Raw genomic sequence first — 57671 nt, 5'->3', positions numbered from 1 at the left:
TTGAACATTTCTTATTAGAACTCGGTAATGGTTTCACCTTTGTAGCCCGTCAAAAAAGAATAACTTTTGAAGAAAGACATTTCAAAATAGACTTAGTTTTCTACAACCGTATTTTAAAATGTTTTGTACTTATCGATTTAAAAATAGGAGAACTCAAACATCAGGATATTGGTCAGATGCAGATGTATGTGAACTATTTTGACAGAGAAGTAAAACTTGAGGATGAAAATAAAACCATCGGTATTATTCTTTGCCAGGATAAAAGTGAATCGGTAGTAAGATATACACTTCCTGAAAACAATGAACAAATTTTCGCAAGTAAGTATTTAACTGTCTTACCTAGTGAAAAGGATTTCATCAAAATCATCGAGAATTAATTCAAATGAAAATATATCAACAAGCCTTAGCACTCAGAGAACGTAGAAGGGGATTCCATATTATTACCGATGAGATTGAGGATGCCTTGCCTCAAATTGACGAGATTAACATTGGTATTTGTCAGGTTTTTATACAGCATACCTCTGCTTCTCTTACGATTAACGAAAATGCTGATCCTACGGTCAGAATGGATTTTGAAATGTTCTTTAATAAAACCGTTAAGGAAAACGATCCTGATTATGAGCATGACTACGAGGGATCGGACGATATGCCAGCCCATTTAAAATCGGCACTTTTGGGTAGTTCCGTAATTATCCCGATAAGAAATGGCAGATTAGCACTTGGTACCTGGCAGGGAATTTACCTTTGCGAGCACCGCAACCATGGTGGACAAAGAAGATTGATCATTACGGCCTGGGGAGAATAATTTATGCTTTTTTAACCTCTTCTTTGATTTCAGGGTGATTATCCTGAATAGATTTACCCTCTGTTTCTACTTCAATTTCTTTCGTGGTGACCGCATAATGCGAAGGATAAATCTCCGACCCAAAAGCAACCGCATAAGCCTTGGTAAATTCGGCACCGAAATATAAAATGATAGAAGAATAGTACGTCCACAAAAGCACCACTACTAATGAACCCGTTGCCCCATAAGTACTCCCAACATTGCTTTGCCCAATATAAATTGAAATGGCAAATTTACCAATCATAAAAAGCACTGCCGTTACAATTGCTCCGGCAATTACATCACGCCATTTTATAATTGCATCAGGTAATACTTTAAATATTACTCCAAATATTAAAGAGATGACAGCAAGGGTAACCACTTGATTAATGATATAAAATACAATGACCGATACTTCGGCAAACCTGGCCTGTAAACGGCTGCTAAAAGCATCTAAGACTGAGGTTACAGCAAGTGAAACTAATAGCACAAAGCCCAAACTGATAATTACTGAGAAAGACAAAAACCTGTTCTGTAACATCTTTACCCAACCCCTTTTAGGTTTTGGTTTTAAGCCCCAAATGGTATTAATTGAATCCTGGATATCCCCAAAAACGGTAGTTGCCCCAAGCAATAGTGTAAAAATACCAATGATTAAGGCGATAGTGCTTTTTCCATCCAAATAAGCATTTTTAATCAGCTGTTGCAGGGAAGTAGCCGATTCTCTACCTAAAAATCCTTCAAGCTGGGCATAAACCTGCCCTTCGGCTATTTCTCTGCCTAAAAATATACCGCACAAAGAAATAATAACCACAAGCAATGGCGCCATAGAAAACACCGTATAATAGGCTAATGAGCCACTAAGTTTCGTTACCTTATGATTATTAAATCCGGTAAACGATGCTTTTAAAATGCCCCATATTCCTTTTAAAGTGATTTTCCGCTTTTCCATAAACAAACTATTTAAGATGAGATGTCATAAACTTAAACCGCTTATTTTTTGAATTGTTTGTGATTAATGAACAAAGACATGATGTAAAGAAACTTAATTCACAAAAAAAGCTCCTGAAATTTGATCGGAGCTTTATTCTTTTTTGATAAGTGATTTATACTATTTGGCTTTAATCCATAAGGCAATATCGTTAACCAAAGTTTCGGATACACTTACCGCTGCCTGGTATTGTGCCATTGTTCCCTTTTCGGTTTGAGAACTTAGCAGGTGATTTAAATCCGGGTAAAATTTAAGAACCACATTTTTCTTTTTACTCAAAGCAGCATTCCATAAATCAAAATCTACTTTACCTACCTGAAAATCATTACCACCTTGCAATACGTAGATTTTAGGTTTCGAAAGAGTTTTAGCTACAGCAACCTGATTGTAGGCATTTAAATCTGCCCAATATTTGGCAGGCAATCCTAAAATTACAGAATCAGGTTTTATGGTTGTTCCCAACTGCGAAATTCTACTTTTATCAATTTCCGCATCAGCATCTGCCAATTGTTTTTTAAAGGCAGCTGTAGTATCATTAGCCTGATCGAACATATATTTATTCTGATCTACAATAATATCTGTTAATTTTCTCGCTGGTGTTGCCGCCAAAATAATCCCCGCTAAATCAGGTGTAAGTGTTGCTATTTTAGGTGCTAACATTCCACCTAAACTATGACCGAATACATAAACCGCTTTGGGATTGGCCCCAACAACCGTTTTTGCAAGTGCAATAGCTGCAGTTGCATCATCCAGCACCTCTTCTTTTACAGTAAAAGCTTTATTAAATTCGTTAGGATAAATTAAAGTTCGTTTTACGTATCGAACAGAAGCAATTCCTTTAGAGGCTAAACCGCCAGCCAAATCTTTAAAGGGTTTATTTGCACCAACTGTTTCATCCATATCGGCAGGTCCGGAGCCGTGTACAAAAACCACTATAGGGAAATTTTTGGCATTTTTTGGAGTTGTGATAATGGCAGCCAATTGTTTTCCTGCCGGACCAATATATACCGACTTTTCCCGGTATAAACTGGTATCTACATAGGTTGGTTTTAAATAAGTGGACGATTTGCGGGAAGGTGCCAGAAAGATTCCGACAATTTTCTGTTGTTTATTAAAACCTAAAATAAAGTTCTGATTACCGTTAGCAAATTTACCTTCAACCGTTACAGCGAAAAACTCGCCCTGAGCTTTACTTTGAATGGCATCTAAAGATTCTGCCTTTCCATATTTTGTTCCTATATCTCCCCAAAGTTTCTTTAAATTTTCTTCTGTTAATTTCGTTTTCAAAGTATCATCAAAGAAAGCGTGCGCATCTTTAAATTTCTCTTCCTGTAACAGTTTAAAAAAATCGTTTGCGCCATTGAAAAGCTGAATCACATTTTGAGAAAATGCCGAAGTAGTAAATAGTAAAGCGATTATGAATAAAAGGCTCTTTTTCATTCGTATAATATTGTTTTTAGGGTAATTAAACCATTATGATTCCACATTAAACCTGAAATCATGATCGTTTTTTATTGTGTTTGGTTGTTTACAATACCCAAAGTTAACAATATTTGGTTCTCAAAAGCCTTTAATTAAACTAATTATTTAGTTTTAACTATTTTTAACATTTGCTTTACTTTTTTCCATAAAATATAAGGAATAAACATCATAACAAAGCAACAAGTGGAGGGATCAACAACGATACACCATCTCCAACAAATGCTGTAGAAGCAAAAGCGCCAATAAAATTGATGGCAAAACCTGCATAAGCCCATTCTTTAATAGTTGTATATTTATTCTGTAAAATTGATAATGACCCAAGCAATTTTGCAATGCCTACAATGATGAGCATATACATCGGATAACCGAGGTGTTTAAGTACTTCTTTCCCTGCTTCCTGCTGTGTTACTCCACCAAAGCCATCCATAATCATCATTAAAGCGAAAGTGATGGTTGCAATCCAATACCAGGTTGTCAACTTTTTCATGTTTATCTATTTTTATCGTAATTAATTAACCAGTTGTTCCCAAAACGGTCTGTTAAATCGCCAAAAAGTGCTCCCCAAAAGGTTTCCTGTAAAGGGTGTGAGGCTCTGCCGCCAACGGAAAGTTTATGGTAAAAAGCTTTTGCCTCTTCTTCGGAATTGCAGTTGAGCATCATAGATACGGAGTTTCCTTTTACAAGCCCCTTTTCTTCAACCATATCAGTACCCATAATTACCATTTCATCTTTAGCTAAAATGGCATGCATCACGCTCCTTCGTATGACATTGGGCATTTTTCCTGCAAAATCCGATTCTCCAATGGTTTCGAGTGTGAGTTCTCCACCCAGGCAATCCTGGTAAAAAGTCATTGCTTCCCGGCAATTTCCGTTAAAAGTGAGATATGAATTTATGCTAGCCATTTTTGCCTATTTATTTGATGCCATTTAGCAATCGGTTCCTCCATCATACATTTTGGCATAAACCCTTAATTATATACAAACATACAGGGTAATTACAGCAAGCGGAACCCGTAGAAACGACAATTCCGGGGGTTGTTTACGACAAATAGCCTTGCTATATTTGAGATATGAAACACGTATCTATCTTAATACCAGAGACTGCCGTGATTGAGGCCATTGCAGATCCGCGTTATTTATTTACCGCTGTTAACGAATTTTTGCAGGCATCAGGTAAATTACCGCTTTTTAAAGTAGAGCTGGTAGCGATGACAAAAGAGGTAAAGCTGAACAATAGTCTTTTCTCAGTACATGCCGATAAATTATTGCATGAAGTGGAACATACCGATCTCATCTTTGTTCCGGCAATAAGCGGTAATGTAGGTTATGCCATGGAGGCAAATCAGGATCTGGTACCGTGGATTGTAAAACAGCATGCAAAAGGGGCCGAAATAGCCTCACTTTGTTTAGGCGCATTTATATTGGCCTCCACAGGTTTGTTAAACGGCCGGAAATGTTCTACACACTGGTTGTTTGCCAATCAGTTCAGGGAAATGTTTCCTGATGTAGAATTGGTTGATGGCAGCATCATTACCGATGCGCAGGGATTATATTCGAGCGGTGGCGCAAATTCGTACTGGAACCTGCTTTTATACCTGGTAGAGAAATATACGGATCGGGATACCGCCATTTTAGCCGCTAAATATTTCGCTATTGATATTGATCGCGAAAGTCAGCTGGCTTTTATGATGTTCCAGGGACAAAAAGGACATGAGGATGCAAAAATTAAAAAGGCCCAGGAATTTATTGATGGAAATTACCAGGAACGGATTACGGTAGACCAACTGGCTGATATGCTGGCGCTGGGCAGAAGGAGTTTTGAGCGGAGGTTTAAAAGTGCTACCAAAAATACCGTAATCGAGTATATTCAGAGGGTTAAAATTGAAGCGGCAAAACGGAGTTTCGAATCGAGCAGAAAAAATATTACAGAAGTGATGTTTGATGTAGGTTATACCGATACTAAATCATTCAGGGATGTTTTCAAAAAAATAACAGGCTTAACCCCTATTGAATACCGCAATAAATACCATAAAGCGGTGCCGGTTTTACAGGTTTAGCAAAAAAATGAAAAAAATTAAACCCAACACAATATATTCCAATTACAGCGTTTATGTATGTGAGAGCGTTAATTTAGATGACGGGGATACTGCCTAAGGGTGGAATCCCCGTTTCTTTTAGCTAAGCGCGGAGCGCTTGGGGCAGCAATTAAACGCATTCAGAGCTCCATGCTCAATAACCTCTGCTATTAAGCATAAAAAGGGGACATTGTCAAAAAATGTCCCTTTTTAAAATATATGATAGAGTTAAGAATTTTAGCTTTCTTTATCAGTAAAATCAACTGGTTTCTTTTCAAAATACTGATCGAAGTTTTGTACTTTTCTAGGCTTTAAGATTACATATAAACCTAAGCCGATCAATACCATTGGCACACTAATTCTAAACAGATCAAAATCAAATATGTTTATCGCTTTAAAAGTGAATAAGCCTCCAATAATGGTCAATGCCAACCAGCCGCTTCCCTGAAAGTCTTTACGGTAGCCCATCCATAAACCGATACCTAACATAATGGTGTGCCATTTCAATATCCAATGTGGAACATCTATTCCCGAGTTTCTTAATAAGAATACCGAACCGATGGCGATGATTAAAATGCCTAGACCAAATTGTTTATCTGTGTGATTTTTTTGATTAAATTTTCCATGACCGTTTTGTTTTATGATTCAAATGTATCACGAATACCAATGCCGGAGAATGGCTTTTCCCCTAATTGTGATGTTTTATCGGTGAGTGAAATAAAACTGTCGGTAAAAATTTACGGTGATTTAAGAAAAGAAGAAATTATCGGTGAAATTATCAGTTTTGCCACGGAAACACCGAGAACACGGAATTAAAACTTAATTTCCTTAACTCCTTTACTAAAAATTAGATCACCATTTAGAAAATTAAGATCATTAAGAAAAATTTTCTTTTAGCGCAATAAAGGGAAATGAACCAATGATTAATTAACCAGTGAACTAATAGCTATTCAAAAATAATAATATCTGCCCCTTCGCTCATGATTACTTTCGAAGTGATGTTAATGAATAAACCATGGGCCAATAATCCGTTAATCTGATTAAGATCAGAAGCTAATTTTGCAGGATCATCAATAAGACCAAAATCTGCATCAATAATCAGGTTACCATTGTCAGTAATAAATGTTCGGTCTTCTACAGTTCTCAATATACCCTTTCCACCAAGTTTATTAATTTGATCGAATACGTATTGATAGGCCAATGGAACTACCTCAACAGGAACAGTAAAAGCACCTAATTTTTTAACTTTTTTTGAAGCGTCGGCAATAATGATGGCATCTTTACTAAGTGAAGCAATTATCTTCTCTCTAAACAGTGCCCCGCCTCCGCCTTTAATCAGATCGAGTGATTCTGTAAATTCATCAGCCCCATCAATACTGATATCAATTTTGCTTAAACGCCCAAGGTCAAGAATTTCTATGCCCAGAGATTTCGCGAGTTCTTCTGTTCGGATGGAACTTGCAGCAGCCTTTATCTTAAGCCCTTCTTTTACTCGTTTACCTAATTCTTTAATGGCAAAAGTTGTGGTAGATCCCGTACCCAAGCCTACTATATCGCCATCTTTAACAAATTTTACTGCAGCCTGGGCGGCCGCCAGTTTTTCTGCATCTTGTTGGGTTTTATCTATAGTAGCCATAAAGTAAAAATAGGTTTAAATGATAAACATTGCAAAAACGAAAAATAAATTACTGCTGATGCAATAAATCGTTTTAATAGCGTTTATGTATATGAGAGCGTTAATTTAGATGATGGGGATTCTGCAATAGTGGAATCCCCATTTCTTTTAGATGATATTATAGAAAGATCGTAAAGGTCGTTAATGGCAATCCCGATGCGATGCAACAAAGAGGAATAATTTAAAAAACAAAAGATTTTTTGTTTACCTATTCTTTACCCTTTATTTACCCTTTCTAGGCACCAGGTTAACCCCACGGTTACCCCTGGCTTACCTATCCGTTACCTTTTGGTTACCTAAAAGGTAAAGCCAACGTCTTTTTGGGGCTTTCTGCGGTAAGCCAGGGCCCATGCTACCTGCCAGCAGGTACCCAGGATACCTATACCGTTATCTGTAGTAGCATAAAGTAAGAATAGGCTTTATGAAAACCATCCCAAAAACGAAAAATTTTTTTTACTAATGCAATAAATCGTTTTTACAGCGTTTATGTATATGAGAGCGTTAATTTAGATGATGGGGATTCTGCAATAGTGGAATCCCCATTTCTTTTCTAAGCATTTTGTCATCCTTGAGCATAGTCGAAGGATCTTTTCATTTAATAGACCCTGAAATAAATTCAGGGTGACGCTTCAATTAAAAATTTCTGTTCATCTAACCCCCACACCAACACACTTCATTTTCTTATAAAACAAAAAACGGCTGGTATTTCTACCAACCGTTTCCTAACAATCAACTTATTTATTTAAAGAGTTTATCCAGGCTGCAATTTTTAACGCTTCAGCTTTGGTTACTTGCGGCATCGGAGGCATTTCTGTTGAATAACCCGGCCAGTTTTGCGGTTGCGGATTATGGATCAACTGAAATATTTTCTCTGGTGAATATTTACGTTTTGCAATTTCTACGAATGGTGGGCCAATTTGTCTTTTGGTTTGATTATGGCAAGCCAGACAAGTATTTTTAGTTAACAAACCCTCAACTTCTTTAAAGGTAGGTGCCTTGGCTATAGCAGCTGGTTTAGCAGGAGTTGCCGTTCCCTTTGCTTCAGGCGCTTTTCCAGTTACTGCCTTTGGTGCAACTGTTTTCTTAGCAGGAGCGTTTACAGGTGTTGCTGAGTTTTTAGTACTCACTTCGCTCGCAGAAAGTTTATTGCCATCAGGAATCTGATTCAAGGTATAATAAGCTACCGGGTGAACTAAAGAGTAAAAGCCATCTTGAGATCTTAAACCATCTAATGTTAAAGTATGGATATAATATTGACGAAGATTTTGTACAATGATTCTTGCTTTTAAACCGTCTGCCGAAACTTTAACCCCGGAGATTTTTAATTTCTCTGTGTTTACAGGAGGTGAACCATATACAGGGTGATATTTGTAAATAAAGCTTTCTGCATTGTAAGAAGCCAGGTCTTCTGCCGACTTACGGTCAACAGGCATAGTAAACTCCACTTCAAAACCATCAGGCATTGCCCTAACGGCTTTCATTTCGAAAGGCGTTTTATTATTGTATACCAATCTTTCCAAACCCTCGTTGGCATCACCTGCCGATCCCCAGCCACGGTTGGTTTCGCCCACAAATAATGATCCATCAGTACCCCACTCTAACCTTAACACACCCGAACGGAAACCTTTACGGAAAAGGAAGGCAGCACCCTGTTCTTCACCTTTTACAGTTTCCATGAAAATCCTGGAAATGATGCTCATCCCCTGATCACCAACCAGAATCTGGCCTGCAAATGGCCCAAAAGTATTGGCTGGAATTTTAACAGGTTCTGCAGATGAGATACCCAAAATACCATAAGGCAACCAAACTGATGGTAAACGCAGCTCTGGAAATACCTTTTTCATTTCAAACAAAGTTTTGAAAGTTTCGTTTACCCTGTTTTCCGGTTTAATATATCTGCCCTGTTCGTTTTTAATACGGCGTTCATCCATTTGAGAATAGAAGAAATCGGACTGTAGTTTAACCGGAGAATTTGGCAGGTTAGTCCACCTTAAACTGGCCGGATGCCCCATAAAATCACCTTTATTTACTTTCCATAAACCACCTGAACCTACCCAGTCGCCCTGGTTTTCGGTATAATAAAACTGACCATCAATACTGCCAATACCCGCTGGTGAACGGAAACCAGCAGCATAAGGGCTCATTTTACCATCTTCGGTAATGTTCATGGCCCAACCACGCATGGGTACACGACTTTCTGCACGCCACCATTCTTCATCGCCAAAGGCTACGTTTCCGGTAACCATAAAAGTACCATCAGGCATTAATTTCGGACCAAAACTATATTCGTGGTAGTGACCGCTTAAAGGCCATGCATAAATGGTTTCGTACACATCGGCTTTGCCATCCTGATCTTTATCGGTCAATTTGGTTAATTCGCCGCGTTGCGCTACGTAGATTGCACCATTTTTATAGGCAATGCCCAAAATTTCGTGCAAACCATAGGCAAATCTGCGCCAGTAGGGTTTAGCACTTGTGGGGTTTTCTACGATGTACACTTCTCCTCTACGGGTAGATACGCCTAAATCGCCATTTGGTAAAGTAACCAGACCGCCAACTTCTAAAATCGGGCCTTCGGGTACGCGTACTTTATTTATCCTGAAAAAATCTTCTTCTTTCGGTGTTTCTTGTGCAAAAACTGTAGTAAAGCTAAAACTTAATGCCAGTATTGCTAATTTTTTAAATGTATTTCTCATTACTATCACAATTAAAACAAAATGGTATAATTCAACTTACTTCCAATGGCTGCAATTATTTCCCATTTGCCATCAATATTTCTAATAACCGGTTTTGCGGTGCCTTCACCAAGCTGTATGTAATACGCTTTATCATCAATTAAATACAAACCTTTGCCAGCTTCTTCAATGTTTGAAGCAGTAGCCAAAAGGAAATACAAATCTTTTGATGGTTTATCAACAGTAATCTCTCGGGTTAAGCCTTGTCCATTCTCCATTACTTTTATCGCATCGGTAACATTTGTTCCGTTAATGATGTACTTAAACTCCGGACGGTCTTGTTTATCCATTACATAACCCTTGGTTTTAAAACCAGTGCCAACCGTGTCTGCAATCCAATTAGCCTGATCGTTTGCTAACTTTGATATAGCCAGAACAGGTTTTTTAGTGAAACGGGTAACACTGCCCAAAGCACGTGAGGTACCGTTTCCGCGGCCATCCCACATTGGTGTAGCATCAATAAAATCACCATGCCATCCCTGTAATAATGTACCATTATCTAAATCGTAGCTATAAGCAACCTTTTCCGGTCCACCTACCGAAATAGCGTGTACCGAACGTACTCGTGGTGCAATATCTACAAAACTTCTGATCATATTGTTGCTTGCTGCTTCAATATATATAGGATCTGCACCGTCATTTTGGTTTGGTTTTGGAATTTCGGATAGTTCAGTGATTTGGATATTTCTGAACGCTACCGAACCATGATCGCCTTGCAAACGTAAAGGTCCTTTTGCTTTTTCAGCTCCTGCAGCGCCTCTGGTTGCACCAAATAATTCAACATTTTCATGAATCAGCACACCATTTAGTTCTGCACTGACGATTTTAGCATTTTGTGTTTTTTTCCTGAGGCATCAAATTTTGGTGCCTGGAAGATAATTTTAATGTGCTGCCATAAACCTGGTGCCTTGCTTGCGTTCTGACGGGGAGCAACACCACCAAATCCTTTATCGGCTTCGGGTTTGCTATCATCCCAGCGTTGGTAAATACCGCCATTGTTTGATGATGTGGCATTTTTCAATCCCCATGCATCGTCAATCTGGATCTCGTAATTACCTTGAAGATAAATACCGGAATTTGTTCCTTTTGCAGTTAAATAATCTAATTCTACAGCTACATCACCATATTCATTTATGGTGTATAAATCAGATCCGGCTTTTTTGCTGTAGATTGGTTAACCAAAATCCCTTCGCCTTTTGTTGTTTTTAAAACATTTTCGGTGTTTAGGTCGGCCACTACATTTTGTGCCAATGACCATGAATTTGATGGGTTTTTAAAGGCTGAAAGATCTTTTAGATCGATACGCTGGCCAAATGCCAACAGGGTTCCGCAAAACCAGAAAATGGCTGTAAAACCCGTCTTTGAGATGTTCATATATTTGATTTATTAGTTTAAGGCATATTGAGGCCAATTATTACTTTAAAAATGAGACTGTATCATAAAGTGTAAACCTAAATCTGTCCTTAGGCAGGCTCAGGATGACAATTATATTTTATGATGCAGTCTTTATCTTCTCTATTTTTCTGTTGATAATGAATAAGGGAAATCAGCTGGATTTGAACCTCTGGTTTTATTCGGCGTTGCGGTCATATTAAAATTTAACACTGCACCTTTTTGCAGACCACTATGGCTGATCCAGTTTTTAGAATATGGTTTACCATTCATCTGTAGCGACTGAACATAACGGTTGTTATCGCTATTGGCTGCTGCATTAATTACAACCGTTTTACCATTTTCTAAAGTAATGGTTACCTTTTTAAACAAAGGAGCGCCTAAAACATACTGATCAACTGCTGGTGTTACCGGGTAAAATCCCATTGCCGAAAAAACATACCAGGCAGAAGTTTGCCCGTTATCTTCATCACCACAATATCCATCCGGAGTAGCTTTGTACATCCTGTTCATGGTTTCTCTTACCCAATATTGTGTCTTATATGGCGCACCACCATAGTTATACAGGTAAATCATGTGTTGAATCGGTTGGTTACCATGTGCGTACTGGCCCATGTTTGCAATCTGCATTTCGCGGATCTCGTGGATTACTCCACCATAAGCGCTCTCATCAAATACCGGAGGCATAGAGAAAACCGAATCTAATTTGGTTACAAACGAATTATGTCCACCCATTAATCTGGCCAAACCATCAATATCCTGAAAAACAGACCAGGTATAGTGCCAGCTATTGCCTTCGGTAAACGCACCACCCCATTTAAACGGACTGAATGGACTTTGGAAAGTTCCATCCTGATTTTTACCACGCATTAAACCAGAAGCAGGATCGAAAAGATTTTTATAGTTCATGGCTCTCTTCTTATAAATATCGATTTCCGAAGCCGGTTTACCTAAAGCTCTTCCCAATTGGTAAATGGTAAAGTCATCATAAGCATATTCTAATGTTTTAGCTGCATTTTCATTCTTTTTTACATCGAAAGGTACGTAACCCAATTCGTTGTAATATTTAACACCATCGCGGCCAACGGCTTCCATCGGCCCCTCGTTATTTGCCCCGTGTTTTAAAGCCTGCCACAATGTTTCGATGTCGTAGCCACGCATACCTTTAATGTAAGCATCAGAAACTACCGAAGCAGAGTTGTTACCCACCATAATGTTGGCATAACCCGGGCTGCTCCACTCAGGCAACCAGCCACCTTCTTTAAAATCGTTGATTAAGCCTTGTTGCATTTCCTTATTGATGGAAGGATAAACCAGGTTTAGGAAAGGATATAATGCCCTAAACGTGTCCCAGAAACCTGTACCGGCGAACATATAACCTGGTAAAACCTGCCCGTTATAAGGGCTCCAGTGTACGATCTGGTTTTGTGCATCAATTTCATATAATTTATTTGGAAAGAACAAAGTGCGGTACATGGCCGAATAAAAAGTACGGGCCTGATCAATGGTACCACCTTCAACCGAAATTTTGCTCAAAGTTTTGTTCCAGGTTGCCCTGCCTTTTGCTTTTGTTGCATCGAAACCATCGCTGGCCACTTCTCTTTTTAAGTTAAGATCAGCCTGTTCGAAGCTAATGAAAGAAGAAGCAACTTTAGCAGTTACCTGCTCGCCTTTTTGTGTAGCAAAACCAATAACGGCTCCGGCATGATCTACCGTTAACTCTAAATCTTTGTCGTTCAGTTTTTTATCATCCCAGGTTTTAGCCAACTTGAAATCTTTATTGAAATAGATTACAAAGTAGTTTTTGAAATTTTTAGGCAATGGACCACGTGCATATTTGGTGGTATAACCGATAATTTTTCTTTCTGCAGGAATAATTTTGATATAAGAACCTTTATTCTGTGCATCTACAACTACATAAGCACTATCCGTTTTAGGGAAAGTAAACCTGAACTGTGCGGCTCTTTCTGTTGGGGTAATTTCGGTGGTTACATTAGCATCTGCCAAATAAACACTGTAATAATATGGCTTTGCAACCTCTGCTTTATGGCTGAACCAACTTGCACGGTCATCATCAGTAAATCTTAATTTGCCAGTAACGGGCATAATAGAAAAAGCGCCGTAATCGTTCATCCAGGGCGAAGGCTGATGCGTTTGTTTAAAGCCACGGATTTTGTCGGCATCATAAACATAGGCCCATCCATCTCCGTTTTTACCGGTTTGTGGCGACCACATGTTCATTCCCCATGGCAATCCGATTGCCGGGTAGGTATTTCCATTTGATAGATCTGGTTTCGAAGCTGTTCCCATCAATGGGTTAATCCAATCTACCGGATCTGTGATTTTACCAATTGTTTGCGCGAAACTGGTTGATGCCGCGACACTCAATAAGGCGATAAATAATCTTTTCATTTGTTGTGTTTGTGTTTTTTATATGCTTGTATTTATTTTTTAAACTTCAGAATTTTTAACATAATCTGCCCAAAGCGCATCCAAATCTTTACCGGTTAATTTTGTCCAGATATCTTTAGTATAAGTATGATCTCTTAAAGAAGCATCAACGGTTTTAATAATCCCAGGTTTTATACTTTTTTCCATCCAGGCAAAAAATGCAGCAGTAATACGGTAGCTATTTTTATAACTATGATCTGGTTTTAAAGCAGGTAAAGACCATTTAGCGCCTGCATTATCTACACCGAATTTATAACGGGCATAATCCGCAATACCTTCTGTTAACCAACCTGGCCCAACGCTCCGACCATAATCCTGCACAATGTGCATTACTTCGTGGGTAACCACATCAATATCTTCGGGATGTTTAATCATCCAGATAGAACTGAAGGTTACTTTTCCATCAGCAGTCGCGGCAACGCCATCATAAGCTGTATCAACAAAAAACTTTACCACTTTAATGGTTGATGGATTGTATTCTTTTGCCAGTTTTGGATAAACATTAAAAAAGGTCTTAATTAAGCGCTTTTTCAATTGTGGATCCAGCGCCGCAAAATTGCTTTCGAAAGATAAAGTGTAACCGCTCTTTTTGGTAATTTCCTGTGCTTTTGATTGCAATGAAAACGTGGAAACAAACATTACGAAAATTGAAAGAATAGCTGTTTTTTTCATTTATCTGTGTTATTATTATTTTGGTTAGCCATGTTTAGTTCTGCAAAATAAATATAATATGTAAAACGTTTTAGTAAATGATCAAAAATTTTACTTTAGTGATGGTTATTTTTACATAACAGCGGTTGTCGTTTCGGCCGGAGTGCAACGGAATCGAAAACCCGAAAGCTCTGCGAAGCTAAATCTGTTTTGATAGATCTCTCCACTTCGCGTTGCTCCGATCGAGATGACTACCTTTTTTAGAGTATGTCAATGGTAGAAGTTAGGATTTTTCAATACATCGGAGTGTTGATGACAGATATACAAGGGACGTCATTTCTACCGCAGTGCAGAAATCTTTTAACATAGTTCAAAGATTTCTCCATTTCGCTGCGCTTCAGTCGAAATGACGTCGATTTTTTAAATCTGTCATTGATAGCGGAGTCGAAGGATTTCCATTCCACTGCGGTTCATCTGATAGGCTATCGGATCGTTCTGTGTAGATAAATTTCTTATTCTTTACTGCTATAAGTAAGGTTTACTTTTTGTGGTTCCTTACCATAATCAGCCCAAAGCTGATCTAAGGTCTTTCCGGTTAGGTCTGTCCATGATTCTTGTGTGTATTGATGCGCTCTTAGTTGCTGATCTAACGCAGCAATTAAACCAGGTTTTACATTCTGTTCTAACCAGGCAAAAAAGCGCGCAGTGATCCTGTAACTATTGGTGTAACTCTGTTTCTCATTGTAGGCTGGCAAACTCCATTTTGATCCTACATTATCAACCCCATATTTATAGCGCACATAATCCGCAATGCCTTCAGTTAGCCAAACCGGGCCGGCACTATAGCCATAACCCTGCACAATATGCATGGTTTCGTGTGTTACCACATCAATATCGGTTGGGTGTGCTTTCATGTAACCAGCACTAAATAAAATTCTGTTTCCGCTTGCTTCTGCAACTGCTTTATAAGCTGTATCTACCACAAAAAGCACATCGTGTGTAGATTTCTCGTTAAATGTTTTAACTAAAGTTGGATAGATTTCGAAATAAGTGGCAATTAACTTCTTCCTTACCATTGGATCTAAATCCGGGTCTTTACTGATAAATGTTAATTCATAACCTTTATGTTTTTCTTTACTGTAAGAAACCCAGTTTTTTGAAAGTGCGGTAAATAGTTCCTTTTGGATTCTCTTTTGCGATTTATTTTTAACCCATTGACTGTTTACTTTAATTTCTCCGGCTTTAGCTTGTATTGTTGGTGTTTCTTCCGTTACTAAATCTAACACTACATTTCTTTTGGTACGGTATCCATCTGCCTGGGCAAATTTTGGGTAAACCTGAAAAAAAGCGGCCTTAAGTTTAGCATTAATCAAGGCATTTGTTATACTGTCTTTGTTATTGATGGTAATTTTATATTCTCTTTCTCTGTTTTGAGCAACAGTAGTACCTGCTAAGAATGATGCCAATGCGAGGACTAAAATTTTCTTAATCATTTGGTTCTATATATGTGTTTTTGATAAAAAGTAAAGATCCAGGGCTGTTATCCTGAATCTTTCATCGTAATTAAATCTTAATAGTTTATGTTAGGAAAATCGGTTTTAGCCTTCGCCAGCATTGGGGCCCAGTCTGCTCCTTTTTCGTCCTTTGGTCCAAAAGCCGTTAATGCCAGCGGTGCCAGATCTGATTTTGCTGCACCGCTCCAAAAATGAATAAATTCACCAAAATTCATTTTCCGGGTATATTGTTGATAGCTTTTACCTTGTACAATGAGTTGTTGTTTAGGAAATTGTTGAGACAATAAGGTAAAGAAACCATTTAAAACCTTTGCTTTACCATAGTTATCATAAATTGGAAGAAACCAATTTTTGAACCATTGTGTTCCTGCTTTAGGGTAACTGTCAGTAACAGTCATCATTTTATTGTACCAACGTTGCGCATCGTCGGTTCTGTTTAAGCCTAAATACACATCGTATTGATAAATCTCCATCCACTTACTATCATGCCAGATATCGAAAGCCGGCGATTCTTTTACTCCTTTTGATGCTCCTTCTACAATGTGACCGATTTCGTGGGTAGACAAATCAATATCATTATCAATGCCGGTAGTCCAGGCATCGAGACTGCTGGCACCGCAATCGGTTACGTTTCTATAATCATGCCCTGCATCGAGATAAGTACCCGGATGACCTCCGCTATATTTACCTGCATGATAAATTACAAATAAGCGGCTATCCTCTCCAAACTTGCCGTAAGTTTTTTTGGTATAGTTCCAGGCTTCTGCCATGTATGTTTTTGGCCAGGCAATAGTTGGTTTAACATCGCCATCGTAGTAAACCACTACACTGGTATCATAATAAACCCGGTTCAGCAATTGCACATGCTCAAACCAATGCTCTTTCCATGTTTTAGGTGGCGCATCTGGTGTATCTACACTTTCTACCAACGGCGGCGCGGGCTTTACGGTTTCTACTGGTGCTTTTTTACTGTTGCAAGCTAATACAGCAAATAGTACAATTGCGGATAACGATAAAATATTTTTCATAGCGCTAGTATTAATGTTAAAAAAAGCACCGGGTGAAACACCCGGTGCCATAAGTATTTACCAGCCTGTATTTTGTACAATTACAGGAACTTTTTGAATTTCGCCATTTGGTATAGGCCATAAATAATGTTTCTTTTGGAAAACCCTGTTTTCGGTAACCACAGGTGTAAAAAATCCTGGTGCATTTTGGGTAATGTTTAAACCCTTGATCTGCGTATCGGTCGTTTCTGCAATTTTCCACTCCCTGGTATAGAAATAGCGGTCTAGTTCAAAAGCCAGTTCAACACGTCTTTCTCTGCGGATAGCATCTCTCATATCGGTTGGTACAGGTAATGCGCCAGCGCCACTTCCGTAAGGTGCTATACCCGCTCTAACACGGATCTTGTTCAAATAAATCAAGATATCAGGATCTGAAGGATTCGACTCCTGCAGTGCCTCAATATAATCCAAATAGATCTCTGCTAATCTGATCATGGTAAAAATAGGTCTACCTTCTGTCCAACCTGCAACAGTTAAATGCTTTCTTGAAGTATAACCTGTTTTAGTATAATCGTTATTGGCAATAGCATTTTTGCCGGCATTACCATTAAATTCAAAACTGGTGATAATATTTGATGATGGATTGATCCACTTACGCCCGCTATACGTAATATTTGCATAAAAACGAGGCTCGCGATTAACATACATATTGCTAATTGTCCTTGGTCCATCCTGATCATTCGGATCTGGCGCCTGATAAGCCGAGGTACCACTTGCAGTATAAGTCGGATCATTTTCAATTGGTAATCCATTTGCTGTAAAATAAGCATCTACCAGTTGTTGCGAAGGAGACAAGAAAGACCCGCCTTTGTCGCCACCGGAAGCTCCGTTGTGATTTGGTGCCAATGAATATTGATAAAGCGTAACATCACCTCCCCTGCCAAAAATAATTTCTGAGTTCCAGCCGTTCAAAAACACATCTCTTGTAGCAATGAAAGCCCTATTAAAAACATTATCCGGCAAACCAGCAGGGGTAGCAGTAACATTATAAAGTGCATAATTTGCATAACGGGAGTTGGTTAAAAATACTTTTGCAGCAGTTGCCACTTTTGTCCATTTTGCAACATCAGCAGTTTGGCTGATTAATTGTTTACCATCCTGGTTTTTAAGACTGGCATAATCGGTGTTTCCATTAAATAATGGACGTGCAGCGGTTAATAATGCTTTTATTTTGTAGGCATCAGCAACTGAAGCAGTGATATGTCCGTAATCCTGGCTCGCTTGTGGCGTTGCGGGTAAACGCGAGCTTGCTGCCTCTAATTCACTTACGATATAATCGATACATTCATCCATTGAATTACGCGGCTTACTGATTTCCGGTAGTGGGGCGTCAGATGCGATTGGATCATTGCCCAATAAAATTACAGGGCCATACTGCCTCACTAAATAATAATAATAAATGGCTCTTAAAGCCCTGGCTTCGCTATAGTATCGGTTAACAATATCAATTCCGCCAATGTTACAATCGGTACACCTGTTAATATTTGCCATAAAAGAACTGGCAGATTGTATTCCCTGATAAAACCTTTGCCAATGGTAGTTTACCGCGCCACTTGTTGCATCCCATGCACCCGAATTTACGTTTTCGCTAAAGTTTGGCAAGGTGTAATCCGCCTCATCAGAAGCAGCTGTCCACGGACCAATGTTTCCACCTGCTGATGGTGAGCGGTCCTGATCCTGATCAGGAAGTGTAGAATAAACGTTTGCCAATGCCTGATCAACAGTAGACTTTTTTCATACATCTGATCGAAGGTTAGCCTATCATCAGGTACTTGATTTAAAAATTTCTTACAGCCATAATTACCAACGATCAGTAATGCGCCAACTGTATATATCAATATTTTTTCATTCTTTTTATTTTAAAAATTAGCGGTAAGACCTAAAGAATAATTAGAGGTTAGTGGGTACCGTGTACCGTTATTAGTACCAAGTTCAGGATCCCAAAGCTTAAACTTGCTAATGGTAAACACATTATAACCTGTTGCATAGACCCTTAAGCGTTTAACGCCAATAGATTTTATACCTTCCTTAAGTGTGTAACCCAAATCTGCGTTTTTTAACCTCAGGAAGCTGATGTCGCGCTTCCACCAGGTACTCGATTGATAGTTGTTGTTATTCGTGCCACCATAAGATAAACGAGGATAAACTGCATCCTGACGAGGATTTGTTGGTGTCCAGCGATCTGCAGCTACGGCGAGCATATTACCCAAACCACCCGAGTTGGCGAATGAAGGAATATTTAAAATAACATCAGCATTGTCCTGTCCCTGGAAGAACAAACCAAAATCGAAGTTTTTGTAAGTTAACGAGAAACCGAAACCATAGGTTGTGCTAGGAATATCACCCCTACCGATTATCGTCTGATCAAATGAATCGATTTTACCATCACCATTTAAATCTTTATACTTGATATCTCCTGGCATTAGCGTACCAAATTGTGTTGGACTTGCATTGATCTCTGCCTGGCTATCGAATAACTTTTCGGCAATATAACCAACACGTGTGGCAGCTAAAACATTATAACCGCGTTGCTCCATCCAGGGATAAGGTTTCGGTGCCTGATCATTCTCGATTACTTTATCTTTATTGTAAGTAAAGTTAGCTCTTAAATTAAGCGACCAATCTTTACCGAATTGTGTATCATATTGGATGGTACCATCTATACCTTTGTTATCAACAATACCTAGGTTACCAATTGGTGTATTGGCCAAACCGATATAATTCGGTACTGTACCCCTACTGATAAATTGGTTCTTTCTTCTTTCTTTATAAAAATCGACGATTAACGATAAGTTGTTATTCAACGTTTTTAATTCAAAACCCAAATCCTGTTTACGTGTTTCCGCCCAGGTTACATCTACACCATAAGCCGTTACACCTAAACCGTTCGTTCCAAGATTTCCATTTTGGCCAAAAGTATAATCACCCGCATCCCCAACTTTAGTCAAATAATAGAATCGTTGCCCTTCGTTATCTGCATAACTATTGCCACTGCCTCCACTACCCACAATACCGTCAGAATAACGGAATTTGACCATCTGGATAGCATTTTTAAGCGGTTCGAAAAATTTCTCACTCGAAAGCAACCATCCCAGTCCAACAGCCGGGAAAAATCCATAACGTTTATTTGGAGCAAAGTTTTCTGAACCATTATAACCCATGTTAAATTCAAAGAAATACTTATTATCGTAAGCATAAGTAGCACGACTTACTAAACCTTGTAAGCGGTAAGGAAGTGATAGTGTTAGGTTAGGTGCAGAAGCTTTAGTATTATCATTTTGATTATACAACAATAAGCCGCTTACAGCATGTTTGCCAAAGGTACGGTTATAGTTAACAGCTCCTTCAAAGTACATTTTCTTGTCACCACCATTATCATAGTTGTAGTTTAAAAAGTCTTGTCCCTGTAAAACTAAACCATATTTATAACCTGAATTTGGATCTCCCGGAGTGATGTAAGGATCGCTGGGGTTAATCCTGTACAAGCTCTCTCTTTTCGTCCTGTTAATTCCGTTGGTATTATTCACATCAAAAGAAAACATGGTGGTAACCGACAAACCAGGTGTTACTTCTTTTAAATCCTGTGTTAAACGGATATTTGAATACAACTGGTTAGTGTAACTGGTTCTATATCCATTTCTCGTAACATCACCATAAGGGTTACGCTGATCGGCTTGCGGGCTGATGCCGGGTAAACTGCCATTTGGATAAAGCACTGGAAAAGAGGTAGGGTTAATTAAAAAGGCCTGACTGAAAATATCCTGTGCAAGCAAGTTACTTGGATAATTATTTTGCCCCAAAATACCCTTGATCCCTAAATCTAACTTGGTGGTACCGGTAATATCCCAGTTTAAGTTTGCACTAACATTATAGCGGCCATAGTTTTGTTTAACAGCAGAATTTACAGCTTCATCGGTTTTAAATAAACCATCTTCACCATAATAACCTAATGATACATAATATTTTGCATTGCTTACACCACCCGACAGGTTGGCCGTTGCTGATCTGTTTCTACCAAAATCGTTATAAATGGCATCAAACCAGTTTACATTCGGGTAAAGAATCGGATCGGTACCGGCAGCAGTTTTTTGAACCGCATCTATCGAGTATGCTGGTGTAAATGCACCTGCAGCTCCTCCTCTCAAATAATCAGAGTATTTGGCCTCATTAGCTAAGTTCATGTAATTAACACCGTCAATCAATTGTGGTCTTTTGGTGAAACGGCTTATCCCTTCGTAATATTCTACGTTAATTCTCGGTGAACCGGTTTTTCCTTGTTTCGTATTGATCAAGATTACACCGTTTGCACCACGGATACCATATACCGCTGTGGCAGCTGCATCTTTCAGTACAGTGAAGTTTTCTACATCGTAAACACTGATATCATTTAAGTTACGGTTAGGAACACCATCAATAATCACAAGCGGGCTTCTATCGCCAGATGACAATGAAGATATACCGCGTATGAAGATATCTGATCCGGTTGCACCTGGCTCGCCATTCCTTGATACATTAATTACACCCGGGATACGACCTGCCAATAATTGACTCATACTGGAAACCGGTTGTTTCAAATCTGCAACGTTTACCGATGACTGTGCACCTACTAAACTTTCCTTTTTCTGCACACCGAAACCTACAATGGCAACTTCCTGTAAATCAGAACCTGTTGTTTCCTTTAAACGGATATCCAATGTGGTTTGGGTACCAACTGTAATTTCTTTGGTATCATAACCAACATAAGTTATAATCAAAACTGTATTTTGATCAGGAACGGTAATGGTAAAAGCTCCGTTTACATCTGCAGCTGCACTGGTAGAACTACCTTTCACCTTAACACCTGCTCCAGGTAGTGGCAAACCTGCCTCATCTTTAATGATACCACGTATCACAATATCGGCCTTGGCTTGATTAACTGAAACCGAACTGTTTATATTAATCGCTGAAGCATTAGCTGTTGCGTAAAAACTACTGCTTAAAGCTAAAGTAAAAGCGATAGCCTTAAAAGCACAATCTTTAAGCCTGAGCCTGCCTCCAGTTAAATTTGTATTTTTTTCATCATAAAATTCATTTGTTGTTAACAGATTACTGTTATAGGTCTATTGATCAATTGAAATAGATTTATTGCCTAACCTATTGAACCGGCTGAATAAATCTTTGTGTATCTTATTTACAGAAGTTGGATTGAAAGCTACTGTTGCTCCTCTGGCACTTCGATTACACGCCATTCTGACAACTGAAATAATGAACCGCTACCAATTGCTGTAATGCTTAACCTGTAATGCTTATACAAAACTTTGTTTTTGAAGCTATAGGTTTTCAGCATGTTACGACCTGAAAATGTTTCGCCATTTCTGGTATCCAGATCTACCCAATTGGTGCCATCCAAAGAACCGCTTAATTTCCAGTTTTTCGGATCTCTGCCCGGAGCATCGTTACCTGATGTTAAGGTGTAAGAGGCAACCTGTTGAGGAGCAGCAAAAGATAACTGCAAATAAAAGTTGTTCTGATAAGGGTTGATCAGGAATTTTGTGGCTGGATCATTATCAACCACCTTTGCAGATCCCTCTGCACCTGCTGATCCTCCGGAACTCTCAATGTTAACAGAAAGTGCGGCTTTTGCCGTTACATCTACTTTGGCTTTCCAGGTAAAAAGATCCACTGCAGGATATTCTTCTTTACCGCATCCAAAAAGTAAAACCAGGGCAACACAGAGTCCGAAAGTGCTCCTGGTAATTTTTAAAAGATTCATAATTGATTAATTTATAGTTTGGTGGTTATTAAAATGTGCAATAGTTAATCGCAGATCAATGAATGATCAGGAGTTTAAATTGATTTTAAGGAGGGGTTAGCTTATACACCTACCTTATGTGCTGGCTTCTTAAGGCGAGAAAAAACATTGGTATTGCCAAAGACATGGCCAATTCTGGTCGGATGTTTTTTTGTTCATAAATGGGTTTTAGTTTGGTTTGGTTTCCGTTGGAGGCGCAAGAGGACATGTTAAAATGTAAATTTTACTTCATTGGATTCTCCTTTTTATTTGTACATGAATAGATAGTTAGTTTAATACACTAAAACGTTTTAGTAATGTCAGATAAAAAAAGCCCTGATCTGGTGATCAACACTTGTTGTAATAAACTAAAATGTTTAATTAATTGAATACTAAAACGTTTTATTAAACAATAATAAGCATATTATTAATAAATCAAAAATTATTTTATTTTTTTATCAAAGTTAATCTCCGGAAATTACGGACAGTAGCCTATATGGATTAAATTATAGTAATAAAAATCTTGTGAAAAGCACTATTTTTTAAGAAAAAAGAAAAAGTGGAGATATACCGCAGAATTACATTATGAAAATTGCAATTCTGCGATTATTTTAGAATAAGTTTAAAATATTGTGAGCTATTATGGCAAATACGTTAAGTTAAACTCATATCGCAGCAACTCGCAGCACCAATTAACGCTGCATGTTCTTTAAGTTCTGAAATTTTGATTTCAGTATCTATTCCATTTCCTTTAAGTGTTGCAATTAATTCTGGGGCAAATGCGTTAAAAGATTGGGCAATATTACCACCAACTATTACAGTGTCTATTTTGTGCTCCTTAATAATAGGGATCAGGAACTGAGCCAGGTTATAGCCAAATTCCATAAAAACCATGGTCGCGAAATGATCTGTTTCTATTAATTCCACCAGTTCTTTCACCCCGTCTACCGTTTTGCCGCTAAGCTGGTTAAAACGTTTTACGAACCAGCGCGTAGAAAGGTAATCTTCCGCAATTCCGTCTAAAAATTCGGAGTTCCAGAGGTCAGCATCAAAAGCTTTATGATTGAGACAAAGCGATGAACCCAGTCCGGTACCAAGCGTTAAGCCCAATACACTCCCATTTCCTTTGGCAGCGCCGGCAAAAACCTCACCTTGTAAAAAACCTGCCGCATCGTTTATAAAGTGAATATGCTCTGCAGGGATATCCAATCTTTCAGACAATTCTTCTTTTACATTGATCTGGTAAAGTGATTTAAACTTATCCTGATCTTTAATTAATGAAATGCCTTCACTATAATTAAACGGACCTGGCATAGCAATTCCAACATTCCGGGCACCGTTTTTAATATTTTTAAAAGCCTTATTGATGATATCGCACCATGCCGATAAAATCACTTCTTTACTCTCCTGCGAATTCACAGGGCTACGTTTGATAGAATTCTTCACTAAAGTTCTTGTTTCCAAATCCACCAATGCGGCCGTTATATGCGAGCCGCCAATATCTACACCTAATGCAACAGGCTTTTCCATTCTATATATATTTCTGTTATCTATTCTTTATTAATCTGAATTAATTCGCCAAAAGTAGCAATTCCATATCTATTTACTGATTGAAAATGGCTTATCTTCTTCTGATAGCCCTCTATTTAACGAAGGTTTAACATTCATCTCTAATTTTAACACCCCTCCTTTTAACAAATCGCTATGATTTATAAAATTTTTGGTATAATTTTTACCATTTAAGCTTGCTGATTTTATATAAACATGATGAATATCATTTGCAGGTGCTTCAATGATGAATTTTTTGCCATTTTCTAAGTTTATGGTTGTTTTTTTGAATACCGGACTTCCTAAAACATACTCGCCAGAACCAGGGGTTACGCTATAAAACCCTAAAGCGCTTAATACATACCAGGAAGAAGTTTGCCCTTGATCTTCATCTCCAGGATAACCATTTTCTGTTGCATCATACAGCTTATGCATCACCTCGCGGGCATAAAATTGTGCCTTCCAGGGTTGGTTGGCATAGTTGTATAAATAAACCATGTGCTGTATGGGTTGATTGCCATGTGCATACTGCCCCATATTGGCCATTACCATTTCGGTCATTTCATGAATCATCCCCCCGTACGAACCCACATTTACTTTATTGGGTTCACTAAAAACAGAATCTAACTTTGAGATAAAATTGCTGCTTCCTCCCATCAAATTAATTAAACCTTTGGTATCCTGAAAAACCGACCATTGCCAATGCCACGCATTTCCTTCAGTAAACGGACCTCCCCATTCGGTTGGATCGAAATTTGGCGACCATTTGCCTTCCGCATTCCTTCCCCTCATAAAACGTGTAGCCGGATCGTAAACATTTTTATAATTGAACATCGGCTTCTCAAAAACCTCCATATAATGTTTATCGCCAATCATTTTGGCTAAAGTGTAAGCACAATAATCATCGTAAGCATATTCTAATGTTTTTGCAGTGGCTTCTCTATATTTTGGATAAGGAACATAACCCAACTGGTTATACTCGATTACGCCATCCCTGCCATTTGCCGGTCCCCATGGCCCTTTGTTCATCGCTTCGTGATAATAGGCATCTAAAGCTTTTTTCGGATCAAATGTTCTGATTCCTTTTGCCCAGGCATCTGCTAACAAAGAAATAGCATGGTTACCGATCATACTTCCGGCTTCGCTGGGGAAAGACCATGAGGGTAACCAACCGCATTGCACGTAGGCATCGAGCATGGCTTGCATATAACGACCATGCATTTCTGGCTGTATCAGTGTATTTAGCGGAAACTGGGCCCGGAAAGTATCCCAAAACCCTGTATCGGTAAACATATAGCCATCATGTACTTTACCATCATACGGACTAAAGTAATATGGTTTTCCAGCTTCGTTAATTTCGTAAAACTTCCTGGAGAACAAACTTGCCCTGAAAAAGCAAGAATAAAACGTTTCCATATCTGCTTTCGATCCACCTTCCACTTCTATCTTTCCGAGCGATTTATTCCATACCGCAGCAGCATTGGCTTTTGTATCTTCCAAAGTTTTATCGTTGCCCAGTTCTCGTTTTAAATTAAGCTCGGCCTGTTGTAAACTGATATAAGATGATGCTGTCTTTACCTGCACTTTTGCGCCCGATTCGAACTGTACAAATGCACCCTTACCTAATCCTTCAGCAGAAATGGAATCTTTTGCAATGGTATTATGTTTGTTTTCCCATGTACCGTAAGATTTAATTGGCTGATCGAACCGGATTACAAAATAACTTTTCCACCCCCTTTTAAAACCTTCGCCATTGTTTACCCAACCAGTTATTTTATTTTCTTTAGGATAGATTTGAACACCGCTCAATCTGGTATAACCATCTAAAATTAAAAAGCTTCTTTTGCCTTTTGGATAGCTGAACCTGAGGTGTGCACCACGTTCAGATGGTGAAATTTCGGTGGTGATATCGTTTTCGAATGTTACTTTATAATAGTTTGGTTTAGCAATCTCATCCTGGTGGCTAAATTTAGTTTCGCGTTTATCTTCATTTACAATCAGCTCATCAACCACTGGCATTAAAGAAAATACGGCATAATCTCTCGTCCACGAACTGCATTGGTGCGCTTGCTGAAAGCCCCTGATTTTGTCTTTAAAGTATTGGTATTTCCATCCGTCGCCATTCCGACCGGTTTGAGGCGTCCAGGTATGCATACCAAAAGGCAAGGCAGTAGTAGGATAGGTATTCCCCCGCGTGAGTTCATGTTTAGAATTGGTCCCCTGCAGTGTGTTCACATAATGGACAAAATCCTTCTGTTGCGCCAATAACCCCTTGGCTGCAATGCAGCATAAAATTGATGTGATTAATTTGAGTTTCATTTGTGTGTGTTGGTTCTTTTCAGTCAATATAAATCAACTGTATTTTTAAAAATCAGCTTTTGCCTGCGGAGGTAAATGCTTGCAGGCAAAGCGGCTAATATTTTATTTAATATTCCATTTATCAGCTAACATTTTGATGAAATAACCTCCCACAACACTCCTGGCCTGGAAGCCGGTCATTTTACCATTGGTGGTTTCATGCCAATCGCTCAATGGCACCTTGCTTTCTGTTTTGGTAACATAACGGTATATCGGACTTATAAATTTTTGGAAATCGGCTTCATTATCAGCCAAAGTCGCAGTCCACATAATCCAATCCGATTTAGTGTAGGTCCTGCGGCTATCCAACGGCAATCCAAAATCCTTTTGCTTGGTTAAATAAAAGTTAATCTCCTTTTTGTATACTTCTCCAGGAAAAAGATTAAGTTTTAACAATTTGTCCCAAACGAGGTTGTATTTCTGGCTCCAGGTATTTTTATCATTAAAGGTTAAAGCATAATGATCGCCATCATCGGCCATTTTCATCCAGTTCTGCGCCATTTGCAAAGCAGCCGTTCTGTATTTTGCAGCTACATCAGCTTTGCCTAATAATTGCGCCATTTGTGCATAAGCACCTAAAGCCACAATGGCCTTTACCGATAAATTCGAATTTCTGGCCAAATGACCTGCGAAATCATCGGTACAAAGCTGGTTTGCAGGATCGAATCCTTCTCTTAGTAAATAATTGGCCCATACTGACATTACCTCCCAATGTTTCCCTGCATATTTTGCATTTCCTTCTGCCCTGGTAATAGCAGCAGTTAAGATGATCATATTTCCAGCCTCTTCTACCGGCATATCTTCACCGTAGGTTTGGCCGTTTGCCAAAGGATAAGTACCTAAATCATGTGCGGCAAAAGGTTTCTCCCATTTTCCACTTTCTGAATAATAGAAAATACCATTCAGCATGCCTTTTAACAATTCAGGGTTGTACACCAAAAATTGCGGTGCTGAAGGGTAAGTAACATCTACCGTATTGATGGAGCCATTACTGAAATTTTCTTTGGATAAAAAAAGAATATCGCCATTTGGGGCATACACGATTTTGTGCGCAGCAATAGCCTGTCTATAAGCTAGCTTACACAGTTCGGCATATTCTTTTCCCCCAGTTTTTTCTGCATCAGCATATAGTTGGGCATCAAAAATGGCACACTTGTTTTTTAAATCAGGATATTGGGTACTGGCCTCAGCCAACTGATCTTCGAATTGCTTTGAACCAGATTGTCGCCAAACAGGCTGTAGTTTTTCACCAAAGTATTCAACTGATTTCAGGTCATCATACCCCAACATCATATATTTATCTACGGGTGTGGAAGAAACCGAACCGAAAGGAATAACACTACTTAAACTTAAGTTCCTGGAATTTAAAACCTGGTTTTGAGTTGGATATTTTGCCTCCATAAAAGCTTTTAAGCTTTCGTTCTGCGGAGCTATAAATTGCCTGGCATTAAATCTGCCCGGAACGGCCAGGTACAAATAGCCCCAATCAATGCGCAGGTCGTCTCCCCGTTTCTTTAACACCGGCTGCTCTACGGTTCCTGTTTTTAATATAGAGAGATTGTTTTTTGAACTCTTCCAAGCCGATACGCTTTGATTTGGTGTATTCACGGCTAGGTTTGATGATGCCCCAAAGAAAATAGCTACGCTGTGCTGCCTGGCATCAGTAGATTTAACGGCATAATTAATATAACTGATTGGCCTTGCGGTTAATTTAATATCATTCAGTAATAATGGGGAGGTAAAAGCTACCTGTAGTTCTACCGGGCCACAGCTAAAAGTGTATTTGGTTGTGGTTGACTGAATGGATACATTGGTTTGAGTGGCTGGAGCAATGTTTAGATGATCTGCCTCTTCTTCAACTATCCCGGCATCCAGGTGCCTGCCACCAGCGGTATTTTTACAATGGATAGCCAGTACATTTTTTCCTGTTTTTAAAATACCATCTTCAATTGGCAAATAGCTATAATCAGAAACCCATCCGTTCTTTTTGTAAATTATTTTACCATTTAAATAAACAATTACATTATCATCGTGATTGAGTTTCAGGTATTTTTTTGCAGCCGATACTTTGGCCACATCGAAGGTTCTTCTGAAATAAAGATCATCACTATTCCATTTTGTTTTGGCAGAATTATCGTCTCCAAAAGGAGCTTCGGCTTTTTTCCAGTCCTTATCATTGTATGTAATGCTTTCCCAACCTGCTTCAGGTTTATCGAAGCGATAACCGGCCTGATATTTTAATGCATCAGCTGCTGGAAGTATGTCTTTAAAAGTTTTACTTTTTTCGCCCAGAAACCGGTAATATTTGCCATCAACCTTTATTACACCTAATAAAGATTGCTCCTTCCCGGTCCAATGTTTGGTAACAGATTGGTTAAGCCCATCGCCGAAAGACCAAATACTGAAATAGGCATCATGTGTAATTAACGGATAAGCAGGTGCCTTATCTTGTGCTTTAGTAATTAAATTAAAAAAAAGACAAAGTGCTACTAAGGAAAGTTTTCTCATAAATTAATATTTGGTCAATTAATAAATCGTTTTACTTAATGACCTTAATTGATTTCTTAATTCTGCAACAGAAAAAATGTCAAATCAACACTAAATTAAATGGGAATATTGTTGTTTGGTGTTCAATTAAAGTAAAACGTTTTACTAATTCAATATTAGAGAAATAAATATCATATTAAAATAGTTTAATGTAATATTTAAGTTACTGAATTTAATCCCTTATGATTAATTTAGCTGGAATAATGATCTCCTGGTTTTCGGGTTTGGCTTTGGTCGACAATTGTTTAAGAATCAGCTTAATTACATTCTCTGCAATTTCCTCAAGTGGTTGTTGAATTGCTGAAATACCAGGTGTGTGCAGTTCGAAAGCTTCATGATCATCGTATGCAATAACAGCAAAATCCCCGCCTATTTTCTTATTGATCTTTTTCAATACTTTTAATCCGCTGATTGCTAAATAATTGGTTGCAAATAATACTGCATCAATTTTTTTATTATCGAAAAGTTCTTTAACCTGAGCAATGGTTTCGCTTTCTTCCTGGTTAAAATGGATCTTTAAAACCAGGTTGTCGTCATACTTGATTCCATGATCTTCTAATGCTTTTTTATAACCATCATAACGCGCTGTTATCTGCTCTACGTTGATATCAGTAGTAACCAGGGCGATGTTCTTTTTACCTTGACCGATAAAATGCTGTATTGATTGGTATGAAGCATTAAAATGATCGGCTCCAACGTAGCTAGTGTTGATATCGGGCAGGTTTCTATCAAAAAAGATTACCGGATTACCATCTTCCAACAACATTTTTATATCTTCTTCTATCCCTTTTATAGGAGAGATGATATAGGCATCAACTTTTCGCGTTTTGAACATGTTGATCAGTTCCTTCGCCTTGTCGATACTGTTTTCTGTACTGGAATAAATAATTTTATATCCTCTTTTATAAGCTTTGTCTTCGATTAATCTGGCAATCCTGGAGAAGAATGAATTGGAAATATCTTCGATAATCAGGCCGATGATATTGGAGTTACCGGTTCTTAAACTTCTTGCAATCTGATTAGGTTTATAACCACTTTCTTCGATAATTTTTTCTACTTTCTCTATTACTGCTTCGCTTATCGATTTTTCTTTTGCTTTACCGTTAATAATGAACGAAACTGTGGTAATGGATACATTGGCTTTTACGGCTATATCTTTGATAGAAAGCGATTTCATTTGGCTGGAATTCTTTTAAGTTACTCGATTCAAAGCTAAATAAAAATTATAGCTTTTAATTTTTTGCCCGTTATAAAAACGCAATTTAACATTTTTTATGATAATCGTTTTAGAAACAGTTATTAAAGGGAGGCAGGATAAAAAAATGAGGCGTAAAACAGCAAAAGGCGCCTGTTAAGCGCCTTTTGTATCAAAATTAATATCCTGGGTTTTGGGTCAGCTTAGGATTGAGGTCCCGTTGCCGCTGAGGAATCGGATATAATGCTTTGGTTGCTGATGAGGCTGTGTGATCCCACCAGGTTCCGGTTGCAAATTTCCCGAAACGGATTAAATCATCTCTTCTGAAACCCTCGAAAATAAACTCTCTGCCGCGTTCTTTCAAAAGCTCATCTAAAGTTAAAGTAGCAGTTGTATAAGCTTTAGCTTCGCGTATAGCCGGTGTATAAGCCCGTTTTTTTGTTGTATTAATCAAGGCTACCGCTTCTGCCGTAGCTACACCTCCGCTTTTACGCATTAGTGCTTCTGCTTTGGCAAAGTAAATCCACGTTAAACGGTAAACATTCCAGTCTGTATTGTTATAGTTAGGATCAGGCTGAACAGCAGTTGTGTCTTTGCCGTTAATCACAAAACCAGGAACTGAATTACCGAGTTTATATTTATTGAAACGAACACCACTATTTTCTTCTCCTTCACTCATGTTAGAAACAGTAGAACCTGATTTGTTTTTCCGGATATTATCTACAAAAACCAAAGGCAAACCCTGGTACTCTACTGTGCCCAATACTGCTCTTGTTTTAAGGTTAGTATCGGCAAATTTGTATTGTGGACCAATTAACAACCATTCTGTTTTACGTCGGTCGTCTGCTTCATAAGTATCATAAACTCCAGGAATAAGTACAATACCATCATTACCGTTTCTACCGCCACCATAAATATCTTTTTGGGCAAAATGATAAAATTCACCTGTCCAGGATGGTTCGAATTTAGCTCTAGTGTAATCGTAAGCAATAGAAAAGATGACCTCTTTAGATAAATCGTTGGTGTTTTTAAACTGGTCGGTTATGGTAGTATCCAATTGCATGGTTCCGTTTTGCCCACCAGCTTCATTGTTGATCAACTTATCAGCAGCAGCAATACAATCATCCCAACGGGCTGTACCCGACCATACTTCGGCATTTAAATAAAGTTCTACAAGCATGGCGTAGCCGCTTGCCTGACTCATCCTGCCTAACATGGCCCTTGATAATTTCGGCACGTTATTAATATTGTCTTTAATTTCTTTCTCCACAAAATCAAATACTTGTTTTCTGCTTGAGGTACTTGGATAAACCGGATTTGCAGGATCGGCAGGTTCGGTTACTATAGGCACTCCACCAAACAAATCCATTAGTTTCAGATAATGAAATGCACGTAATAATTTTAACTCGGAAATAAATTCATCTTTTTCCTTTTGGGTAATCCCCATTGTAGAAATATCGCGTGTGCTAATGTTTGCTATAGGATCGTTGCAATATCCGATACCGCCATAAATTAGCGACCATGCATTATTTAAACCTGCTTCATCTACTGTCCAGCTATGATAATGCAACCGCTTCCATTTTCCACTATCTTCACCATGCGGCCCTTTGGTTGGCCAGGCCAGCTGATCTGCTGATAGTTCTGCCGGCCTCCACCAGCCGTCTTGTCCCGATGGCGTTACCCAGGCATTTGCGTGTGTGTAAGGGCGTAAAACAGCTGATAATACTTCGTTTTTATTCGTGTAAAATTTATCAGAAGGAATCTCATCGTACGCATTCTCATCTAACTTGGTACAGGCACTTACTATACCAACCAATAAAATTAATGCTGTATGTAATATTGTTTTATTTTTCATTGTTATATAATTAAAAGCCCACATTAACACCAAATAAGAATGATCTAGTACTTGGGTAAGCACCACGGTTATCAATCCCAGGACCTAAGCCTGTATCCTGAATAAAGTCAGGGTCGTTACCTGAATATCCGGTTATTGTAGCCAAATTCTGCCCGGTTGCATACACACGGATGTTACGAACCATCTTGGTTTTAAGTTTGAAATTATAACCGATGGTTACCTCATCAATTTTAACATTGGTTCCATTTTCCAGATAGTAATCAGAATACATATAGGTATCGTTAATCTGGCTATACTTTCCGAATGCTTCTTTTAAATAATTAATCCCTGAAATAGATGGGTTACCATAAGAAAGTGCAGTAGTATTTAAGATCTGATAATCGAATTTACCGCGTAAGAATACCCTGAAATCAAAATTCTTGTAGGTAAAGTTTGCGGTGTATGAGGCATAATATTTTGGAATCGCATTTCCGATTGGAGCAAGATCTGTTAAGTTTTTATCTTTTGAATAATTGATCTGATCGTTACGTACGGCCTGTCCATTTCTGTTGTAAAACAACCATTTTCCATCTGCATCAAAACCGGCAAAACGTTTACCATAGAAAACACCAACATCTTCCCCTTCGTAAGTGGTAATGGCATCACCAAGATCACCGGCTCCGCCTATGCTGCCAAAGGTTTTATATTTAACGGTATAAATATCATTAGAGTAAGAATCCAGGGTATTTTTGATCGTACTTCCTGTGAAGTCCATACTAAAAGTAAAGTCTTTGGTTTTAATGGCCTGGTATGATAAGGCAAGTTCTATACCTTTTGATGAAATCTGCCCTACGTTGGCAAAAATGCTCGATTGCACGTAAGGTGGCTGAGGTGTGGTATAAGTATCTAATAAATCTTTAGTTGTACGTTTAAATACATCTAAAGCACCTGTTAACTTGTTATTGAACAAGGTAAAGTCAGCTCCAATATTTAACTCACGTTTGCTTTCCCATTTAAGAAACGGATTTGCGTTTCGGCTGGGGCCATACGTTTCGCGGTATGCACCATCAGGATATAAATATTTTCCGCCGGTACTTAAAGTAACCCTTGAGGCATTGTTTTGAAAACCTGAGTTACCTGTTACGCCATAACCCGCTCTTAATTTCAAATTGTTAACCCATTTTACATTTTCCATAAACTTCTCCTGGGTTACATTCCACCCTAGTGATACGGCTGGAAAGTTTCCCCACTTGTTGTTGTCTCCGAACCTTGATGATCCTTCTCTTCTTAAAATGAACTGGGCAAGGTATTTTCCATCAAATGCATAATTAATACGGCCAAAGAAAGCGATCAGGGTATTGTCGTTTTTAAAACTTCCCATCGCTGCTTTACCATCGGCCAGTGCCTGACCGGCATTTAAATTATCTTCATGAAACTGATCGTTTAAGAAACCACGGTTACTCGCTTTTGCACCTTCTTCGATATAATAGCGGTAACTGTAACCTGCCAATGCAGTAAATGAATGTTTATCTGCAATGGTTTTGGTATATTGTAAAGTTGGCTCGAAGGCAAAACTCTGAGATAGGAAGTTATTTTTGAAAGCATAACCTCCATTAGGATAATCACTATTCTCTACAGAATTTTCGCTGGCAATATTTGCATAGCCACCATCTATATAACTGTCTCTTTGTACTGAACCAAAAACAGTTCCTTTTAAACCTTTAACAATATCTAAATCAGCTTTAATATCTGCCGAACTGGTTTGTTGTTTACGGTAACTTGTTTCCTGAAATAAACGTGCAAATTGATTAGTACTCTGGTTATCGTAATAATAAGAGCCATCTGGGTTATAAATCAGCTTGGTTGGATTTTTAGTTGCTTCTTCTTCCCAACCGCTTCCTGTGAGTTCATTGTCAAAAAAATCAATTTTTGTTCCGTTCGCAAGCAGGTTGGCATTGTTAAAATTGGTTGCCAGATTCATCTGAACATTCAATTTATCATTCAATCCTCTTTGATTTACATTTAGCCTTAAAGTATATTCTTTACGGCCATTTTCTAAAGCAATACCTTGTAAATCCCTGTAGTTTATACTTGCACGGTAACTTGTTTTGTCAGATCCCCCGGATAATGAAAGGTTATGGTTTTGTGACAGGTTATCGTGGTTAACCAATCGATCGTACAGGTCTTCGCTGCCACCATAATCAATTGCATTAATTTCTTTAGAAGCAATTTTTTGTCTAAACTCATCCGCTGTTAAAAAATCAAGGCGGTTTTGTATAAATTCTTTCCTTGCATACGCGGAGTAGTTAAAAGTAGGTGCACCGGGTTTACCTTTTTTGGTGGTGATTAAAATTACACCGGCATTGGCACTAGTACCGTAAATTGCTGCTCCTGATCCATCTTTTAAAACATCAACAGATAAGATATCATCTTGCTGCAAAAGATCGGGATTACCACCGGGAATACCATCGATAACGAAAAGCGGACTTGCACTTCCGGTTACAGAAACAACACCCCTTAGTTGTACACTTGGGCCAGCGTTAGGATTTGAACTCCCCCTGGTAATATTCAATCCTGCAACTTTACCTTGAATAAGATCGAGTGGATTCCGGGCCCCACTTTGCCTGAATTGAGCCGTATCTACGTGTGCAACAGATGAAGTAACCTCTTTGGTTTTTAATGTTCCGTAACCAACCACCACTACTTCATCTAATTTTTGTGATTGCGATGGCACCAAACTGATGGTTAACGGCGTTGCTCCATTGCCTGCGGGTACAGATTTGGTCTGGTAACCGATATAGCTAAATACGAGCACATCGGTTGGAGCAGTAACATTAATGCTAAATTTACCATTCTCTTGTGTTACGGTACCACCTGTTTTGCCCTGGATCTTAATTCCAACGCCAGGTAAACCGATTTTCTGCTCGTCTACAACGATACCGGTAATTGTTTTTTGACCTGCTGATGTTGCTGGGGCGGTGCTTGCTGGTGTGGCAGGTGCTGTTGTTGTTGGGGCTGGTGCCGGGGAAGTAACAGGGCGCGAGCCACCCAGCGGGTTTGGCGGTACTTTTACCGAATCAGCAGGTTTGGCCACCGGGACTTTTTTTGTTGTGTCTTGTTTTTTAGTTGTATCCTGCTGAAAATAGTAGCGGTTAAAATTCTTGTTTTCGCTCTTAATTTTCGCAAACAACTGGGGGCTTGAAAGTAGGACAAGGCATAGGAATCCTGTCGTCCTGAGTAAAATGTTTCTCATTGGCACTCACTAGTTTAGTTTATAATTAGTTACACAATGCGGCCAAATTTCACCAAATTAATAAGAGCTATGAGATTAATTAGTTACGATTAGGTTTTCCGCAAAACGATTTAGTAACGCCTTAAACACAGTTTTGTTTTAAAAAAAATGAAAACACCTTAAAATGTTACATTATAAGTAAAACAAAAATTTACTAATAAAACAAGTGCAGGAATTTATAAATAATAAAAAACAGGGTTAAAAATAACAAAATGAAAAAGCCTGATTATTTAAGGTCATCAGTATGTTTTGGATAGGTAAATAATCCAAAACTAAGACCAGCTTTTGCAAACCAGGCTGACCGCTGAAAATAGGCATTGTATGTGTCTTGTCCATAATAACCACCCTCTACAAACAATCCTGCAGCACTAAAGCCACGTATCCTGTAGTGCAGAGTAGAATGAAAATTTATCCGATCCCGGAAAGTTGCTTTAGATAAATTATAAATGGGTCCAACATTCATCGAGTTTGTGATGAAACTTGCAAAAAACTCTATCCTTAATTTTTCTACAGGATAATATTTTTCAGTAAGACGATAGACCTTTTTATCTTTATGATCGACAATATTACGCCTAAAATTAGGAGACCATTTATAGGTATAAAATAAATTAAGCCTATTGGTACCATAAATATTATACTTTTTCATTCCTGGTGCCAATCCTGATGATTGGCCATAACCAAATTTTAAATACTGATTGAGGGTGTTACTGGCATTTTTCAGAAAAATAATCCCATTAAATTCGACTACAAAATCATCACTGAAATTACCGTTGTAGGTATTAAAATATCCCTTTTTACCCCAAGCCTTATCGGTACTGTTAAACTCTTCCCCATCCTGGCCGTTAGAATGATGATAACCCTTAACAGAGAAACCAAAGTTATGACTCCTATCTTTTTTATAGAGCGCGCTATGAGTGATAAATAATTCACCTCCGGGCCGTGATGAAGCTGTACGCACCGGTAGCGAACTATCTCCAACCGATTTGTCGTTATTAAAAATCCGCACTTCAAATTCAGGATTGAAATAAAGAGCAAACATAAGATAACTTTCTTTCTCTTTATTTAAGTTTATTGTCCAGTTAAAAGGCGAAATATTAATGTAAGGGCTGATCTTAGCATCTAAAATCAAGCTTTTCCGGTCGGAAAAATCACTTTTGGTCATCCATCGCTTATTCGCAGCAAACGAAGCTTTTGATAAAAAAACAGAAGAGGAAATATCTTCATTGAAACTAAAATTATTTCGGTTTCTATCTACAAAATATTTAATTTGCTTAGGAAGTTCTGCATAAGGGACAGAATTTACCTTTATGGTATCGTATCCAGACGGGTTCTGCGCAATTGATTTATTGGAAATAAAAAAAACGGCAATTAAGAGGGCAGTCGTTAAGGCTTTAATCATGAGGTTAATTTTTTATTTAAAAATAACTCACGTTTAAAATACCATCAATACCCAACACCGGGTATATTGTTGTTGATACTTACTCGACTAAAATTTTATCCTTTTAGCTTTCCTACAATCAATCTGGCTGTTTTTGCCGAAGCGCCTGGTTTGCCCATAAGTAAGAGCAGTTCGTCGTAATGTTTTAACATCTCGTTCCTGCCCTCGCCTGTTAAGATAATTTTGAGTTCTTCGTTTACCTTTTGGGGGTTACAATCTTCCTGGATAAGTTCGGTTACAATCTTTTTGTTCACGATCAGGTTAACTAACGAGATGAACTTAATTTTCACCAACATCCGTGCGATGGCAACTGAAATTGTGCCTCCTTTATAAATCACTACCTGTGGTACTTTAAACAAAGCAGTTTCTAATGTAGCTGTTCCTGAAGCTACAATTGCAGCATGGGCATGGTACAATAAATTATAGGTATTGTTAAAAAGAAGATGAACTTTTTTGTCTCCCGTAAACTGGCGATAATAACTTTCGGTAAAGGTTGGTGCAGCAGCAATGGCAAAAATATAATCGGGATGATTTTCGGTAATGCTTAACATCACCGGGAGTAAACGTTCTATTTCCTGCTTGCGGCTACCTGGTAACAAGGCAATAATTTTTTTATCTCCTAATTGATGACTTCTGTGAAAATTTAGGTCTGGTGTAAATTGTGCAATCTCGTCTAATAAAGGATTGCCCACATAATCTACCTGCATACCCCATTCTTTATAAAAATTTACTTCGAATGGCAGGATGCAGAACATATCGTCCACAACCTTTTTAATTTTCAGCACCCGTTTCTGGTTCCAGGCCCAAACTTTGGGTGAGATGTAATAACACACTTTTATGCCATTGGCCTTTGCAAATTCAGCAATTTTTAAATTAAAGCCAGGAAAATCGATCAAAATCAAAACATCAGGCTTCCATTTTAGAATATCTTCCTTACAGGCTTTGAGGTTTCTGAAAATGGTGCGTAAGTTTAAAATCACCTCGGTAAAACCCATAAATGCCATATCAGCATAGTGTTTAACCAACTCGCCACCTTCGGCCTGCATTTTATCCCCCCGAAATACCTGAACACCGCTTCGCCATCTTCGGCTTTTAACGCTTTCATTAAGTTGGCGCCATGTAAATCGCCTGAGGCTTCTCCGGCTACGAGGTAGTATTTCATAATTTGTTATGTATGATGTAAGATGGACAATGGAAGATGTAAAGTAAAATCCTCATCATCCGCATTACATATTCCATTTTCCATCTCTAAAAAACTTTATATACAAAGAATATAAAAGCACACAAAAACGTTGCCGCTAAAATACCTCTGCCAATATTCTCTTTGTTGTATTTAAAAAAGTATTGCATGGTATAAGCATTTATGGCAATGCCACCAATATATAACAGATCAGCTTTAGCAAGGGAAGCCACATGGTGAATAATGTACCAGGCAATTGAACAAAATATTGATGGTACAAGCAAACCAATGCCCAAACCTATCCACACCGAATTATTTAATCTTTTTAACTGATCAATCATAATGGCAAGCGCTTAACCTAAATTAATGCCATCGGGCGCTGAAACTTTGGTACCCGCAGCTTTTGAATCGCTATTACCTATGAAATCCCAGCTGTTAAGGGCTTGTATAGCATGATGCGCCGTTAAATCAAACTGAACAGGAACAATAGAAACATAGTTGTGCTCCAATGCCCAAACGTCTGTGTCTTCTCCTTTATCGAAATTTTCAAAAACACCCGTAAGCCAATAATATGGGCGTTTGTAAGGATCTGTCCGCTCATCAAATTCTTCCATCCACTTGGCATTGGCCTGGCGGCAAATCTTAACCCCTTTTAGCTTGTCACCTTTCGGGAAATTCACATTTAAAAGCGTGCCTTCGGGTAAACCATTCGCTAAAACCTGCTCACAGATATTTTTAATGTATTTTTTAGTACAACTGAAATCGGCATCGGCAGCAAAATCATCGAGAGAGAAACCAATAGATGGAATTCTTTCTATCGCACCTTCTACTGCAGCAGACATGGTGCCCGAGTACAGCACATTAATCGAATTATTTAGTCCATGGTTAATTCCTGATACACATAAATCAGGTTTTTTACCTTTAAAAATCTTATTTACCGCTATTTTAACGCAATCAACCGGCGTACCGCTGCATTTATACATTTCTACGCCTGCATAAAGATCAACCTTATCAAAACGGATCGGTTTGCCAATGGTAATGGCATGGCCCATTCCACTTTGAGGGCTATCTGGTGCCACTACCACCACGTTGCCCAGCTCCTGCATTACCTCCAGTAAATTCTTTATACCTGTAGCGGTAATCCCATCATCATTTACCACTAAAATATTTGGTTTTGTGCCCTGCTTTGTCATGCCTGTAAAAATACAGATTATAAATTCAAGGCACAATAAACCATGGCTTATATACTAAAACCATTTATTCCTGGATTTTTAGTTTAGAAATCAAAATTATTTCGTTCACTGCCAGAAAGCATCTATATTTGAACAAATAACTTATTAAAAATGAATACTGTACTGGAGATCACACTTAAATCAACCGGTACACATTCATGATCATAAACCAAACAATTCAATGAAATTTAAACTATTTACTTTGGCTTGTTTTCTAATTACAGGTTCTTTAGCGAAGGCGCAAACAACCTACCAATGGAAAACAGGAACTTCTGGTGGCTATACCTACAAGTACGTGACCAACGATCCAACCAAAACACGTTTTTATACGTTAAAAAACGGTTTGACTGTAATTTTATCTCAAAACAACAAAGAGCCCAATATTACTTACAAAATGGCAGTAAGAGCGGGCAGTAATACCGATCCGCGTACCAATACCGGTTTGGCGCATTATTTAGAACACCTTTTATTTAAAGGAACAGATAAATTCGGAACACTAAATTATGCTAAAGAGAAACCACTTTTAGACAAGATCGAAGCACTTTACGAAACGTACATCAAAACTACCGATCCGGCTAAACGTAAGGAGATTTATAAAGAAATAGACAAAACATCGGGCGAAGCTTCTAATTATTCTATCGCAAACGAATACGATAAAATGATGAAATCAATCGGAAGTAACTCTACCAACGCGCATACCGCGGTAGAAGAAACCGTTTACGAAGAAGACCTTCCATCAAATGCTATTGATAAATTCCTGGCTGTGCAGGCTGAGCGTTTCCGCGCTCCTGTTTTCCGCATCTTCCATACAGAATTAGAAGCTGTTTACGAAGAAAAAAACATCGGCATGGATAACGATGGTCGTAAAATGTATGAGAAAATGCTGTATGCATTGTTTCCAACACATAACTACGGACAGCAGACCACCATTGGTACAATTGAACATTTAAAAAATCCATCATTAGTCGAAATCAGAAAATATTACAACAAATATTATGTGCCTAACAATATGGCCTTAATTATGAGTGGTGATATTAATTATGATGATTTAATTAAAAAAATCGACAAAGATTTTGCTTATATGGTTCCTAAACTATTTGCACTTTACAATCCTGCGCCAGAAAAGCCATTAACCCAGGTTCAAACGGTTGATATTTACGGTCCAAGTGCCGAAAATTTATATATTGCTTACAGGGGCTTTGCCCAAAATACCCACCAAAGTTTACTTTTAGATTTAATCGGGAGCATTTTATCTAATGGCAAAGCAGGTTTAATGGACATCAACATTAACCAACAACAAAAAATGTTGCGTGCAGGTGCGGGTTATAACTCGATGAAAGATTACGGAATCTTCATTTTATCTGGTTCTCCGAAAGCCGGACAAAGTTTAGAAGAGGCCCAAAAATTATTATTAGAGCAGGTAGAATTGCTTAAAAAAGGCGAGTTCGACGAAAGCCTGATTAAAGCAACCGTGGCCAACATTAAATTGGCAGAACTGCAAAGTTTTGACAATAACGACGTTCGCGCAGATTTTGCCATGAATGCCTTTATCCAAAACCGCGGCACAGAATGGGATAAAACCCTGGCATCAACCGATGCAATGGCTAAAGTAACCAAAAAGGAAATTGTAGATTTTGCCAACAAGTTTTTCATTAATAACTATGCTGCTATCTTAAAACATAAGGGCGAAGACAAAGGCATTGCTAAAGTAGAAAAACCTATCATTACAGCGGTAAAAACCAATGCTAATGAAGTTTCGCCATTTACCAAAAACATTATTGATGCTCCTGTAAAACCTATCGCACCAAAGTTTTTAGATTATACCAAAGACCTTAATTTTGGTAAAGCAGGTATTGCCGATGTAATTGCGATACAAAATACCGAAAATGGCATTTTCCGTATGGGTTACCGTTTTGATATGGGTTCTTATAACTACAAATTGCTGCCTTATGCTACGCAATACCTATCTTTCCTAAGTACTGATAAATATTCTGCAGAAGATATTAATAAAGCATTTTATAATATTGCCTGTAGCTATAGCATCAATGTAGGTACTGATGTAACTACCGTTTCCATCACCGGTTTACAAGAGAATTTTGATAAGGCGGTGGCTTTACTTGAAGATGTTTTAGCACATTGCAAACCAAACGAAAAAGCTTTAGAAGATTTAAAAGGCCGGTTGTTAAAATCAAGAGATAATGCAAAATTAAATAAATCGTCAATTCTGAGTGGTTTAATGAGTTATGCACAGTATGGTGCAGATAATCCTTTTAATTACGGATTAACCAATGACGAGATCAAAAACATGAAATCGGCAGATTTGATCTACATTTTACATAACCTTACCAATTACAAACACACCATTACTTATTACGGACCTAAAACATTGGCTGCATTTTCTGCTGATATTGTAAAGGCACATCCACTGGCGAAAGAATTTACTGATGCTGCGCCGGTTAAGAAATTTGTATATACCAAAACCGATTCGAACAAAGTATACTTTGCCGATTATGATATGGTACAGGCCGAAATCCGTTGGGTACGCAATGGTGGATTGTACGATCCGGCTAATGCTGCAAAAATTGCTTTATTTAACAATTATTTTGGCGGTGGCATGGGCTCGGTTGTATTCCAAACCATCCGCGAATCTAAAGCCTTGGCTTATTCTACCTTTGCCGTATATTCTTCTCCAAATACTAAAGAGAAAGAGAATACAATTGTTGCTTATGTAGGTACACAGGCCGACAAAATGAACGAGGCAGTTGCCGGTATGAATGAGTTATTAACCACCTTACCTGAGTCCGACAAATCATTCGCACTTTCTAAGTCCAACTCATTAAATGGTTTAGAAACCAGCCGCATTACTAAAGACGGTATCATTTACAATTACCTTGCCGATAAAAAATTAGGTTTTGATCACGATTCAAGAATTGATGAATACGCAAACCTGAAACCACTTACTTTTGCTGATATAAAATCGTTCCATCAGAACAATCTTTCGGGCAAGCCATACAGCTATTGTATTGTTGCTTCAGAGAAAAAAATCAACATGACTGATTTAGCAAAATTTGGCCCGGTAACTAAATTAAGCCTGGAGCAGATTTTTGGATACTAACAAGGTTAAGGGTTTGAAGGCGGAGGGTTTAAGGTAAACCCTTTGCCATAAAACTAAAATCACAAGCGATTCCCTTTTCCGGGAATCGCTTTTTTTATTTAGGTAAATAGTTAGTTTCTAGGCAGATAATCGTTTAAATAAATTGAATGCCAAATACCAGCAGATGTTTCGTCATACGTTGAGCGATGAGTATTACTCCTTAATAAAGATTGGTAGAGCAGAGTCCGTAGCTTTTATTGGCATTTCTTCCGGCTTTCCGATCCGATCTTTTTTGCCCATACCTAAACGCCCCCGCAGCAAAAAAGGATCTCCCCTTCAATCCGGTTTAAAAACGAAATTTCTGTTATTATTTAGAGCTATAGAGCGCATAAAAAGCATCTCCCAACCTTAGTCATTTTATCACTTCAGAAGCACAAAAAGACGTTTTCTGTTATCACTTGAGATATATTTCACGCTCGTTAACGCTATTTATCATCGATTGATTAGTTCATTAGTTGTGTAGCGCAGAAAAAAGCAAATTGTGTTTTCACATTTAACGGTCAACAGTTAAAAATACATCAATGTACTTAAAATCTCCTTCACCGAAAATTTAGCCCCGCAAACAAATTCATCTGCCGCTCCATAGTAAATAATTAATTCATCACCGTTAGCGATGTGGCCGTTTGTAAACACCACCTCGCCAAAAAAACCATGCAGTTCGTAATCTTCTTTCGGTACCATAATTGGTTCTTCGGTTCTGGCCAGTACTTTCGATGGATCATTTAAATCCATGAGAAAGGCGCCTAAACAATATTGATGTTTTCCGTTTGCACCGTGATAGATTTCGAGCCAGCCTGCTGCGGTTTTTATGGGTGCTGCACCGGCGCCCACACGGGCACTATCCCAGTAGTTAGGTCTCGTTTTAACAATACACTTGTGTTTGCCCCAATGGATTCCATCGGGAGATTCGGCCAGCCAGATATAATTACCACCCAGCGCCACACTACTAGGACGGTGCAAAGCATAAAATTTACCGTTAATGCATTCTTCAAATATGGCGCAGTCTTTATTATGGGGTGGGATAATCATTCCGTGTTTCTCAAAGATCTTCCAATCTTTTGTTGTTCTTAATCCAACCCCAACCCCATGGGCAGATACTGAAGTAAAGGTTAAATAGTAAGTTTTATCGATTAAGGATACACGGCAATCTTCAATGCCAAATGTTTCATCTTCTCCCTCACCCTGTAATAAAGGATAACCAGCTGGCTGATAAAATTTTATACCATCATCACTGCAAACCAATCTTAAATGAGACAAAGTGGTCAAATAATCAGCACCTTTATAATTGATCACCCTCGGATCGCCAGTATCCAAATCGGGATGATTTTCTGCTATGGCTATAATTTCAATTCCATTATCTTTCAATACAGGGAAAGAAATAATACCTCTGGTTTGCTCAGGTCTTTCGGCAACCCGTATAAGCAGCCATGTTTTACCACCGAATGTAAAAACCCCCGGATTTAAAAGACAAACGATTTCCAGTCCTGCCCTACTGGCACTTAGATCTTTTGGACATAAAATTGGGTTTTCGGGAAATCTTCTTGCGATATCGGGCATAAAAAATATTTTTAAAGCAAAACAGGCGACCAAATTGACCGCCTGTTTGTCTTATAGAATTGTGACTATAATGAGTTAATCCATTTCACGAGTTCATCTCTTCCTTTGCCAGTTTTTTGTTGCAATTTCCCCAGCAATTCATCATCCTGACCTTCCTCGTGCTTTAAATCATCGTCTGTTAAATCAGCATAAGCTTGTTTAACCTTTCCTTTTATTTCATTCCACTTTCCTTTTAATTCTAACTTATCCATGCTCGTATTTTTTTGTTGTGAATAATGTGTTTTATAAATTAAATAACAATCTTATGCACTTTTTGTTTAGTTTTTCACCTCTTTACTTCAGTAACTGAGTTATTTTACCTTATTCCCTCAGGTTTTATATGTTTTTTTAATTATATTAAGGGTATCATTTCTGTCAACTATCAAACATTACTAACTAAACTAATAATTTGATGAAAAAACTACTCTTAAGTATGATTTTGTCTCTCGGTGCAATTTCGTTTGCTTTCGCACAAGGCAAAGTAATTACCGGGAAAGTTACGTCAGCCTCCGGACCAATTCCAGGCGTTAGCGTATTTGCAAAAGGCTCACCCGCTAACGGCACGCAAAGTGATGCCTCGGGATCCTTTAAATTAACTGTAGCAGACAATGCTAAAACACTTGTTTTTAGCTTTATCGGTTACAAAACCAAAGAGGTGCCCATTACCGGGCAGACCGTTAATGTAAACCTCGATGAGGAAAACAATACGCTATCAGACGTAGTTGTGGTGGGATATGGCACACAGAATAAACGGGATGTGACGGGATCAATAGCAAGAGTTACAGCAGCCGATTTGAAAGACAAACCCCTGACAACTATCGAAAGTGCTTTACAAGGCAAAGCACCTGGTGTATTTATCAACTCTGGTAGTGGTAAACTGGGCCAGGCGCTTCAAATCCGGGTAAGGGGTATTTCTTCTATTTCGGCAAGTAACCAGCCTTTATTTGTTATTGATGGCGTGCCAATTGTGAGTGAAGCATTGGGAACCTATACTGAAGCGGATAACCCGCTTGCGGCCATTAGCCCTGATGATATAGAATCGATGGAAGTTTTAAAAGACGCAGCATCTGCAGCCATATATGGCGCCAGGGGATCGAATGGGGTTGTGCTGATTACAACCAAAAAAGGCAAACAAGGAAGAACCAATATTGATTTTGGATATTATGCCGGCTTCAGCGATCCAACCAAAAAGGGCGAATTTTTAAATGCCGATCAATACCGTCAATTATTAGACGCATCTTTTAAATATAACAACTATGATGACGGAGACTATGCCAATGCCGCCGAAATGTGGAAAGATTATACGGGCACAGATGACTGGACGAGCAACAACAATACCAGTTGGGTAAACGAAGCTTTTAGAAAAGGACATACACAACAGTACAACTTAAATATTAATGGTGGTGATGCAAAAACCAGGTTTATGCTTTCCGGAAACTACAACAATAACGATGGAATTATAGTGAGCAACCGCTATGTACGTACTGGTGGCCGCTTAAGTTTAGACCATACTGTTTCGAAAATTTTAGATGTTGGAGGGTCAGTTAACATCTCTAAAGTAGATAATTACCGTATTCCTACTGATAATGCCTTCTCTAATCCATTACAATTAAATGCCTTGCCACCAATTCAGCCTGTACGTGATGCATCAGGTGAATTGAATGGTTCTACTGTTTATTATAACAGCTTAATCGATTATGAAAATGGTAAAAATCTATCAACTACGTACAGAACTTTTGCCAATGCTTATGCAAGCCTAAAAATCACACCCGATTTAGTTTTTAGAAGTGAGTACGGCTTTGATTTTAACAATTTGGAAGAAGAGCAGTTTTTAGGATCAAAAACACAGGATGGAGGTAGTACAGGAGGTTATTCTTCTGATTACATGGCCAAATCCATAAACTTTAATACCAATAATACCCTTAATTATACCAAAACATTTAATGAAAAACATAACCTGAACGTATTGGCTGGTTTTGCCTTTCAAGATACGAAATTCAGATACTCATCTGTAACGGGAACTACACTACCATCAGACAGTTTTACTAAGATTGCAAGTGCAGCAGTAATTTCTGCAGGTGAATCTTCAGAAACCAGACACACTTTTGTTTCATATTTGGCCAGGGTAAATTATAAGTATGAAGATAAGTACCTGTTAAGTGCATCAATAAGAACGGATGGTTCATCAAGGTTTGGTGTGAATAACAGGTATGGAACTTTCCCGGCAGTTTCTGCAGGCTGGATTGTCAACCAGGAAGAGTTTCTAAAATCGAGCAGCTGGGTAAGCCTGTTAAAACTTAGAGGCAGTTATGGTTTAACGGGTAATGCAGAAATTGGCGATTTTGCCTCAAGGAATCTATACCGTGGCGTTAATTATGCAGGTGTAGGTGGTACACGTCCGAGCCAGTTAGGCGATCCGAATTTAAGCTGGGAAAATACCACAAATTACAACATTGGTTTAGATTTTGGTCTATTCTCCGACCGCATTTCTGGTACTGTTGAATACTATAAAAAGAAAACAACCGATTTATTATTAAATGCACCAATTGCTGCTACAAATGGTTTTTCGTCTATTACACAGAACATTGGCGATATGCAAAACAAGGGATTTGAATTTTCCTTAAATACCAGAAATTTTGTCGGCGAATTTAAATGGTCTACCTCTTTCAACATCTCACTTAACAGGAACAAAGTTTTACGCTTGGTGGATGACCAACCGATTTATCCTGGTGGAAGATTTCTAGGCCGTGTGGCTGTTGGAGAACCATTAGGGTACTTTTACGGCAAAGCTTATGCAGGTGTAGATCCGGCCAATGGTGATGCCCTTTATTTTGTTGATGCATCAAGAACAGCAACGACCAATGATTATGCCCTTGCGCAAAACCAAAAGCTGGGCGATCCCAATCCTAAATTCTTTGGTGGCTTTGGTAATCATTTCTCTTTCAAAAACTTTGACCTGGATGTTCAGGCGCAGTTTGTTTCTGGTAATGATATTTATAACATGGCAGGCGTTTTCCAATCTGCTAATGGCGACTACTTTGATAACCAGACTATTGATCAGTTAAACTATTGGACACCAACAAACACCATTACGACTATCCCACAGCCAAGATTTGGTGAAGGAAACGGAACAAGCCCGTCATCCAGATGGATACAGGATGGTTCTTACCTTAGGATAAAAAGTGTGGTTTTCAGCTATAATGTACCTAAAGCGTTTGCCAATAAATATAAATTGCAAAATGTAAAAATATTTGCTTCAGCCCTTAATTTATTTACCATAACAGGTTATAAAGGCTACGATCCTGAAGTAAATACCCCTAGTGGCGGCAACCTCCAGTCTGATAACATTCAACTGGGCCACGATTTTTACACTCCTCCACAAGCAAGAACCATTACTTTCGGTTTAAACATTGGCTTATAAAAACATTAGAATATGAAAAATTATAAAAATATATTAGCTGCATTTCTTATTGTTTTAAGCATATCCAGCTGTAAAAAGCAATTAGAAATAGATCCTAAACAAAATATTGATGCCAATGTGGCACTCAATACAACTGCAGATGTTCAAAATGCATTAACGGGTGCCTATACCTTTATGGCTACCGGCGATCTATACGGGAATAACCTGGTATTTATACCAGATCTTTATGCCAGCGATAACTACTTAACCTGGCGTGGCACTTTTACTACCTACCGCAACATTTCGAGCAAGGCTATTGTAGCAGATAACGCTGATGTGAGGAGAACCTGGATAACCGCTTACAGTGCAATTAATACCGCAAATATTGTACTTTCTGCCTTAAATGTGGTAAGCGATGCCGATACCAAAAACATCATAGAAGGTAAAGCATTATTTATAAGGGGTATTATGCATTTTGAGCTGGTGAGGCTTTACGGTTTGCCTTATGATGCATCCGGCGCTAATACAAACTTAGGCGTTCCTATCATCACAAAAGCGGTAAAAACCATTGATAATGTAACCAATTCAGTTGCAAGAAATACGGTTGCCGAGGTTTATATTGCAGTAGAAAACGATTTAAAATCGGCCATAACGAAATTGGCCTCAGTTGATGATCAATATGCAGCCAAAGCTTTTCTGTCCAGGGTTTACCTACAGGAAGGCAAGTATGCTTTAGCAAGGGATGTGGCCGATGATATTATTACCAACAGTCCATATCACTTAATTACCAATTCTCTTGAAGCACCGTTCAGAACCAAAAATTCAAGTGAGGGTATTTTCGAAATCAAACAGAACGAACAAAGTAATGCCGGAACATCAAACGATGGATTAGCTACTTTTTATGCCAGTTACCAGAACAGTACGGGTGGGGATGTAGGAAGAGCTGATGCGCTGGTAAATAGCACATTTTACAACTCTTTTGAAACGGGTGATAAAAGACAGACCGAAATGATTTATGAAGGTACTGGTGCCAGGACAGGTCTTTTTACTAAAAAATGGTATAGCTTTTATGATAATATACCTGTTTGCAGGGTTACAGAACAGTACCTGATCCGTGCAGAATGTAATTTCAGATTAGGTACTAACATTGGAGCTACTCCAGCTGATGATATTAACACTTTGAGAACAAGAGCCGGACTGGGAGACGTAGTGCCAACTCTCGACATTATCTTAAACGAACGCGAAAAAGAATTGGATTATGAAGGTTTCAGGCTTCATGATTATAAACGTACCAAACGTTCTATAGGCAGTTTTGCTTATAATGACCCTAAATTGGTATTTCCAATTCCAGATCGTGAAATAAATGTGAACAAAGCTTTAAAGCAAAACCCAGGCTACTAATCATAATTGCTTATAAACGGGAAAGCCTCCCGATTGACATCTGGAGGCTTTCCCGTTAAATATGATAAGCTACTAAAGCTTCTTCGCTGCTTCAATAATTTCTTCTACCACACCCGGATCAAGCAAGGTAGAGGTATCACCTAAATTAGCTGTATCACCTTCGGCAATTTTACGCAAAATTCTACGCATAATTTTGCCTGAACGTGTTTTGGGTAAACCAGAAACAAACAATATTTTATCGGGCTTGGCAATCGCCCCAATTACGCGGGTAACCGTCTGTAATATATCTTTTTTAGATAATTCTGCTTCACTATGCATTTCAGGGTAAATTACAAAAGCATAAATCCCCTGCCCTTTTACATCGTGCGGATAACCTACAACCGCGCTTTCTACCACACCCGCATGCATGTTAATGGCATTTTCCACTTCAGCTGTACCAATCCGATGCCCCGAAACATTTAATACATCATCAACACGACCGGTAATCCGATAATAACCATCTTCATCACGCAAACAGCCATCACCAGTAAAATATAAATTCTCGTAAGTAGAGAAATAAGTCTGTTTGCAACGTTCATGGTCGCCGTAAGTAGTACGCAACATGCCCGGCCACGGGAATTTAATACAAAGATTTCCCATCACCCCATTTCCTTCGATTTCATTTCCATTTTCATCAACTAAAATTGGCTGAATTCCTGGTAAAGGTAATGTAGCAAAACTAGGTTTGGTTGGTGTTACTGTAGCGATGGGAGAAATCATGATGCCTCCCGTTTCCGTTTGCCACCAGGTATCAACAATAGGCGCTTTACCGTGCCCGATTTTTTCATCGAACCAATGCCATGCCTCTTCATTAATGGGCTCTCCTACCGAGCCTAAAACGCGGATTGTGCTTAGATCTTTGCCGTTTAATGGATCTTCACCAAAACTCATTAAAGAGCGGATCGCGGTAGGTGCGGTGTATAAGGTATTTACTTTGTGTTTTTCTACAATATCCCAAAAACGCGATGGACTTGGGTAGGTCGGAATCCCTTCGAAAAGCACTGAGGTTGCACCCTGCGAAAGCGGTCCGTAAACAATATAAGAGTGACCGGTGATCCAGCCAATATCGGCCGTACAGAAATAAACTTCTCTAGGTTGGTAATTAAACACATTTGAAAAGGTATAACCCGCATAAACCATATAACCACCACAGGTATGTACCACACCTTTAGGTTTACCGGTAGAGCCAGAAGTATACAGAATGAAGAGCATATCTTCTGCATCCATTTCTTCCGCTTCGCAAATATCATTTACGTGCTTAACTTCATCTTCCCACCACACATCTCTTCCTTTCAACATAGAAACAGGTGTGCGAACATGGGTTAATACAATACATTTCTCTACAGTTGGACAACCAATTAATGCATCATCTATTACATCTTTTAAGGGAATCTGCTTGTTTCCACGGTAAGAACCATCGGCCGTAATCACCACTTTACACTGCGAATCATTGATCCGGTCGGCGATAGATTTAGCAGAGAATCCACCAAAAATAACGGAGTGAACAGCGCCAATCCTGGCGCAAGCCAAAACAGCAATAGCCAGTTCGGGCACCATTGGCATGTAAATACAAATACGGTCGCCCTTTTTAGCACCATTACGTTTTAAAACATTGGCAAAACGGCAAACACGCTCATGCAACATTTTATAAGTATAAGTAACACTTTCTTCTTCCGGATTATTGGGTTCCCAAACAATGGCTGGTTTATCTCCATTGGTAGCTAAGTGCCGGTCTAAACAATTTTCGGTGATGTTAAGTTTAGCACCTTCAAACCACTTGATATTTGGTTCGTTAAAGTTCCAGGATAATACCTTAAACCAGGGTTTGCGCCATTGAAAGTCCTGTGCCACTTCGCCCCAAAACTGCTCAGGGTTTTCTACGCTTTTCTTATAATCTTCTTCGTATTGCTTAAAAGATGTAATTTGCATTGCTAGTTTTTATATTTTGGATTAGTGGCAGCTAATTTAAATAAATAATACCAAGGAAAAATAGTCTTATCGTATCAAAATGAATATCAAACGTTTGATAAAAAATATTTATTTTTAGAATGCGGAGATTTAAATATTCCGCATAACAATCATTGTAAAGGCCCTTGCCGCCTGTAAATATTAATTGTAAAAAATAATTAGCTATGCTATTGCCGTTTACAATTATTTTTCAGATATTTGCACACTCTTAAAAAAATTAAGCGGACGATATTAACAACTATATTTACAAGTCATGTCAAGAGTTTGTGATTTAACAGGAAAAAAGCAATGGTAGGTAACAACGTTTCTCACTCAAACGTTAAAACCAAACGCAAATTTTACCCAAACCTACAACTTCAGAAATTTTATATTCCTGAAGAAAACCGTTGGATTACGTTGAAAGTTTCTACTTCAGCGATCAAAACCATCAATAAAGTGGGTATTAGCGAAGCAATTAACCGTTTCGTAAAAAAAGGATTTTTGTAAAAAACATTAACTGTTGAGATTAACAGTTTTCAATTTATATTAAAATGGCAAAAAAGGTAACAGAGTTCAGGTTATTTTAGAATGTACTGAACATAAAGAAAGTGGCATGCCAGGTATGTCTAGATATATTTCTACCAAGAACCGTAAAAACACTACTGAAAGATTAGAATTGAAAAAATTCAATCCAGTATTGAGAAAAGTAACCGTACATAAAGAAATTAAATAGGTTAAGAATAAAAGACCAAAGCTTAAAGACTAAAGCATTAGCAAGTCTCAAATCTAATGTCTGATATCTCAAATCTAGTAATTAAAATTATAAGAACATGGCAAAGAAAGTAGTTGCAACCCTTAAAACAGGTACAGGTAAAGAATATTCGAAAGTAATTACAATGGTAAAATCACCAAAAACCGGTGCTTACTCATTCAAAGAACTTATCGTACACAACGACCACGTAAAAGATGCTATCGCATCTAAATAAGGTTAATATTTTTAAAATAAAATATTATAGGCCGTTCCGTTTTAACCGGAAGGGCTTTTTTTGTTAGTGAAATTTACCTTAGGAAATAATTGATTATCTTTGAAAAAAGCATAACCATGGAAGCGTATAAGTTTAAAGCAAAAGTTTCTGAAAAACGGAACTATTGTTGTTCCTGACGGATTTGATATAAAAAATAAAGAAGTTGAAGTAATTATTTTGGTTCAAACGGAACAAAGTATTGCTCAAGAAGGGTCTTCAGAAATTTCCCAATAAATTTACTGAAGATTTAATGGAAAATTAATCCAGCTGTAGCTTTCAAACACCTACCGATTTCCTAAAAAAACATACAAATAACTAATGGGTTTATTCGATTTTTTCAAAAAGAAAGAAACTGCACCTGAAGCTCAGGAAGCACTGGATAAAGGTTTAGAGAAAACTAAGGATGGTTTCTTTAACAAAATTACCAAGGCCGTAGCAGGAAAATCTTCTGTTGATGATGAAGTACTTGATAATCTGGAGGAGGTTTTGGTAACTTCTGATGTAGGCGTAAGTACCACCTTAAAAATCATCAGGCGCATCGAAGAGCGTGTTGCCAAAGATAAATATCTTAACACCTCTGAACTGAATTTTATTCTTCGTGATGAGATCCAACTGCTGTTATCGGAAAATAACAGTAACGATTTCCGTCAGTTCGAATATGGCGACCATAAACCTTATGTAATTATGGTGGTTGGCGTAAATGGTGTAGGTAAAACCACTACCATTGGGAAGCTGTCGCATAAACTTAAAGAATCAGGACTTAAGGTTGTTCTTGGTGCGGCCGATACCTTTAGGGCTGCGGCTGTTGACCAGATTAAACTTTGGGGCGAACGCGTTGGCGTGAGGGTGGTGGCACAGGCTATGGGTTCTGACCCTGCTTCAGTTGCTTTTGATACTTTACAGTCGGCCGTTGCAAATGGCGAAGATGTAGTGATTATCGATACCGCCGGCCGTTTGCACAACAAAATCGGCTTGATGAATGAGCTGGGCAAAATTAAACAGGTAATGCAAAAGGTAGTACCAGGTGCACCGCACGAAATTTTATTGGTATTAGATGCCTCGACCGGACAAAACGCCTTTGAACAATGCAAACAGTTTACCGAAGCTACTGACGTGAATGCATTGGCCATCACCAAATTAGATGGAACGGCAAAAGGTGGTGTAGTAATTGGCATTTCTGATCAATTCAGAATTCCTGTTAAATATATCGGTGTAGGAGAAAAAATAGGCGATTTACAGCTTTTTGACAAGAAAGAGTTTGTGAATAGTTTGTTTAAGTAAGCTAAATTTATAAATAAAATCGTTATCAATCGTCATGCTGAATTTATTTCAGCATCTGTCCTTGAGATCCTAAAATGAATTCAGGATGACGACTACTCCAACAAGACACAGATTACAAAATGTTGTGTTTATAGAAAGATTAAGTGAAAGATGAATACCAAAATAGTTAGAAGTAAAAGTGCAGTTAAACAGCCTAAAATCAATGTGATTACATTAGGTTGTTCAAAAAACATATACGATTCGGAAGTACTGATGGGACAGTTGCGTGGCAACAATTTAAACGTTGTGCACGAATCAGACAAAATGGGCAAAGATGATATCGTTGTAATCAATACCTGCGGTTTTATCGACAATGCTAAACAGGAATCAATTGATACCATCCTTCAGTTCAGCGAACTTAAAGAAGCTGGTAAAATTGGTAAGGTTGTAGTTACAGGCTGCCTTTCTGAGCGTTATAAACCAGAACTGGAATCGGAAATTACCAATGTGGATGCATTTTTTGGTACTAACGATTTACAAAATATTTTGCACGAACTAGGTGCGAACTACAAACACGAGCTGATTGGTGAGCGTTTATTAACCACTCCTTCTCATTTTGCTTATTTCAAAATTGCTGAAGGCTGTAACCGTCCCTGCTCTTTCTGTGCTATTCCTTTAATGCGTGGCAAGCACATGAGCAAGCCAATGGAAGAACTGGTTAACGAAGCTAAAATTCTGGCTAAAAATGGCACCAAAGAACTGATTTTAATTGCTCAGGACCTTACTTATTATGGTTTGGATCTTTACGGCGTACGTAAATTAGACGAGTTGATGCGTCGCCTGTCGGATGTTCCCGGAATCGAATGGATCCGTTTACAATACGCCTACCCTTCTGGTTTCCCGATGGAAATTTTAGACGCCATGAATGAGCGCGACAACATCTGCAAATACCTGGATATGCCGCTACAACACATTACCGATAACATGCTAAAATCGATGCGTCGTGGCACAACTAAACAGAAAACCATCGATCTGGTTAACCAAATTAGAGATAAAGTGCCGAATATTGCCATGCGTACCACTTTAATATGCGGTTATCCTGGCGAAACAGAGCGCGATTTCGAAGAAATGAAGGAATGGGTTGCCGAAACCAAATTCGATCGTTTAGGCTGCTTTACCTACTCGCACGAGGAAAAAACACATGCCCATACTTTGGTTGATGATATCCCGGATGAAGTTAAACAACAACGCGTAGACGATATCATGGAAATACAACAAGGCATTTCATTTGATATCAACCAGGAAAAAGTAGGCAAAACCTTCAAAGTGCTGATTGATAAAAAAGAAGGTGATTTTTTTGTAGGCAGAACCGAATTTGATTCACCTGAGGTAGATAATGAAGTGTTAATCGACGCAACAACAGGCTATGCTGCTAATGGAAGTTTTGTTAATGTAAAGGTTGACAGAGCAGAAGATTTCGATTTATACGGAACAATTATTTAATAAAACATAATTAATTAAAAATCCCAAAAGCTAGTCTTTTGGGATTTTTTTGTTTTAAGGCTATAATCAAACCTCTTAATAAAAAGAAGCTGTATCAGAAATATAGACTTGTAATCCTGAACCTGTCGAATCACCTTGCCATAATATTGTTTAAAGCGTTTAGATGCTTCCTCGATTCAAGCTCAATAACTTATTTTATGATACAGCACATTTTATACTTATTAGTTTTTTGATGCTGGTCTGGTTTTAATCTGACTAGGTTTTAACCAGATTTTAGCTCCTTTTGAGTTTACATAGTATTTTTCATTTTTGGCATTAATATAAACATCAGAACCATCTGGTGCCATTTTGCCTTTCCAGGTTTTATCAGCAACTTTCGAACTGCCTTTTACCGCTACCTCAGCAGTTTTATTCCCTACCGATTTAGCACCTTTACCAATTGCTTTTCCGGTATGATCCAATGCTTTACCTACCTCAGTTTTTTTCTTTTCTTGTGCGCTTACGCTAAGGGTTACACCGCCAATTAAGGCCATTGTTAATAAACCCATTACTAATTTCTTTTTCATGACAGCTATATTTTTATTTAACTGATAATGATAACAGTTCGCCACCTCTTTTGTTTGATAGCAAAGTATTTATTAATAAATGTTATTAGAGGATTTTTTTTGAGATTGAGAAACGTAATTTTCAGGATGCTTTTTTAGCGTGCAGGGTAATCAGTTTGGTTGTTCTTTACACTACCCTCTGTTAAATAAACCTTATTGCAGCGGTTATCCTTTTTGAAGCACAATCAAAAACATTTCCTCTAATGCTCACAAAAAGATAATAGCGGAAAGAAGGACTGCCCTAACCGAAAAGCAATGAGCCTGCTTTTCAACCTGAGTTCGATTAATGTTTAAAAATTAATGTACTTTATTAGGACGAATTGGCTAGCCGTTTCGTCATGCTGATCCAATAGCTATCGGATTTATTTCAGCATCTTTCCTGTTAAACAGCCTTGCTATAAAGACCCTGAAACAAGTTCAGGGTGACGACCGTTCATACAAGGCGCCAAATAACCCAAATTAAAGCACATTATTAATCGAACTCAGGTTTAAAAAATAAAGATTTGTTTTTGGAGCGCAAAGACAGTAATAATGATTAAAGTTTGTTCCCGTGCTACGCTGTATCCCTCCGCTGCGCTTCAGGGATGCCGCTGCGCCTGGGGCTAGAAACGTTGTTCCTGCCAAGAACAAAATACAAACATCTATGATAGGCAAAGCGTTAATTGTTCCTTACACTGCCCTCCGTTAAATAAACCTTATTGCAGCGGTTATCCTTTTTGGTGCACAATCAAAAACATTTCCTCTAACGCTCACAAAAAGATAATAGTGGAAAGAAGGACTGCCCTAACCGACCGGTACAAAACCTGCTTTACAAAAACAATTATTGAATCAAATCACTATAATCATTAACCTCCGCTGATTTTAGTTTAATTTCTCCGCCAATAGCTTCATTTCTATCTGTGGCGATCGTTTCTCGTAAATGATGCTGTGAACGGCCTTACAGATGGGCATGTCTACATTATACTCCTGGTTTTTGATGTGCATGCATTTTGCGGCATAATAACCTTCGGCTACCATATTCATTTCTAACTGTGCCGATTTTACAGTATAACCCTTGCCTATCATATTACCAAAAGTACGGTTGCGGCTGAACTGTGAATATGCCGTTACGAGCAAATCACCAAGATAGGCTGATTCTTTAATGTCGCGGTCAATGGGATGAACCAAATCTACAAAGCGTTTGATTTCCCGTATGGCGTTGCTGATCAGCACGGCCTGAAAGTTATCTCCATAACCTATGCCATGGCAAATGCCACTGGCTACGGCGTAAATATTTTTTAAAACTGCAGCGTATTCAGTACCGAAAATATCATCAGAAACATTGGTTTTAATATAACGTGTATTCAAAATCGAGGCAAAATGCTGCCGCTTTATCTACGTCAGTACAGGCAATAGTCAGGTAAGAAAGTTTCTCAAAGGCTACTTCTTCTGCATGGCAGGGACCGCTTACCACAAGAATATCGTGATAAGGAATGTTGTATTTTTCGTGCAGAAATTCGCCTATAATCAGGTTATCTTCGGGTACGATTCCCTTAATGGCAGATACTATTTTCTTGCCTTTTAAATCTTCAGGGGTTATGGCAGACAGTGTTTCCTTTAAAAAAGCTGCAGGAACGTTTAAAATAACAAAATCAGCTGATTTTATAATCGAACTGATATCAGACGAGATATTGTCCTGACCGAGCTTTAGCTCAACAGAACTGAGGTAATGAGGATTGTGTTTAAATTTTTTAATGTGCTCAATGGCTGTTTCATTACGCATCCACCAAAAAATCTCTTTCTCAGACAAATTATCTGCAAGCATTTTTACGATGGCAGTAGCCCAGCTCCCGCCCCCTATCATTGCTATTTTAGGTACCATGATTATAAAAAAGGTTTAAGGTAAAAGGTGTAAAACTCTTTTTCAAAAGGTATATGGCAAAAGGTGTAAGACTTAAGGTTTTAGGCAACTTGCCCTACCTTAAACCTTACACCCTAAACCTGAGGAATACACCTTAAACAACGCAAGTTACTATTTCTTGCTATTATTTATAAACTACTTCTTACCGTCTTTGCTAAACAATTGGTCTTTAGCTGTTTTTTCTACCACCATACCATCTTTCAATTTGTTCTGAATGGCAGAATAAGGACCAGTTACCACTTCATCGCCGGCTTTAACACCCGATTTTACAATGATAAACTGATCGTTCTGGATACCTGTAGTCACCTCTGTTTTTTTAACTTTTTTGCTTTTAGCATCGTAAGTGTAAACATACTGCTTCACCTTTTTGTCGGTAAGTTTCGATTTCTGTTTATCGGTATTTTCCTGGTTGCCCTGGTTATTGTTGCTACCGCCCGACTTTGCATTATCAGTAAACACTGCCTGGATTGGAATAGCCAATCCGGTTAACGATTCGCTTTCAATATCAACCGTTGCCGACATACCCGGACGGAAAATAGATTGTTGTTTGCCTTCCATTTCTTCGGTAATCCTGATTTTTACAGAAAAGTT

At 38.4% G+C, this 57671-nt stretch carries 41 protein-coding genes and 3 pseudogenes (2 of these 44 only partly in view); 11 read left to right on the top strand and 33 right to left on the bottom strand.

The window, feature by feature from the left end:
- Positions 1-377: the 3' portion of a PDDEXK nuclease domain-containing protein gene (locus ACQ86H_RS05475; RefSeq protein ID WP_431295342.1), read on the top strand. Its footprint begins 367 nt before the window's first position; 377 of the gene's 744 nt are visible here — the last part of the coding sequence; the start codon falls outside the window, past its left edge; the stop codon is at positions 375-377.
- Positions 378-382: 5 nt separating this feature from the next.
- Positions 383-805, top strand: coding sequence for a secondary thiamine-phosphate synthase enzyme YjbQ (locus ACQ86H_RS05470; RefSeq protein WP_138818325.1), 423 nt, complete (start codon positions 383-385; stop codon positions 803-805).
- Position 806: 1 nt separating this feature from the next.
- On the opposite strand, the gene ACQ86H_RS05465 is transcribed toward ACQ86H_RS05470, so the two are convergent.
- From ACQ86H_RS05465 to ACQ86H_RS05450, 4 genes are all read right to left on the bottom strand, one after another.
- Positions 807-1775, bottom strand: coding sequence for a YihY/virulence factor BrkB family protein (locus tag ACQ86H_RS05465; protein WP_138818326.1), 969 nt, complete (start codon positions 1773-1775; stop codon positions 807-809).
- A gap of 159 nt (positions 1776-1934) precedes the next feature.
- Positions 1935-3254: an alpha/beta hydrolase gene (locus ACQ86H_RS05460; protein ID WP_431294087.1), complete on the bottom strand. Its 1320-nt coding sequence runs from the start codon at positions 3252-3254 to the stop codon at positions 1935-1937.
- 208 nt (positions 3255-3462) lie between these two features.
- Positions 3463-3783 carry a DoxX family protein gene (locus ACQ86H_RS05455; protein ID WP_431294086.1) on the bottom strand — a complete coding sequence of 107 codons (321 nt, stop codon included), beginning with the start codon at positions 3781-3783 and terminating at the stop codon, positions 3463-3465.
- A gap of 2 nt (positions 3784-3785) precedes the next feature.
- The gene (locus tag ACQ86H_RS05450) at positions 3786-4199 is read right to left on the bottom strand and encodes a VOC family protein (protein ID WP_138818329.1); all 414 of its coding nucleotides are present in this window, start codon (positions 4197-4199) and stop codon (positions 3786-3788) included.
- A 167-nt stretch (positions 4200-4366) separates the two neighbouring features.
- On the opposite strand from ACQ86H_RS05450, the gene ACQ86H_RS05445 reads away from it, so the two are divergent.
- Positions 4367-5353 carry a GlxA family transcriptional regulator gene (locus ACQ86H_RS05445; protein ID WP_138818330.1) on the top strand — a complete coding sequence of 329 codons (987 nt, stop codon included), beginning with the start codon at positions 4367-4369 and terminating at the stop codon, positions 5351-5353.
- Positions 5354-5608: 255 nt separating this feature from the next.
- On the opposite strand, the gene ACQ86H_RS05440 is transcribed toward ACQ86H_RS05445, so the two are convergent.
- The 23 genes and pseudogenes from ACQ86H_RS05440 to surE all read right to left on the bottom strand — a co-directional run bounded on the left by ACQ86H_RS05440 (position 5609) and on the right by surE (position 39211).
- On the bottom strand, positions 5609-5899 hold the full coding sequence (locus ACQ86H_RS05440; RefSeq protein WP_431295341.1) for a LiaF transmembrane domain-containing protein: 291 nt from the start codon (positions 5897-5899) through the stop codon (positions 5609-5611).
- A gap of 418 nt (positions 5900-6317) precedes the next feature.
- A complete protein-coding gene (rpiA, locus tag ACQ86H_RS05435; protein ID WP_138818332.1) occupies positions 6318-7007 on the bottom strand; it encodes a ribose-5-phosphate isomerase RpiA in 690 nt (229 codons plus the stop codon).
- A gap of 773 nt (positions 7008-7780) precedes the next feature.
- Positions 7781-9742, bottom strand: a complete 1962-nt coding sequence (locus ACQ86H_RS05430) for a c-type cytochrome (protein ID WP_138818333.1) — start codon at positions 9740-9742, stop codon at positions 7781-7783.
- A gap of 11 nt (positions 9743-9753) precedes the next feature.
- Positions 9754-10581, bottom strand: coding sequence for a hypothetical protein (locus tag ACQ86H_RS05425; RefSeq protein ID WP_431294085.1), 828 nt, complete (start codon positions 10579-10581; stop codon positions 9754-9756).
- Positions 10582-10586: 5 nt separating this feature from the next.
- Positions 10587-10916, bottom strand: a complete 330-nt coding sequence (locus ACQ86H_RS05420; RefSeq protein WP_431295340.1) for a family 16 glycoside hydrolase — start codon at positions 10914-10916, stop codon at positions 10587-10589.
- A complete protein-coding gene (locus tag ACQ86H_RS05415; RefSeq protein WP_431294084.1) occupies positions 10913-11155 on the bottom strand; it encodes a hypothetical protein in 243 nt (80 codons plus the stop codon). Before ACQ86H_RS05415 ends, ACQ86H_RS05420 begins: the two co-directional genes overlap by 4 nt.
- Before the next feature lie 141 nt (positions 11156-11296).
- Positions 11297-13585 carry a GH92 family glycosyl hydrolase gene (locus ACQ86H_RS05410; protein WP_138818335.1) on the bottom strand — a complete coding sequence of 763 codons (2289 nt, stop codon included), beginning with the start codon at positions 13583-13585 and terminating at the stop codon, positions 11297-11299.
- A 39-nt stretch (positions 13586-13624) separates the two neighbouring features.
- Positions 13625-14296, bottom strand: a complete 672-nt coding sequence (locus ACQ86H_RS05405; protein ID WP_431294083.1) for a basic secretory protein-like protein — start codon at positions 14294-14296, stop codon at positions 13625-13627.
- A 491-nt stretch (positions 14297-14787) separates the two neighbouring features.
- The gene (locus ACQ86H_RS05400) at positions 14788-15768 is read right to left on the bottom strand and encodes a basic secretory protein-like protein (RefSeq protein WP_431294082.1); all 981 of its coding nucleotides are present in this window, start codon (positions 15766-15768) and stop codon (positions 14788-14790) included.
- 77 nt (positions 15769-15845) lie between these two features.
- Entirely contained in the window at positions 15846-16817 is a 972-nt protein-coding gene (locus tag ACQ86H_RS05395; RefSeq protein ID WP_431294081.1) for a hypothetical protein, read from the bottom strand.
- A 57-nt stretch (positions 16818-16874) separates the two neighbouring features.
- On the bottom strand, positions 16875-18566 hold the full coding sequence (locus ACQ86H_RS05390; RefSeq protein ID WP_431294080.1) for a RagB/SusD family nutrient uptake outer membrane protein: 1692 nt from the start codon (positions 18564-18566) through the stop codon (positions 16875-16877).
- Between the two features lie 149 nt (positions 18567-18715).
- On the bottom strand, positions 18716-21748 hold the full coding sequence (locus tag ACQ86H_RS05385) for a SusC/RagA family TonB-linked outer membrane protein (protein ID WP_431294079.1): 3033 nt from the start codon (positions 21746-21748) through the stop codon (positions 18716-18718).
- A 299-nt stretch (positions 21749-22047) separates the two neighbouring features.
- Positions 22048-22608 (bottom strand): discoidin domain-containing protein, encoded by a 561-nt coding sequence (locus ACQ86H_RS05380; RefSeq protein WP_431294078.1) that lies wholly within the window; start codon positions 22606-22608, stop codon positions 22048-22050.
- A 672-nt stretch (positions 22609-23280) separates the two neighbouring features.
- Positions 23281-24156, bottom strand: coding sequence for an ROK family protein (locus ACQ86H_RS05375; protein WP_431294077.1), 876 nt, complete (start codon positions 24154-24156; stop codon positions 23281-23283).
- 69 nt (positions 24157-24225) lie between these two features.
- The gene (locus ACQ86H_RS05370; RefSeq protein WP_431294076.1) at positions 24226-26493 is read right to left on the bottom strand and encodes a GH92 family glycosyl hydrolase; all 2268 of its coding nucleotides are present in this window, start codon (positions 26491-26493) and stop codon (positions 24226-24228) included.
- Between the two features lie 102 nt (positions 26494-26595).
- Positions 26596-29040, bottom strand: a complete 2445-nt coding sequence (locus ACQ86H_RS05365; protein WP_431294075.1) for a glutaminase domain-containing protein — start codon at positions 29038-29040, stop codon at positions 26596-26598.
- A gap of 211 nt (positions 29041-29251) precedes the next feature.
- Positions 29252-30256, bottom strand: a complete 1005-nt coding sequence (locus tag ACQ86H_RS05360) for a LacI family DNA-binding transcriptional regulator (RefSeq protein WP_431294074.1) — start codon at positions 30254-30256, stop codon at positions 29252-29254.
- A 196-nt stretch (positions 30257-30452) separates the two neighbouring features.
- Positions 30453-32129: a RagB/SusD family nutrient uptake outer membrane protein gene (locus ACQ86H_RS05355; protein WP_431294073.1), complete on the bottom strand. Its 1677-nt coding sequence runs from the start codon at positions 32127-32129 to the stop codon at positions 30453-30455.
- 10 nt (positions 32130-32139) lie between these two features.
- Entirely contained in the window at positions 32140-35202 is a 3063-nt protein-coding gene (locus tag ACQ86H_RS05350; protein ID WP_431294072.1) for a SusC/RagA family TonB-linked outer membrane protein, read from the bottom strand.
- A 424-nt stretch (positions 35203-35626) separates the two neighbouring features.
- Positions 35627-36799, bottom strand: coding sequence for a hypothetical protein (locus ACQ86H_RS05345; RefSeq protein ID WP_431294071.1), 1173 nt, complete (start codon positions 36797-36799; stop codon positions 35627-35629).
- A gap of 95 nt (positions 36800-36894) precedes the next feature.
- Positions 36895-38000, bottom strand: a pseudogene (gene lpxB, locus ACQ86H_RS05340) (lipid-A-disaccharide synthase).
- Positions 38001-38086: 86 nt separating this feature from the next.
- Entirely contained in the window at positions 38087-38359 is a 273-nt protein-coding gene (locus ACQ86H_RS05335; protein WP_431294070.1) for a stationary phase survival protein SurE, read from the bottom strand.
- A gap of 12 nt (positions 38360-38371) precedes the next feature.
- Positions 38372-39211 carry a 5'/3'-nucleotidase SurE gene (gene surE / locus ACQ86H_RS05330; protein WP_431294069.1) on the bottom strand — a complete coding sequence of 280 codons (840 nt, stop codon included), beginning with the start codon at positions 39209-39211 and terminating at the stop codon, positions 38372-38374.
- Between the two features lie 220 nt (positions 39212-39431).
- Between surE and ACQ86H_RS05325 the strand changes: the two genes are divergently transcribed.
- The gene (locus ACQ86H_RS05325; RefSeq protein ID WP_431294068.1) at positions 39432-42365 is read left to right on the top strand and encodes a M16 family metallopeptidase; all 2934 of its coding nucleotides are present in this window, start codon (positions 39432-39434) and stop codon (positions 42363-42365) included.
- A gap of 546 nt (positions 42366-42911) precedes the next feature.
- Here the strand turns inward: ACQ86H_RS05325 and ACQ86H_RS05320 are convergent.
- Together ACQ86H_RS05320 and ACQ86H_RS05315 are read right to left on the bottom strand one after the other, a co-directional pair.
- Positions 42912-43961, bottom strand: coding sequence for a glycoside hydrolase family 130 protein (locus tag ACQ86H_RS05320; RefSeq protein WP_431294067.1), 1050 nt, complete (start codon positions 43959-43961; stop codon positions 42912-42914).
- 65 nt (positions 43962-44026) lie between these two features.
- Complete coding sequence (locus ACQ86H_RS05315; protein WP_029276197.1) at positions 44027-44212, bottom strand: CsbD family protein; 186 nt, start codon at positions 44210-44212, stop codon at positions 44027-44029.
- A 200-nt stretch (positions 44213-44412) separates the two neighbouring features.
- Between ACQ86H_RS05315 and ACQ86H_RS05310 the strand changes: the two genes are divergently transcribed.
- Positions 44413-47421 carry a SusC/RagA family TonB-linked outer membrane protein gene (locus ACQ86H_RS05310; protein ID WP_431294066.1) on the top strand — a complete coding sequence of 1003 codons (3009 nt, stop codon included), beginning with the start codon at positions 44413-44415 and terminating at the stop codon, positions 47419-47421.
- A 12-nt stretch (positions 47422-47433) separates the two neighbouring features.
- A complete protein-coding gene (locus tag ACQ86H_RS05305) occupies positions 47434-48801 on the top strand; it encodes a RagB/SusD family nutrient uptake outer membrane protein (protein WP_138818354.1) in 1368 nt (455 codons plus the stop codon).
- A 72-nt stretch (positions 48802-48873) separates the two neighbouring features.
- Here ACQ86H_RS05305 and acs read toward each other — a convergent pair whose 3' ends face one another.
- A complete protein-coding gene (gene acs, locus ACQ86H_RS05300; RefSeq protein ID WP_431294065.1) occupies positions 48874-50769 on the bottom strand; it encodes an acetate--CoA ligase in 1896 nt (631 codons plus the stop codon).
- Positions 50770-51061: 292 nt separating this feature from the next.
- Between acs and rpmB the strand changes: the two are divergent.
- The 5 genes and pseudogenes from rpmB to rimO all read left to right on the top strand — a co-directional run bounded on the left by rpmB (position 51062) and on the right by rimO (position 54575).
- Positions 51062-51294: pseudogene (rpmB, locus tag ACQ86H_RS05295) on the top strand (50S ribosomal protein L28).
- 73 nt (positions 51295-51367) lie between these two features.
- Positions 51368-51520, top strand: a complete 153-nt coding sequence (gene rpmG / locus ACQ86H_RS05290; RefSeq protein ID WP_431295339.1) for a 50S ribosomal protein L33 — start codon at positions 51368-51370, stop codon at positions 51518-51520.
- 97 nt (positions 51521-51617) lie between these two features.
- Complete coding sequence (locus tag ACQ86H_RS05285; protein WP_010599808.1) at positions 51618-51773, top strand: DUF4295 domain-containing protein; 156 nt, start codon at positions 51618-51620, stop codon at positions 51771-51773.
- Positions 51774-52130: 357 nt separating this feature from the next.
- The gene (gene ftsY / locus ACQ86H_RS05280) at positions 52131-53093 is read left to right on the top strand and encodes a signal recognition particle-docking protein FtsY (RefSeq protein ID WP_138818356.1); all 963 of its coding nucleotides are present in this window, start codon (positions 52131-52133) and stop codon (positions 53091-53093) included.
- Positions 53094-53243: 150 nt separating this feature from the next.
- Positions 53244-54575: a 30S ribosomal protein S12 methylthiotransferase RimO gene (gene rimO, locus ACQ86H_RS05275; RefSeq protein WP_431294064.1), complete on the top strand. Its 1332-nt coding sequence runs from the start codon at positions 53244-53246 to the stop codon at positions 54573-54575.
- 221 nt (positions 54576-54796) lie between these two features.
- Here rimO and ACQ86H_RS05270 read toward each other — a convergent pair whose 3' ends face one another.
- From ACQ86H_RS05270 to ACQ86H_RS05260, 3 genes and pseudogenes are all read right to left on the bottom strand, one after another.
- The gene (locus ACQ86H_RS05270; protein ID WP_138818358.1) at positions 54797-55141 is read right to left on the bottom strand and encodes a hypothetical protein; all 345 of its coding nucleotides are present in this window, start codon (positions 55139-55141) and stop codon (positions 54797-54799) included.
- 900 nt (positions 55142-56041) lie between these two features.
- A pseudogene (locus ACQ86H_RS05265) lies at positions 56042-57041 on the bottom strand (NAD(P)H-dependent glycerol-3-phosphate dehydrogenase).
- A 174-nt stretch (positions 57042-57215) separates the two neighbouring features.
- A protein-coding gene (locus ACQ86H_RS05260) for an efflux RND transporter periplasmic adaptor subunit (protein WP_431294063.1) crosses the window boundary here: on the bottom strand, positions 57216-57671 show its 3' end. It continues 885 nt past the right edge of the window; 456 of the gene's 1341 nt are visible here — the last part of the coding sequence; the start codon falls outside the window, past its right edge; it ends in the stop codon at positions 57216-57218.

It is taken from the genome of Pedobacter sp. P26, from assembly GCF_050632135.1.
Classification (GTDB): Bacteria; Bacteroidota; Bacteroidia; order Sphingobacteriales; family Sphingobacteriaceae; genus Pedobacter.
This window is presented reverse-complemented; position numbering and strand designations above follow the sequence as displayed.

Excerpts from the sequence above, each read along its gene's own strand:
- ACQ86H_RS05430 (WP_138818333.1), bottom strand. The coding sequence starts at position 9,742 with ATGAGAAATACATTTAAAAAATTAGCAATACTGGCATTAAGTTTTAGC.
- ACQ86H_RS05465 (WP_138818326.1), bottom strand. The coding sequence starts at position 1,775 with ATGGAAAAGCGGAAAATCACTTTAAAAGGAATATGGGGCATTTTAAAA.
- ACQ86H_RS05410 (WP_138818335.1), bottom strand. The coding sequence starts at position 13,585 with ATGAAAAGATTATTTATCGCCTTATTGAGTGTCGCGGCATCAACCAGT.
- ACQ86H_RS05310 (WP_431294066.1), top strand. The coding sequence starts at position 44,413 with ATGAAAAAACTACTCTTAAGTATGATTTTGTCTCTCGGTGCAATTTCG.
- ACQ86H_RS05470 (WP_138818325.1), top strand. The coding sequence starts at position 383 with ATGAAAATATATCAACAAGCCTTAGCACTCAGAGAACGTAGAAGGGGA.
- ACQ86H_RS05405 (WP_431294083.1), bottom strand. The coding sequence starts at position 14,296 with ATGAAAAAAACAGCTATTCTTTCAATTTTCGTAATGTTTGTTTCCACG.
- acs (WP_431294065.1), bottom strand. The coding sequence starts at position 50,769 with ATGCAAATTACATCTTTTAAGCAATACGAAGAAGATTATAAGAAAAGC.
- ACQ86H_RS05315 (WP_029276197.1), bottom strand. The coding sequence starts at position 44,212 with ATGGATAAGTTAGAATTAAAAGGAAAGTGGAATGAAATAAAAGGAAAG.
- ACQ86H_RS05375 (WP_431294077.1), bottom strand. The coding sequence starts at position 24,156 with ATGGAAAAGCCTGTTGCATTAGGTGTAGATATTGGCGGCTCGCATATA.
- ACQ86H_RS05400 (WP_431294082.1), bottom strand. The coding sequence starts at position 15,768 with ATGATTAAGAAAATTTTAGTCCTCGCATTGGCATCATTCTTAGCAGGT.
- rimO (WP_431294064.1), top strand. The coding sequence starts at position 53,244 with ATGAATACCAAAATAGTTAGAAGTAAAAGTGCAGTTAAACAGCCTAAA.
- ACQ86H_RS05455 (WP_431294086.1), bottom strand. The coding sequence starts at position 3,783 with ATGAAAAAGTTGACAACCTGGTATTGGATTGCAACCATCACTTTCGCT.
- ACQ86H_RS05380 (WP_431294078.1), bottom strand. The coding sequence starts at position 22,608 with ATGAATCTTTTAAAAATTACCAGGAGCACTTTCGGACTCTGTGTTGCC.
- ACQ86H_RS05415 (WP_431294084.1), bottom strand. The coding sequence starts at position 11,155 with ATGAACATCTCAAAGACGGGTTTTACAGCCATTTTCTGGTTTTGCGGA.
- ACQ86H_RS05320 (WP_431294067.1), bottom strand. The coding sequence starts at position 43,961 with ATGCCCGATATCGCAAGAAGATTTCCCGAAAACCCAATTTTATGTCCA.
- ACQ86H_RS05395 (WP_431294081.1), bottom strand. The coding sequence starts at position 16,817 with ATGAAAAATATTTTATCGTTATCCGCAATTGTACTATTTGCTGTATTA.
- ACQ86H_RS05345 (WP_431294071.1), bottom strand. The coding sequence starts at position 36,799 with ATGATTAAAGCCTTAACGACTGCCCTCTTAATTGCCGTTTTTTTTATT.
- ACQ86H_RS05360 (WP_431294074.1), bottom strand. The coding sequence starts at position 30,256 with ATGAAATCGCTTTCTATCAAAGATATAGCCGTAAAAGCCAATGTATCC.
- rpiA (WP_138818332.1), bottom strand. The coding sequence starts at position 7,007 with ATGGCTACTATAGATAAAACCCAACAAGATGCAGAAAAACTGGCGGCC.
- ACQ86H_RS05355 (WP_431294073.1), bottom strand. The coding sequence starts at position 32,129 with ATGAAAAATAAAACAATATTACATACAGCATTAATTTTATTGGTTGGT.
- ACQ86H_RS05365 (WP_431294075.1), bottom strand. The coding sequence starts at position 29,040 with ATGAGAAAACTTTCCTTAGTAGCACTTTGTCTTTTTTTTAATTTAATT.
- ACQ86H_RS05335 (WP_431294070.1), bottom strand. The coding sequence starts at position 38,359 with ATGATTGATCAGTTAAAAAGATTAAATAATTCGGTGTGGATAGGTTTG.
- ftsY (WP_138818356.1), top strand. The coding sequence starts at position 52,131 with ATGGGTTTATTCGATTTTTTCAAAAAGAAAGAAACTGCACCTGAAGCT.
- ACQ86H_RS05445 (WP_138818330.1), top strand. The coding sequence starts at position 4,367 with ATGAAACACGTATCTATCTTAATACCAGAGACTGCCGTGATTGAGGCC.
- ACQ86H_RS05305 (WP_138818354.1), top strand. The coding sequence starts at position 47,434 with ATGAAAAATTATAAAAATATATTAGCTGCATTTCTTATTGTTTTAAGC.
- surE (WP_431294069.1), bottom strand. The coding sequence starts at position 39,211 with ATGACAAAGCAGGGCACAAAACCAAATATTTTAGTGGTAAATGATGAT.
- ACQ86H_RS05285 (WP_010599808.1), top strand. The coding sequence starts at position 51,618 with ATGGCAAAGAAAGTAGTTGCAACCCTTAAAACAGGTACAGGTAAAGAA.
- ACQ86H_RS05325 (WP_431294068.1), top strand. The coding sequence starts at position 39,432 with ATGAAATTTAAACTATTTACTTTGGCTTGTTTTCTAATTACAGGTTCT.
- ACQ86H_RS05460 (WP_431294087.1), bottom strand. The coding sequence starts at position 3,254 with ATGAAAAAGAGCCTTTTATTCATAATCGCTTTACTATTTACTACTTCG.
- ACQ86H_RS05270 (WP_138818358.1), bottom strand. The coding sequence starts at position 55,141 with ATGAAAAAGAAATTAGTAATGGGTTTATTAACAATGGCCTTAATTGGC.
- ACQ86H_RS05370 (WP_431294076.1), bottom strand. The coding sequence starts at position 26,493 with ATGAAACTCAAATTAATCACATCAATTTTATGCTGCATTGCAGCCAAG.
- ACQ86H_RS05450 (WP_138818329.1), bottom strand. The coding sequence starts at position 4,199 with ATGGCTAGCATAAATTCATATCTCACTTTTAACGGAAATTGCCGGGAA.